Annotated in this window: 20 protein-coding genes and 2 pseudogenes (1 of these 22 running past the window's edge); 16 read left to right on the top strand and 6 right to left on the bottom strand. The window is 70.0% G+C overall.

The window, feature by feature from the left end; translation table 11 throughout:
• From ACFQ9K_RS30885 to ACFQ9K_RS30875, 3 genes are all read left to right on the top strand, one after another.
• Nucleotides 1-128, top strand: the 3' portion of a protein-coding gene (locus ACFQ9K_RS30885) for a cation diffusion facilitator family transporter (RefSeq protein WP_378720240.1). 940 nt of this gene lie to the left of the window's left edge; only the last 128 of its 1,068 coding nucleotides appear in the window; its start codon lies beyond the left edge, outside the window; its stop codon occupies nt 126-128.
• Nucleotides 129-274: 146 nt separating this feature from the next.
• Nucleotides 275-1,570 carry a serine hydrolase domain-containing protein gene (locus tag ACFQ9K_RS30880; protein ID WP_378720239.1) on the top strand — a complete coding sequence of 432 codons (1,296 nt, stop codon included), beginning with the start codon at nt 275-277 and terminating at the stop codon, nt 1,568-1,570.
• A 30-nt stretch (nt 1,571-1,600) separates the two neighbouring features.
• Nucleotides 1,601-3,238, top strand: a complete 1,638-nt coding sequence (locus tag ACFQ9K_RS30875; protein ID WP_378720238.1) for a long-chain fatty acid--CoA ligase — start codon at nt 1,601-1,603, stop codon at nt 3,236-3,238.
• A 60-nt stretch (nt 3,239-3,298) separates the two neighbouring features.
• Here ACFQ9K_RS30875 and ACFQ9K_RS30870 read toward each other — a convergent pair whose 3' ends face one another.
• Both ACFQ9K_RS30870 and ACFQ9K_RS30865 read right to left on the bottom strand, forming a co-directional pair.
• Nucleotides 3,299-3,691 (bottom strand): SCO5389 family protein, encoded by a 393-nt coding sequence (locus ACFQ9K_RS30870; RefSeq protein ID WP_375914966.1) that lies wholly within the window; start codon nt 3,689-3,691, stop codon nt 3,299-3,301.
• Between the two features lie 63 nt (nt 3,692-3,754).
• Complete coding sequence (locus tag ACFQ9K_RS30865; RefSeq protein WP_378726060.1) at nt 3,755-4,801, bottom strand: nitronate monooxygenase; 1,047 nt, start codon at nt 4,799-4,801, stop codon at nt 3,755-3,757.
• 247 nt (nt 4,802-5,048) lie between these two features.
• On the opposite strand from ACFQ9K_RS30865, the gene ACFQ9K_RS30860 reads away from it, so the two are divergent.
• The 7 genes and pseudogenes from ACFQ9K_RS30860 to ACFQ9K_RS30830 all read left to right on the top strand — a co-directional run bounded on the left by ACFQ9K_RS30860 (nt 5,049) and on the right by ACFQ9K_RS30830 (nt 46,855).
• The gene (locus tag ACFQ9K_RS30860) at nt 5,049-5,873 is read left to right on the top strand and encodes a M23 family metallopeptidase (protein WP_378726059.1); all 825 of its coding nucleotides are present in this window, start codon (nt 5,049-5,051) and stop codon (nt 5,871-5,873) included.
• A 91-nt stretch (nt 5,874-5,964) separates the two neighbouring features.
• Nucleotides 5,965-6,951: a DNA-binding response regulator gene (locus ACFQ9K_RS30855; protein ID WP_378726057.1), complete on the top strand. Its 987-nt coding sequence runs from the start codon at nt 5,965-5,967 to the stop codon at nt 6,949-6,951.
• A gap of 289 nt (nt 6,952-7,240) precedes the next feature.
• The gene (locus ACFQ9K_RS30850) at nt 7,241-14,674 is read left to right on the top strand and encodes an amino acid adenylation domain-containing protein (protein ID WP_378983930.1); all 7,434 of its coding nucleotides are present in this window, start codon (nt 7,241-7,243) and stop codon (nt 14,672-14,674) included.
• Nucleotides 14,675-14,874: 200 nt separating this feature from the next.
• Nucleotides 14,875-27,081 (top strand): annotated as a pseudogene (locus ACFQ9K_RS30845) (amino acid adenylation domain-containing protein); the annotation flags it as partial.
• A gap of 357 nt (nt 27,082-27,438) precedes the next feature.
• Entirely contained in the window at nt 27,439-44,241 is a 16,803-nt protein-coding gene (locus tag ACFQ9K_RS30840; protein ID WP_378983927.1) for a non-ribosomal peptide synthase/polyketide synthase, read from the top strand.
• A gap of 259 nt (nt 44,242-44,500) precedes the next feature.
• Nucleotides 44,501-45,493 (top strand): alpha/beta hydrolase, encoded by a 993-nt coding sequence (locus tag ACFQ9K_RS30835; protein ID WP_378722832.1) that lies wholly within the window; start codon nt 44,501-44,503, stop codon nt 45,491-45,493.
• 126 nt (nt 45,494-45,619) lie between these two features.
• Entirely contained in the window at nt 45,620-46,855 is a 1,236-nt protein-coding gene (locus ACFQ9K_RS30830) for an Nramp family divalent metal transporter (protein ID WP_378722833.1), read from the top strand.
• Nucleotides 46,856-46,864: 9 nt separating this feature from the next.
• On the opposite strand, the gene ACFQ9K_RS30825 is transcribed toward ACFQ9K_RS30830, so the two are convergent.
• A complete protein-coding gene (locus ACFQ9K_RS30825) occupies nt 46,865-47,890 on the bottom strand; it encodes an SDR family oxidoreductase (RefSeq protein ID WP_378722823.1) in 1,026 nt (341 codons plus the stop codon).
• A gap of 52 nt (nt 47,891-47,942) precedes the next feature.
• Complete coding sequence (locus tag ACFQ9K_RS30820) at nt 47,943-48,764, bottom strand: enoyl-CoA hydratase-related protein (protein ID WP_378722824.1); 822 nt, start codon at nt 48,762-48,764, stop codon at nt 47,943-47,945.
• Nucleotides 48,765-48,894: 130 nt separating this feature from the next.
• Here ACFQ9K_RS30820 and ACFQ9K_RS30815 point away from each other — a divergent pair, with 130 nt between their 5' ends.
• Nucleotides 48,895-50,163: a TetR/AcrR family transcriptional regulator gene (locus ACFQ9K_RS30815; RefSeq protein WP_378722825.1), complete on the top strand. Its 1,269-nt coding sequence runs from the start codon at nt 48,895-48,897 to the stop codon at nt 50,161-50,163.
• A 40-nt stretch (nt 50,164-50,203) separates the two neighbouring features.
• Here ACFQ9K_RS30815 and ACFQ9K_RS30810 read toward each other — a convergent pair whose 3' ends face one another.
• Nucleotides 50,204-51,730 carry an aldehyde dehydrogenase family protein gene (locus ACFQ9K_RS30810; RefSeq protein WP_378722834.1) on the bottom strand — a complete coding sequence of 509 codons (1,527 nt, stop codon included), beginning with the start codon at nt 51,728-51,730 and terminating at the stop codon, nt 50,204-50,206.
• Nucleotides 51,731-52,096: 366 nt separating this feature from the next.
• Between ACFQ9K_RS30810 and ACFQ9K_RS30805 the strand changes: the two genes are divergently transcribed.
• The 3 genes from ACFQ9K_RS30805 to ACFQ9K_RS30795 all read left to right on the top strand — a co-directional run bounded on the left by ACFQ9K_RS30805 (nt 52,097) and on the right by ACFQ9K_RS30795 (nt 54,847).
• Nucleotides 52,097-53,080 (top strand): ATP-binding cassette domain-containing protein, encoded by a 984-nt coding sequence (locus ACFQ9K_RS30805; RefSeq protein ID WP_378722826.1) that lies wholly within the window; start codon nt 52,097-52,099, stop codon nt 53,078-53,080.
• Between the two features lie 88 nt (nt 53,081-53,168).
• The gene (locus ACFQ9K_RS30800) at nt 53,169-53,981 is read left to right on the top strand and encodes an ABC transporter permease (RefSeq protein WP_378722836.1); all 813 of its coding nucleotides are present in this window, start codon (nt 53,169-53,171) and stop codon (nt 53,979-53,981) included.
• Nucleotides 53,978-54,847 carry an ABC transporter permease gene (locus ACFQ9K_RS30795; protein WP_378722828.1) on the top strand — a complete coding sequence of 290 codons (870 nt, stop codon included), beginning with the start codon at nt 53,978-53,980 and terminating at the stop codon, nt 54,845-54,847. Before ACFQ9K_RS30800 ends, ACFQ9K_RS30795 begins: the two co-directional genes overlap by 4 nt.
• On the opposite strand, the gene ACFQ9K_RS30790 is transcribed toward ACFQ9K_RS30795, so the two are convergent.
• Nucleotides 54,817-56,007 carry a lycopene cyclase family protein gene (locus ACFQ9K_RS30790; RefSeq protein ID WP_378722829.1) on the bottom strand — a complete coding sequence of 397 codons (1,191 nt, stop codon included), beginning with the start codon at nt 56,005-56,007 and terminating at the stop codon, nt 54,817-54,819. The two genes, ACFQ9K_RS30795 and ACFQ9K_RS30790, sit on opposite strands and share 31 nt — an antisense overlap.
• 233 nt (nt 56,008-56,240) lie before the next feature.
• On the opposite strand from ACFQ9K_RS30790, the gene ACFQ9K_RS30785 reads away from it, so the two are divergent.
• Both ACFQ9K_RS30785 and ACFQ9K_RS30780 read left to right on the top strand, forming a co-directional pair.
• Nucleotides 56,241-57,245: an alpha/beta hydrolase gene (locus tag ACFQ9K_RS30785; RefSeq protein WP_378983923.1), complete on the top strand. Its 1,005-nt coding sequence runs from the start codon at nt 56,241-56,243 to the stop codon at nt 57,243-57,245.
• A 1-nt stretch (nt 57,246) separates the two neighbouring features.
• Nucleotides 57,247-57,671: pseudogene (locus ACFQ9K_RS30780) on the top strand (triacylglycerol lipase); the annotation flags it as partial.

Genomic DNA, 57,671 nt, shown 5'->3' with positions numbered 1-57,671 from the left:
ACGTCGCCCCGACCATCACCCTCGCCGACGCCCACCGCGTCGCCCACGAGGCCGAGCACACCCTCACCCACGTCGTGCCCAAGCTGAACACCGCCGTGGTGCACGCCTACCCGGCCCACGCGGGCTGACGCGGTGCGCCTGACCTGCCGAAAGTGAGGGCGCGTGCCGTCGCATTGGTCTTCGGAGAACATTCCTGTTCAGCACTCCCCGGCCACCTTTACTGTTCGGTAGCATTCGCCATGTGATGTGGCTCATGGTCGGTGCGTGCTGAACCATGCTGACGCGCGTCCGTACCCTCTCGAAGCTGCCCGACCTGCTCCATCGCAGCCGGATCCCGGACGACCTCGAGTCCGTCGCGTCGATCGGGACCGAGGCCGAACCGACCGGGCTCGGGTTGCCAGCCGATTACGCCGAGCGGATCTGGCGACGGATGCAACTGGTGTATCGCAGCGGCGTGCACCCGGCCGTACAGGTCTGTGTGCGCAGGCACGGCGTGGTCGTCTTCGACCGGGCGCTGGGTCATGCGCACGGCAACGGGCCGGACGACGACGCGGAGACGCCCAAGGTGCTCGCCACCCCGGGCACTCCGTTCGTCACCTACTCGGCCTCGAAGGGCGTCACGGCGTTCGTCGTGCATCTGCTGGTCGACCGCGGCCTGGTCGAGCTGAACGCGCCGATCAGCCGGTACATCCCCGAATACGGTTGTCACGGTAAGGAATCCATCACCGTCGGCCAGGTGCTCGCGCACCGCTCCGGGGTGGCGAACCTGCCGCGCGAGGCGTTGACCGCCGAGGCCGTCGCGGATCGGGAACTGCTGGTGCGGAATCTGTGCGCGGTGCGCCCGTCCGTGCCGCCCGGCCGATTCCAGTCCTATCACGCGCTGTCCGGTGGATTCATTCTCGGCGAGGTGGTCCACCGGGTCACCGGCAAGGACATCCGTACCGTCCTGGACGAGGAGATCCTGCGCCCGCTGTCCTTCCGCTGGACGAATTACGGTGTGGCGCCGCGGGATTTCCCCGCCCTCGCCCGGAACTACCGCACCGGCATCACGCCGATGCCACCGCTGTCGCTCGCGATGGAGCGACTGCTCGGGGTGTCCTTCGCCGAGGCGGTCGAAACCGGCAACGACCCCGCCTATCTCGGCGTCATCGCGCCCGCGGCGAACGTGGTCAGCACCGCGAACGAGCTGTCGCGCTTCTACGAGATCTTCCGCCGCGGCGGCGAGCTCGACGGCGTCCGGGTGATGCGACCGGAAACCATTGCGGCCGCGCTGGTTCCGCAGTCCCGGCTCGAACCCGACCTGTCCCTCGGCATGAACTTCGGCTTCGGCTACGGCCCGATGCTCGGCGGCCGGGTGGTGAGCCTGTACGGCCCCGACACCCGTAAAGCCTTCGGCCACCTCGGCTTCACCAACAACGCGGCCTGGGCCGACCCCGAGCGCGCGCTGTCCTGCGCCGTGCTCACCAGCGGGAAACCGATCCTGTATCCCGAGCTGATCCGCTGGGTCGGCCTGCTCTACGGGATCACCTCGGAAACCCCGAAGGTGACCGAAACAGACTTGGCTTTCTGAGTGGAAGTCACTGAAGAAAAAGGAGTCCCGATGTTGAGCACCATGCAGGACGAGCCGTTGTCGCTGGCGACGTTGCTGCGCTACGCATCGACGTTTGTCGGCGATTCGACCGTGTCCACCTGGACCGGTACGGGCGTGCGCACCATGACCTATCGCGAAGTCGGCGCAGACGCGGCGCGACTGGCCAACGCCTTGCGGGAGTTGGGCATCGGCATCGGCGATCGAGTCGGCACCTTCATGTGGAACAACAACGAGCACCTGGTGGCCTACATCGCGGCACCCGCGATGGGGGCGGTGCTGCACGCGCTCAACATCCGGCTGTTCCCCGATCAGCTGGTCTACGTGGCCAATCACGCCGAGGACCAGGTGGTGCTGGTCGACGGCACGCTGCTGCCGATGTTCGCCCAGTACCTGCCGAACCTGAAGACGGTCCGGCACGTCATCGTGGTCAACGGCGACGCGTCCGCGCTGTCGGCACCCGAGGGCGTACAGGTGCACTCCTACACCGAACTTCTTGCCGCGCAACCGGATACCTATGACTTCCCGGTGATCGACGAGCGGTCCGCCGCGGCGATGTGCTACACCTCCGGCACCACCGGCGACCCGAAGGGCGTGGTGTATTCGCACCGCTCGAACTGGCTGCACGCGATGCAGGTGTGCTCGCCGAGCGGCATGGCCTTCACCGGCCGGGACACGATCCTGGCCATCGTCCCGCTGTTCCACGCGAACGCGTGGGGCATTCCGTACGCGGCGCTGATGTCGGGCGCGAATGTGCTGATGCCGGACCGGTTCCTGCAGCCGGGCCCGCTACTGGAGATGATGGCCGCGCAGCAGCCGACGTTCGCCGCGGCGGTGCCGACCATCTGGGGTGGCGTGCTGGCCGGCCTGGCCGCGCACCCGCAGGACATCACCCATCTGCGCACCGCGGTGGTGGGCGGTTCGGCCGTGCCGCCGTCGATGATGCGCGCCTTCCAGGAGAAGCACGGCGTGCGCATCCTGCACGCGTGGGGCATGACCGAGACCTCGCCGCTCGGCAGCGTCGCGCACCCGCCGACCGGCGCGACCGGCGAGGACGAGTGGGAGTACCGCTACACCCAGGGCCGGTTCCCGGCGAGCGTGCAGGCCAGGCTGGTCGGCGACGACGGCAGCGTGGTGCCGAACGACGGGGAAGCGCTGGGCGAGTTGGAGGTTCGCGGTCCGTGGATCACCGGCTCCTATTACTCACCGGACGGTGTCGAGGTCGACCCGGACAAGTTCGACGACGGCTGGCTGCGCACCGGCGACGTGGGCAAGATCAGCCCGGACGGCTATCTCACCCTGGTGGACCGGTCCAAGGACGTGATCAAGTCCGGCGGCGAGTGGATTTCGTCGGTGGACCTGGAGAACGCCGTGATGGGTCACCCGGCGGTGGCCGAGGCGGCCGTGATCGGCGTGCCGGACGAGAAGTGGGACGAGCGGCCGCTGGTCGCGATCGTGCTCGCCGAGGGCGCCGAGGCGAAGGCCGACGAGCTGCGCGACTTCCTCGCCGACAAGTTCGCGAAATGGCAACTGCCGGAACGCTGGACGTTCATCGCCGAGGTGCCGAAGACCAGCGTCGGCAAGTTCGACAAGAAGCGGCTGCGCGCCCAGTACGCCGACGGCGACCTGACGGTCACCACGCTGTCCTGAGCCGATCGCGGTCGGCCCGGCGCGGAATATCTTGCCGCGCCGGGCCTTCCGCGTGGACGATCAGCAGTTACGCAGTTCCGGGCTCTGATTGAGCAGCTGGGCCCTGGTGCCGATGAACGTGCTGTAGGTCTCGCCACCGACCGCGGACAGCGGGAAGGCGGCCACCCGATGACAGTTCTGGAAGGCGAGCTTCACGCCGAAATGCCGCTCCAGTCCGCCGCGGATCGCGTCGGAGGCCATCGCGCGCAGCAGTTGCCCGCGCGCCACCTCGTCCGGCGGTGCGACCAGGTTGTCGGCGTATTCCTCGCTGCCGGAACGCAGTTCGCCGGCGACCCGGCTGACGACTTCGTAGGCGTAGGGCAGCGACTGGCGGACGACCTCGACGAAATCGGCGTCGTCGACTTCGCCGCGTTCGGCACGTTCGAGCAGTGGGGCGGGGACATCGAGGGACATAGCGCTCTCCTCCAAGGGTGGATGGCCGATGCGATGCGTCTCGATTCTAATCGAAAGTCGTTGTCAACAAACCTGGATTCGCCGCGAAAGTGCCGCGTTCAGTGCGGTTTTGGTATCGGCCGCCAACGTCCGGACCAGTTCGCCGGCCGGTAACTCCGGTGCCAGGGTGTGGGTCTGTCCCGCCCAGAGGTTCACGTCGTCCTGGTTGCCCGCGGACCTGGCCGCCGCCCGCAACGGCGCGGTGGCGTAATGGATCTCCGGGTATGCGGCGGGTGCCGTCGCGCTGTGTTCGACCATGAATCGATTGCGCAGGCCACGGGCCCGGCGGCCGGTGAAGGCGCGGGTGAGCATGGTCGGGGTGTCGGCGGCCAGCGCGGCGCGGTGCACCGGATTGGTGCCCGCCTCGGGGCAGCGCAGGAACGCCGTGCCGAGTTGCGCGGCGGCCGCGCCCGCGGCGAGTGCTGCCGCGATGCCCGCGCCGGTGCCGATGCCGCCGGTGGCCACCACGGGCTTGTCCGTCGCGGCGGTCAGCAGTTGCAGCAGGGCGAGCACGCTGAGCGGATCGGTGGCGTCGTCCGCGGGCCGGTCGACGAAGGTGGCGCGATGCCCGCCCGCCTCCGCGCCCTGCGCGATCAGCACGTCGGCGCCGCGTTCGATCGCGATCCGCGCCTCGGCAGGCGAGGTCACGGTCACCCAGCTCTCGGTGCCGACGGCCCGCAGCCGGTCGATCTCCGCACCGGTCGGGCAGCCGAAGGTGAAGGAGGCGACCGCGACCGGATCGGCGACGAGCAGATCCAGCTTGGCGTCCCAGTCGTCGGTGTCGTACTTCGCGTCGCCGACCGGGTATTCGCGGGCGAGCTCGGCGAGGTAGTCGGTGAACTCGGTGGGGGAGGCGGCGGGACCGGGCACGAACAGATTGACGCCGAAGGGGGCGTCGGTCGCGGCGCGGGTGGCGGCGATCCGGGCGGCGGTGTCGGTCGCGCTCAGGTAACCGGCGGCCAGCAGGCCGAAGCCGCCTGCCTCGGTGACGGCTGCGGTCAATTCGGGCGTTGACGGCCCACCAGCCATCGGAGCGAGGACAATCGGGACGGTCAAGTCATCGATGATCACGGCTCCAGTGTGGCCTACTGGACGTGTGACCCGGTATTTACCTGCGTCTTTGCGCAGAAGGTTGCGGAATGGTCACGACGGGGTAGAGTTCCCGTCACAACGGATGCCAAACCGTTACATCGCAAGCTTCACCGGATCGTTACCGAACCGGATCGCGACCGGCCCGGCTCCGCTGAACCACCTGTTCTTCGGACGCAAGGACGCAGCTGTGTCGCACCATCGGGTAGGCCCCAGTTCCATTACCGTCATGAGCCTCATCGGCGATGAAATCTCGGGTCGGCCGACGCGGCATCGCGTCGAGTCCACCGCGGCCGACCGGGTGAAGGTCGCCGCCGGCGTCGCGGTCGCCGCGGGCGCCCTGATCGGCACCGTCTCCCAGATCGCCCCCGCGGTCGCCAGCCCGATGCTGCCCGGTGCGCACGACGGCGACGAAGCGGACGCTCCCATGACCTTCCGCGGCACCGGCATCCTGCCGGTCGCCCAGGTCAAGGCCGCCACCCCCGCGCCGGAGGCCCCGGCCCCCGCGGTGCAGGTGGCCGGCCAGATCGCCGCGCCCGCCCCCGCGCCGTTCGGCCTGCAGAACCTGCCGCCGGAGATCGCCGGCCCGCTGGCCCAGGCCGAGCAGATCCTCAAGGGCGTGCAGCAGCAGACCGCGCCCGCCCCGATGGGCGCCGTGCGCCCGGTCGGCGGCGAGATCAGCTCCGGCTTCGGCAGCCGCTGGGGCGAAATGCACTACGGCCTCGACTTCGCCGATCAGATCGGCGCCCCCATCCACTCGGTGAGCAACGGCACGGTGATCGAGGCGGGCCCCGCCTCCGGATTCGGCCTGTGGATGCGGGTGCAGCAGGACGACGGCACCATCGCCGTCTACGGCCACGTCAACGAGATGCTCGCGCACGTGGGCCAGCGGGTCAACGCGGGCGATGTGATCGCCACCGTCGGCAACCGCGGCAACTCCACCGGCCCCCACCTGCACCTGGAGATCTGGGACCAGGGCGGCACCAAGATCGACCCGCTGCCGTACCTGGCGGCCAAGGGTGTGCCGTTGCAGTGGGGCCCGTCGGCCCACTGATTCCGCTGCCCGGCTTGATATTCCGTCGATTCCTGCCCGCATTCCCGGGCAGGGAGCCCCACCGGGACCGGTCGGTCGATAGGCTCGGATCGTGACAGAGCTGGGCGACATCTTCGAGCCTGGATCACCGCACGGCCGCACCTACGCCGTGCTGGTGCATCATCCGCGATCGAGTCTCCCCGATATCGCGCAGTACCTGGGCGTTTCGGAGGAGGCGGCCGCGGCGTCGTTGAACGTGCTCGCGGAACTGCGCGCCGCCGTGCGGGTGCCGGGCACCGACGACGGACCCGCGGTGTGGGACGCGCACGCGCCGGAGTCGCTGTCCGAGGCCGAGGCCCGGCGCAGGCAACAGCAGATCAACCAGATGCATACGGCCGCAGCGCGGCTCAGCGAGACGTTCCGCTCGGTGCGCCGCTCGCCGCGCAGCAACGGCGCGGTGGTGCCGGTCTTCGAACGCCTGGAGATGCTCGCCGATTTCGAGGAGATGCAGACCAGCGCGCGCAGCTGCGTCAAGGTGATCGAGCGCGGGCCCTACCTCAGCGATCTCGAGCGCGAACGACAGTTGTTCCAGCTCAAGCGGAATCGGCTCGGCGAAGGCATCCGCTACCAGACGCTCTACCAGGACACCATCTACCAGGATCCGGATCGGCTGCGCCACGCCCTGTCCACCAATGCCAGTGGGGCGCAGGCGCGCACGCTGCCGGAGCCGCCGTTCAAAATGATCGTCAGCGACGACGAACGCGCTAGCCTGGTGCTGCACGTCGACGAACGCCGCCCCGACCCCATGGGCTTGCGGATCACCGGCTCACCCGCGCTGGACCTGCTGATCAAAACGTTCGACGTGCTGTGGTCGCTGGCCGCGCCCATCTCGGTGAACCCGACCGCGGAGGCCCTCGACGAACGTGACCGCGCGATCCTGACGCTGATGGGTCTCGGTGCCACCGACGACACCATCGCGCGACGGCTCGGGATGTCCCGGCGTACTGTGGTCCGCCGGACCGCGCGACTGCTGGAGCGGCTCGGCGCGAGCACCCGATTCCAGGCCGGAGTGCAGGCAACCCGGCGGGGTTGGTTGTGAACTAGTTCACCGATCCGGGTACTCGTGCAACACGACCGGTCTGTTACCGATATAAACCGTGGCATCTGGCAAGACACCGCTTCCATGGGGGTCGCGGCGGATGTGGAAAGACAGGAGCCCGAACCAGGGGGCGGACCGCTGTCAGTGGTCCGTATCAATCCAAGACAGCAAGGCGTGGGTACTGAGCAGTCCCTTATATGATTGCTCGGACCGCGCTGGCCCCGGACGATACGCCCTCGATATGGGTAGGGCCGGGTCCTAGCTCGATGCGAGAGGTGAATGCACTCGAATGGAAACTGCCCGTCGTTCCGCTCGTGGTAGCCGTCGCCGCAGGTCGGGCAGCCCGCTGTTCGGGCAGTTGCTGACCGCCGCCGTCGAATCCGAGGCCAATGAGGTCGCCGTTCGGTTCAATCCGTCGGGTCAGCTCGACGACGAACGCCAGCTGACCTACGCCCAGCTCGACGCGACCTCCTCGCGGCTGGCCAGGGAGTTGATCGAGCGCGGTGTCGGACCGGGCGACGTGGTCGCCATCGGCATCGCCCGCAGTCTGCAGTCGGTCATCGCCGTGTGGGCCATCGCCAAGACCGGCGCCGCCTACGTTCCGGTGGACCCGGCCTACCCGACCGACCGGATCAACCACATCCTGTCCGACTCCGGCGCCACCGTCGGACTCACCACCTCGGCCCACCGTCCGGTGCTCGGCACCGGCGTGTACTGGATCGAACTGGACGACCCGGTGCAGGCCGCGCGGATCGCCGCCCGCCCCGAGCACCCGATCTCCTACACCGACCGGGTGCGCCCGCTCGACGAGCGGCACCCGGCCTACGTCATCTACACCTCCGGTTCGACCGGACGGCCCAAGGGCGTCGTGGTCACCCACACCGGCCTGGCCGGCCTGGTCGCCGCCGAGCGCGAGCACTACGGTGTGACCGCCGATTCGCGGGTACTGCACGTGTGCTCGCCGAACTTCGACGTCTCGATCCTGGAGCTGCTGCTCGCCTTCTCCTCCGGAGCGACGCTGGTGATCGCGCCGCCGTCGGTGTTCGGCGGCTACGAGCTGGCCGATCTGCTGCGCCGCGAACGCGTGACGCACATGCTGATCACCCCGGGCGCGCTGGAATCGGTCGACCCGGCCGGCCTGGACGACCTGCGGGTCGTGGTCGTGGCCGGCGACAAGTTCGGCCCGGAACTGGTCGGCCGCTGGGCCACCGGGGAGCGCGAGTTCTACAACGGGTACGGCCCGACCGAGGCCTCGATTCTCGCGACCAGCTCGGCGCCGATGGTGGCCGACGACGTCATCACGATCGGCTCGGCGATCCCGGGAGTCGGTGCGTTCGTGCTGGATTCGCGGCTGCGCCCGGTGCCTGCCGGGGTGGTCGGCGAGCTGTATCTGTCGGGTCCCGCACTCGCGCAGGGTTACCTGGGTAAGCCGGGGCTCACCGCGGAGCGCTTCGTGGCCAGCCCGTTCGGCGCGGACACCGATACGCCCGGCGCGCGGCTGTACCGCACCGGAGACCTGGTGCGGCGCAGCGAATCCGAGGGCGGGACCATCGAGTACCTCGGCCGTTCGGACTTCCAGGTCAAGATCCGTGGCTTCCGGATCGAGCTCGGCGAGATCGACAACGCGCTTACCGCGCACCCGGACATCGATTACGCGGCCACCCTCGGCAAGACGCTGCCGTCCGGCGCGACCGCGCTGGTGTCCTATGTGCTGCCGCGCGCCGGAACCGCCGTCGACACCGGCGAACTCGCCGAGTTCATCGGAGAGTCGCTGGCCGGGTACATGATTCCGGCCGCCATCATGGTGCTCGACGAGATCCCGCTGACCCCGGTCGGCAAGCTGGACCGCGCGGCGCTGCCCGCACCGGTGTTCGCCGCCAAGGCTTTCCGGGCCCCGTCGACGCCGGTCGAGGAGATCGTCGCCGACGTGTTCGCCGCGCTGCTGGTGGCCGGGGAAAAGCCGAGCGGAGCCGCGGCTGTGTCCGATGACGCGCTGACGCGCGTTGGTGTGGACGACGACTTCTTCGAACTCGGCGGCAACTCGCTGCTCGCCGCGCAGGCCGCCGCCCGGATCGGGTCGGCGTTGCAGGTGCGGGTGCCGGTGCAGCTGCTGTTCGAGGCGACCACCGTGGCCGCGCTCGCGGAACGGGTCGAGCAGCACGCGGGCTCGGCCGCCGGGCAGGCGCTGCACGCCCGGCCGCGACCGTCGCGGGTGCCGCTGTCCTATGCGCAGCAGCGGATGTGGTTCCTGAACCGGTTCGATCCGAGCAGTGCGGTGAACAACATTCCGGTCGCGGTGCGCCTGTCCGGGCACCTCGATGTCGACGCGATGCGCGCCGCCGTGCGCGACCTCACCGAGCGGCACGAGGTGCTGCGCACGCTGTACCCCGAGGTGGACGGCGAGGGCTACCAGCGGGTGCTCTCGATCGGCGACCCGCGCGCGGTCGCCGAATTCGTGGTCGAGCAGGCCACCGAGGCCGAACTGGCCGGGCTGGTCGCCGCCGTGGTGACCGAGGGCTTCGACGTGACGCTGGCGCCGCCGGTGCGGGTCCGGCTGCTCGAGCTGAGCGAGACCGAGCACGTGCTGGTCTGCGTGGTGCACCACATCGCCGGTGACGGCTTCTCGATGGGCCCGCTGACCCGCGACCTGATGGCCGCCTACCTGGACCGGATGCGCGGTGGCGCACCGGAATGGCCGCCGCTCGAGGTGCAGTACGCCGACTACGCGATCTGGCAGCGGGAGATCCTGGGCACCGAGGACGACCCGGAATCGGTGCTGGCCAAGCAGATCGACTACTGGCGCACCGAATTGGCCGCGCTGCCCGAGCAATTGGAGCTGCCCGCCGACCGGCCGCGGCCCGCGGTCGCGTCCAACCACGGCGCCACCCTCGCCTTCGAGATCGGCCCGGACGTGCACAGCGCGCTGAGCCGCCTTGCGCACAACCACAATTCGACGCTGTTCATGGTCGTGCACGCCGCGCTCGCGGTGCTGCTGGCCCGGCTGTCCGGCACCAGGGACATCGCCATCGGCACCCCGGTGGCCGGTCGCGGCGAGGCCGCGCTGGACGACCTGATCGGCATGTTCGTCAACACCCTTGTGCTGCGCACGGATATCGACTCCGGCGCGACGTTCGACGACCTGCTGCGCGAAGTTCGCCGGATCGACGTGGAGGCCTTCGGCCATGCCGACGTGCCGTTCGAGCGACTGGTGGAACTGCTGGATCCGGCCCGCTCGGCGGCCAGGCACCCGCTGTTCCAGGTGATGCTGACCTTCCAGAACCTGGCCCGCACGGAGCTGGAACTGCCCGGCCTGTCGGCCTCGGCGGTGGATCTGGCGATGCCGCTGGCCAAGTTCGATCTGCAACTGGCACTGGTCGAGCGGATCGACCGGCACGGTGCCGCGGAAGGCATTTCGGCCGCGTTCACCTACGCCACCGACCTGTTCGACGAGGCGACCGTGCAGGACTTCGCCGATCGCTTCGGCCGGATCCTGGCCGCGGTGGCCGGCGATTCCGAGGTCCCCGTGGGCGATATCGACGTGCTGGCCAGGGGCGAGCGCGAACTGGTGCTGCACGAGTGGAACAGCCCGGGCGCCGCGGTGCCCGAGCTGACCCTGGTGGACCTGATCGGCGCCCAGGCGCGCAGGCGTCCGGACGCGGAGGCGATCCGCTTCGGTGACACCACCCTCGCCCACTCGTCACCCGACCACCACCCCTCCTCGAGTCGCTCCGCGACGCTCACCTTCGGCGAGTTGCAGCGTCGCGCCAACCAGGTGGCGCGGGCGCTGATCGCGCAGGGCGTCGGCCCGGAAGCGCTGGTGGCCGTCGCGGTTCCGCGTACCGAGGAGCTGCCGGTCGCGCTGCTCGCGGTGCTCACCGCCGGTGCCGGGTACCTGCCGATCGACACCACCTATCCCGCCCAGCGGCTGGAGTTCATGCTCACCGATGCCGCTCCGGCGTGCATCCTGACCACCGCGAGCGAGCTGGAATCCGTTCCCGCGGGCGATATTCCGGTCATCCTGCTGGAGGACACGGCCGATTTCGCCGACGCCGCGGTGCGCGCGTCCGAGCGGGTCGCGCCGCTGCGGCCGGACAACCTGGCCTACGTCATCTACACCTCCGGTTCCACCGGCGTGCCCAAGGGCGTCGGCGTCACCCACCGCAATGTGGTGCAGCTGTTCGCCAACACCCAGTCGATGTTCGAGTTCGACGAGACCGACGTGTGGACGCTGTTCCACTCGTTCGCCTTCGACTTCTCGGTCTGGGAACTGTGGTGCGCGCTGGCCAACGGCGGCACCGTCGTGGTGGTCGACTACCTCACCTCGCGGTCCCCGGAACTGTTCCGCGAGTTGCTGATTCGCGAACAGGTCACCGTGCTCAGCCAGACCCCGTCGGCGTTCTACCAGCTCGCCGAGGCGGACCGGGCCGCGCAGACCGCCGATCAGGCCAAGTTCGCGCTGCGTTACGTGGTGTTCGGCGGCGAGGCCCTGGACCTGCGCCAGTTGCAGCGCTGGTACGAGCGGCACGCGGTGGACGCGCCGTGGCTGGTCAACATGTACGGCATCACCGAGACCACGGTGCACGTGTCGTTCCTGTCGCTGGACGAGCAGATGGCCGACAACGCGGCCAGCGTCATCGGCCGCGCGCTGCCCGGCCTGGACGCCTACGTGCTCGAGGACCGGCTGCACCCGTCACCGGTCGGCGTGGCCGGCGAGATCTACGTCGCCGGGGCGCAGCTGTCCCGCGGCTATCTCGGCCGTCCCGGGCTGGCGGCGAGCCGGTTCGTCGCGAATCCGTTCGGCGCGCCGGGATCTCGGATGTACCGCACCGGCGACATCGGCCGCTGGGTCGGCTTCGGCGGGCAGGCGACGCTGGAATACGCCGGTCGCGGAGATCAGCAGGTGCAGTTGCGCGGTTTCCGGATCGAGCTCGGCGAGATCGAGTCGGCGCTGGTGCGCTGCCCCGGTGTCAGTCAGGCGGTGGTCCTGGTGATCGCGGACGAGAACGCCGGCGACCGGCTCATCGGCTATGTCGTGCCGGACACCGGCGTTGAGCTCGACGCCGCCGAATTGCGCACGCAGGTAGGCGAATTCCTGACCGGTTACATGGTGCCGGACGCGGTCGTGGTGCTGGACGTGCTCCCGCTGACGCCGAACGGCAAGCTGGACCGAAAGGCCCTGCCCGCACCGGAATTCCTCAGCACCGCCGCGTTCCGCGCGCCCGGCTCGCCGGTCGAGCAGGCGGTCGCGGAGGTGTTCGCCGGCCTGCTCGGCGCCAGCGAGATCGGCCTGGACGACGACTTCTTCGGGCTCGGCGGCAACTCGCTGCTGGCCACCAGGGTGGTCGCCCGGATCAACGAGGCGCTCGACGCGAACCTCGTCGTGCGCGAGCTGTTCGAGTCGCCCACCGTCGCCGCGCTGGCCGCCCGGGTGGTGCCCGGCGCGGCCACGGCGGCCGGCGCCCGGCCGCCGCTGGCCCGGATGCCGCGCACCGATAAGGTGCCGTTGTCGCTTGCGCAGCAACGGATGTGGGTGCTCAACCAGTTCGATCCGGACTCGCCCGCCTACAACATCCCGCTGGCCATCCGGCTCTCCGGCGTGCTCGACGTGCCCGCGCTGCGCAACGCCGTGGCCGACGTGCTGGAGCGGCACGAGACCCTGCGCACCCGCTACCCGTCGGACCCGGCCGGCGTGGCCTACCAGGAGATCCTCTCGGTCGGCGAGTCGCTGCCCGGTGGCCTGGAGACCGTCTCCACCGCCGACCCGATCGGCCGCATCACCGAGCTGCTGTCCACCGGATTCGATGTGACCCAACAGGTTCCGGTGCGCGCGCTGCTGCTCGCGGTCGGCCCGGACGAGCACCTGCTCGCGCTGGTCGTGCACCACATCTCCGCCGACGGCGCCTCGATGGCCCCGCTGGCCCGGGACCTGGTGACCGCGTATCTCGCTCGGATCGGCGGCAATTCGCCGCGCTGGTCGCCGCTGGAGGTGCAGTACGCGGACTTCGCCGGCTGGCAGCGCGCGGTCATCGGCACCGATGACGACGAGAATTCCATCGCGGCGAAGCAGTTGGCGTACTGGCGGCACCAGCTCGACGGACTGACCGGCGAGCTGAACCTGCCGCTGGACCGCCCGCGTCCCGCGGTGCCGTCGATGCGGGGCGCGTCCACCGGCTTCGCCGTCCCGCCGGAGGTGCACGCGGCGCTGGTCCGGCTTGCGCGCGAACACAATTCGACGCTGTTCATGGTCGTGCACGCCGCGCTGGCGGTGCTGCTGGCCCGGCAGTCGAACAGCAGCGACATCGCCATCGGCACGCCGATCGCGGGTCGCGGCGAACGCGCGCTGGACGAGCTGGTCGGCATGTTCGTCAACACGCTCACCCTGCGCACCGCCGTCGAGCCCGGCGTCACCTTCGCCGAACTCGTCGACCGGGCCAGGGAGACGGACCTGGCCGCGTTCGCCAACGCGGACATCCCGTTCGAACGGGTCGCCGAGGTGGTCGCCGCCGGTCACGCGACGGTCTACAACCCGCTGTTCGGCGTGGTGCTGTCCTTCCAGAACAACGAGCAGCCCAAGCTGGAGCTGCCCGGCCTGACCATCACCGGGCTGGACGGCGGTGAGATCGCGGCCAAGTTCGACCTTCAGGTGAACGTCGATCCGCGGCACAACGCCGACGGCACCCCGGACGAGCTGATCACCGCGATCACCTACGCGACAGACCTTTTCGACGAGTCCACGGTGCAGGCGCTGTGCCGCAGGCTGGAGCGGGTGCTGGCCGCGGTGATCGCGGATCCGACGGTGCGGGTGGGCGATATCGACCTGCTCGACGCCACGGAGCGCGAGCGGGTGCAGGCCGCCGCGGAAGCCGCGCAGGAGCCGAGCGCCGCGGGCGCGACGGCCACCACCGGCACCGCGCTGACCCAGGCGCTGACCGCGGTGGTCGAGGACGACCCGGACGGGCCCGCGCTGGTCGCCGGCGAGGACGCGGTGTCCTACCAGGAACTCGACGCGCGCTCGTCGCGGCTGGCCCGCGTGCTGGCCGCGCGCGGCTGCGGTCCGGGCGATGGGGTCGCGGTCCGGTTCGATCGCGGTGTCGACGCCGTCGTGGCGACCTGGGCCGTGCTCAAGGCCGGTGCCGCGGTCGTTCCGCTGGCCTCGGCCGACGCGCCGGTCCCCGCCGCACCGGTGGTCAAGGTGGGCCTCACCGGTGCCGCGGTGCCCACCGCGAGCGAGGTCGACTGGCTCGTGCTCGACGATCCCGCGGTGGCCGCGCAGATAGCGGCGGAATCGCCACGACCGGTCACCTACGCGCACCGCACGCGCGTGCTGCGGGGCACCGATCCGGCCTATGTCGGAACGCGCACCCTCAGCTACGACCAGCTGGCGGGCGCCGCGGACCAGTTGCGCACGGGCACCGAGCTGACCTTCGAGTCCCGCACCTTCCAGGCCGGCGGCCCGGCGGAGCTGGCGCTGATCGAGGCGGTGGCGGCGGGCTCGTGCGGCGCCTCCATGGTGCTCGTCCCCGGCGATGCCGACCTGACCGAGGCGCTGGCCGACGAGTGGGTCAGCCACCTGCTGACCGATCGCGCCACAGCCAGTACCCTCGATCCGGCGGCACTGGAGGATCTCCGAGCCGTGGTGCTCGCCGACGGCGGTGATGTCGGCGGCGCATGGACGCAGGTGGCGACGGTCGTCGCCCTGGCCGATCTGCTGCGTGCGGGGTAAATCCCGTCGAGTATCGGGTGCAAGCCCCTAAAAACATGACTAGGGTCACTCGGGACCGGTTCGCCGAATCGAGGCGCCCGCGGCAGGTGTGGCTTCAACATGTTCGACAGGCAGGATGAGCAGAGTTTCATGGTTCGTGTAGTTGGGGACGTGCGTGCTGATGGCTCGCGGGGGAGCAAGATCCTGGCATCGGTGAACGCATGACGCGTTCCGCTCGTGTCCGGCCGGCGCGGACCCGGCGACCCCGGGTCATCACGCTGCCGCAGCTGATGGCAACCGCCGTCGAAGCGAACCCGGACGGCATCGCCCTCACCTATGCCGACGCCACAGCGACATTGGCGCAACTGAGCTACGCCGAGCTCGACGAGCGGTCGACCCGCTTGGCGCGGCTGCTGATCGAGCGCGGCGTGGGCCCGGAAGATCTTGTCGCGATCGGTGTTCCGCGCTCGATCGACTCGGTGGTCGCGGTCTGGGCGGTGGCCAAGTCGGGTGCAGGCTTCGTGCCGGTGGATCCGAACTATCCGGCCGACCGGATCGAGCACATGGTCAAGGACTCCGGCGCGGTCTTCGGGCTGACCACCGGCCGGTCCGCCGCCCAGCTGCCGGGCCAGGTCGAATGGCTGGTCATCGACAGCGAGACCACGCTGCGCTCGCTGGAGCGGCACTCGACCGAGCCGATCACCAACGCCGACCGGGTGCGCCAGCTGCGCGCCGAGCATCCGGCGTGGGTCATCTACACCTCCGGTTCGACGGGCGCGCCGAAGGGCGTGGTCGCCACCCAGGCGGGTCTGGCCGGGTTCTGCGAGGAGCAGCGCACCCACTACGGCGTCACGAGTACCGCACGGACGCTGCACTTTTCCTCGCCCTCGTTCGATGCCTCGATGCTGGAGCTGCTGCTCGCGCTCGGTGGCGCGGCGACCATGGTCGTGGTGGCGCCGACGGTGTTCGGCGGTGACGATCTCGCCGAGCTGCTGCGCCGCGAGCGGGTGACCCATGCGTTCATCACCCCCGCCGCGCTGGCCTCGATCGATCCGGCGGGGCTGGACGACCTCGGCGTCGTCGCGGTCGGCGGCGAGGCCTGGCCGCCGGACCTGGTGCGGCGCTGGATACTTCCGGTCACCGGCGGCGTCCGCGCGCTGTTCAACGTCTACGGGCCGACCGAGACCACGATCGTGGTGAACATCGGCGCGCCGCTGGTGCTCGACGCCCCGCTGACCATCGGCGGGCCGATTCGCGGCGTCACCGAATACGTGCTGGACGAGCGGCTTTCGCCGGTGCCGGACGGCGTGGTCGGCGAGCTGTACATCGCGGGCGCGCAGGTGGCTCGCGGCTACCACGATCGCCCGGCGCTCACCGCCGCGCGGTTCGTGGCGAATCCGTTCGATCCCAACGGTTCTCGGCTGTATCGCTCCGGTGACCTGGTTCGCTGGACCGCCGAGGGCAGGCTGGAGTACGCGGGGCGCAACGACTTCCAGGTGAAGGTGCGTGGTTTCCGCATCGAGCTCGGTGAGATCGACGCGGTGCTCGCCACGCACGACAGCGTCGACTTCGCGGTCACCATCGGCCACGAGCTCGACAGCGGCACCACGATTCTGGTCTCCTACGTGCTGGCCGCGCCCGGCGCGACGGTGGACACCGACGAGCTGATCGCGACCGCCGAACAGCGACTGCCCGCGCACATGGTGCCGACCACGATCACCGTGCTGGACGAGATCCCGCTGTCGCCGACCGGCAAGCTGGATCGGCGCGCGCTGCCCGCGCCGCAGTTGCAGACCAGGGAATTCCGTGCGCCAAGTGGCGAACTGGAGCAGCTGGTCGCGCAGGTCTTCGCGGAGCTGCTCGACACCGGCGCCGAGATCGGCGCCGACGACGACTTCTTCGAGCTCGGCGGCAACTCGCTGGTCGCCACCAAGGTGGTGGCCAGGCTCGGCGCGCAGATCGGCGCCAGGGTGCCCGCGCGCACCGTCTTCGAGGCGCCGACGGTCGCCGCGCTGGCCGCGCGGCTCGCCCCGCTCACCGGCTCGGGCGGCAGGCAGAAGCTGGCGCCGATGCCGCGCCCCGAGCACATCCCGCTGTCGCTGGCGCAGCAGCGGATGTGGTTCCTGAACCAGTTCGATACCGCGTCGGCGGCGAACAACATTCCGTTCGCCATCCGGTTGTCCGGCGCGCTGGATGTGGCCGCGCTGCGAGCCGCGATGGCCGATCTGGTCGAGCGGCACGAGACGCTGCGCACGGTCTACCCGGCCGTGGACGGCACCGGCTATCAGGTGGTGTTGCCTGCGGCGCAGGCGATTCCGGAGCTGGTGGTGACCGAGGTCGCCGAGTCCGAGCTGCCGGGCAGGCTGGCCGAGTTCATGCTGGCCGGGTTCGACGTGGCGGCCGAGGTGCCGCTGCGGATGGCGTTGTTCCGGTTGGGCGACGGCGACCATGTGCTCGCGGTCGTGGTGCATCACATCGCGGCCGACGGCACGTCGATGGCCCCGATGGTGCAGGACCTGACCGTCGCCTACTTCGCCCGCACCGCGGATTCCGCACCGGGCTGGGCACCGCTACCCGTGCAGTACGCCGATTACGCCCTGTGGCAGCGCGCGATGCTCGGCGACGAGAACGATCCGAAGTCGGTTGCCGCCGAGCAGATCGGTTACTGGCGAACGGCTTTGGCGGGCCTGCCCGGCCGGCTGGAACTGCCCGCGGATCGGCCGCGGCCCGCGCTGCCGTCCGGTCGCGGCGGGGTGCACCTGTTCGAGGTGGACGCCCAGACCAGGGCCAAGCTCGACGCGCTCGCGCTGGACACGGGCGCCTCGCTGTTCATGGTGGTGCACGCGGCGTTCGCGGCCCTGCTGGCCAGGTTGTCCGGAACGCCCGACATCGCCATCGGCACGCCGGTGGCCGGTCGCGGCGAGGCGGAGCTGGACGGGCTGATCGGCATGTTCGTCAACATGCTCGTGCTGCGCACCGACAGCGCGCCGGGCGCGTCGTTCCGGGAGCTGGTCGAGTCGGCCAAAAAGGTTGACCTGGCGGCCTTCTCGCATATCGACCTGCCGTTCGAGCGGCTCGTCGAGGTGCTCGATCCCGCCCGCTCGCAGGCGCATCACCCGCTGTTCCAGGTGGCGCTGTTCTTCCAGAACATGGACAAACCCGCGTTGGAACTACCGGGGCTGTCGGCGTCCGCCCTGGATCTGGACGGCGCCGCGGCCAAGTTCGATCTGCAGCTGACGGTGACCCCGCACGAGGGCGAGAACACCGGTCTCTCAGCCATGTTCACCTATGCGACCGACCTGTTCGACGCGGCGACGGTGGCGCGGTTCGCCGCGCGATTCCGCAGGCTGCTGCGCGCGGTCACCGCCGACCCGGACCGGGCGATGGGCGATGCCGACCTGTTGTCGCTGGTCGAGCGGGATCGGATCCTGTTCGAGTGGAACGACACCCGGCAGCGCGTCGCCCCGCATCTGCTGCTCGACGGCTACCGGCAGACGGTGGCGAGCACCCCGGATGCCGTCGCGGTGGTCTACGAGGGCACTGAGCTCACGTACCGGGAGTTCGATGAGCGGGTCAATCGGCTTGCCCGGCTGCTGATTGCGCAGGGTGTCGGCGCGGAGTCGCTGGTGGGTTTGGCGATTCGGCGTTCGCTCGATCTGGTTGTGGGTATGTACGCGATCGTCGCCACGGGTGGCGCGTATGTGCCGTTGGATCCGGATCATCCGGCCGAGCGGATCGCGCATATTCTCGACACGGCACAGCCTGCCTGCGTCGTCACGACTTCCGCCGACGCGGCCGCCGTGCCCGCCGGTGTTGCGGCGGTCGCCATCGATACCGTCGATCTGGCGCGGTTCGACGGCGCGCCGGTCCGCACGGACGAACTGCTCCGCCCCGTGTCGCCGCAGAACCCGGCCTACGTCATCTTCACCTCCGGCTCCACCGGTCGTCCGAAGGGCGTGGCGGTGTCGCACGCGGCGATCAACAACCAGATCGAGTGGATGCTCGCCGAGTACCCGCTGCACGCGGACGACGTGTACCTGCAGAAGACCGCGACCACCTTCGACGTGTCGCTGTGGGGCTTCTTCCTGCCGCTGCGGGCAGGCGCGAAGCTGGTCGTGGCGACCCCGGACGGGCATCGCGATCCGGCCTACGTCGCGGAAACCATTGCCGCGCAGTCGGTGACGGTCACCGACTTCGTGCCGTCGATGCTGACCGTGTTCGCGGCGCACACCGCCAAGGGCGCCGTCCCGACGCTGGAGCAGATCTTCGTGATCGGCGAGGCGCTGCCGCCGGAGACGGTCACCGCGGTGCACGCGGTGACCGACGCGGACGTGCACAACCTCTACGGGCCGACCGAGGCCGCGGTGTCGGTGACCTACTGGCCGGCCGACGGTTCGGATTCCCGCTCGGTGCCGATCGGGTTGCCGCAGTGGAACACCCGGGTCTACGTGCTCGACGCGCGCTTGCGCCCGGTGCCCGACGGCGTGGCCGGCGAGCTGTATCTGGCCGGCGACCAGCTGGCCCGCGGCTATGTCGGCAGGCCGGATCTGACCGCGGATCGCTTCGTGGCGAATCCGTTCGGCAGCGGGCAGCGCATGTATCGCACCGGCGATCTCGTCGTGTGGCGCAAGGCTTCCGGCGCGGACGCCGACGAGGACATGGTGCTCGATTACCTCGGGCGCACCGACTTCCAGGTGAAGTTCCGTGGCCAGCGCATCGAGCTCGGCGAGATCGAAACCGCGCTGCTGGCCCAGGATTCGGTGAGCCAGGCGGTCGCGCTGGTCAGCCAATCCTCGCTCGGTGACCAGTTGGTCGCCTACGCGGTCGCCGCGCCCGGCGCGCGGATCGACCCGCAGGAATTGCGCGGCGCCATCGCGGAAACGCTGCCCGCCTACATGGTTCCGGCCGCCATCGTCGCGCTGGACGAGCTCCCGCTCAACGCCAGCGGCAAGCTGGATCGCAAGGCGCTGCCGGAACCGATGTTCACCGCGCGCGAATTCCGCGCGCCCGCGACGGCGGTCGAGGAGATCATCGCGGGGGTCTTCGGCGAGGTGCTCGGGCTGACCAGGGTCGGCGCCGACGACGACTTCTTCGCCCTCGGCGGCAACTCGCTGATCGCCACCCAGGTGGTCGCGCGGCTCGGCGCTGCGGTCGGCGGCCGGGTGCCGGTGCGGACGCTGTTCGAGGCGCCGACCGTGGCCGCCCTCGCGTCGGTGATCGATTCGCAGGTGCACAATCGGCCCGGGGTCGAGCTGGGCAGCATCGAGCGGCCGGCGGAACTGCCGCTGTCGCTGGCACAGCGGCGGATGTGGTTCCTCAACCGCTTCGACCAGGACGACGCCGCGGCCGGTTCGGCCGCCTACAACCTGCCGTTCGCCCTGCGGCTGACCGGCGCGCTGGATGTCGCCGCGCTCGGCGCGGCGCTGCACGATGTGGTGGCCCGGCACGAGGTGCTGCGCACCGTCTACCCGGAGACGGCCACCGGCCCGATCCAGGTGGTGTTGCCGCCCAACGGCATTGCGCTGGACGTCGCGCCGCGGCTGCTGAACGAGGCCGACGTGGCCGGCGCGGTGTACGCGCTGGCGTCGAGTTCGTTCGACGTGACCACCGAGGTCCCGGTCCGGGTGGCGCTGCTCCAGGTCGACGGCGCCGCGGACACGTACGTGCTGGCCGTCGTGGTGCATCACATCGCCGCCGACGGGTCCTCGATGGGTCCGCTGGTGCGCGACGTGATGATCGCCTATGCCGCGCGGACCGCGGGCGAGGCGCCGAATTGGGCGCCGTTGCGGGTGCAGTACGCCGACTACGCGCTGTGGCAGCGGGCGGTGCTCGGCGACGAGGCCGACGCCGAATCCATTGCCGCGCAGCAGATCGGCTTCTGGCGCTCGCACCTGGCCGACCTGCCGGATCTGCTGGAGTTGCCGACCGATCGGCCGCGCCCGGCGATCGCGTCCATGGCCGGTGCCCGGGTAGATGTGCAGATCGATGCGGCGACCCACGCCGGTCTCGTGGAACTTGCGCGCGCGCACGGCGCGACGCTGTTCATGGTTGTGCACACCGCGCTGGCGGTGCTGCTGGCCCGGCTCTCGGGTTCGGTGGACGTCGCCATCGGCACGCCGCTGGCCGGTCGGGGCGAGCGTGAGCTGGACGACCTGATCGGCATGTTCGTCAACACCGTGGTGTTCCGGACCCAGTTCGAGCCGGGTGAGTCGTTCGTCGACTTGCTGAGCAGGCAGCGCGAATCCGACCTGCAGGCGTTCGCGCACGCGGACATCCCGTTCGAGCGCCTGGTCGAGGTGCTCAATCCGCCGCGCTCGACGGCGCATCACCCGCTGTTCCAGGTGGGGCTGTCGTTCCAGAACATCGCGCGCACCGCGCTCGAACTGCCCGGTCTCGCGGTGTCGGGGCTGGACGCGGATCTGGCTGTGTCGCAGTTCGATCTGCATCTGATCGTCGGTGACGGCTACGACGAATCCGGCGTGCCGACCGGCATGGGCGGGTTCTTCACCTATGCGACCGATCTGTTCGACGCCGCCACCGTGCAGGGCTTCGCCGAGCGGTTCGCGCGGATCCTCGCCGCCGTGGTGGCGGACGCGACGACGCCGGTCGGGGATATCGAGGTACTCGACGCGGTCGAGCGCGACGACGTGCTGGCCGGGTGGAATGCCACCGAGCAGCAGGTCGACGAGTCGGCGACGCTGGTGTCGCTGCTGGACGCCGCGGTGGCCGCCGATCCGCGATCCGTCGCGCTCGTGGTCGATCTGCCGACCGGTCGCGAGAAGGTGACCTACGCCGAGCTGGATGCGCGGGTGAATCGTCTTGCGCGGCATCTGATCTCGATCGGGGTGGGGCCGGAGTCGCGGGTGGCGTTGGCTTTCCGCCGCTCGGTCGATCTGATCGTGGCGATGTACGCGGTGGCGAAGTCCGGTGGTGCGTATGTGCCGGTGGACCCGGCGCAGGCCGCCGAGCGGACGAGCTACATCCTCGAGACTGCGGCGCCGGTGTGTGTGCTGAGCAATGCCGATGCCGGGTTCGCCACCGATGTCGCGCCTGTAGTGCGGATCGATGATCTCGATCTCGACGTTTTCGCCGCCACCCCGATTACCGACGCCGAACGTGTTGCGCCGCTTCGCCAGGAGAACACGGCGTATGTGATTTTCACGTCGGGTTCGACGGGTCGGCCCAAGGGTGTGGCGGTGTCGCATGGGGCGATCGCGAATCAGTTGCTGTGGAAGGTGACCGAGTTCGGTCTCGATGCCGCTGATGCGATTTTGCTGAAGACCGCTGCCACGTTCGACCTTTCGGTGTGGGAGTTCTGGTCGGCGGCGGTGTGTGGTGGCCGTTTGGTCATCGCGGCCCCGGATGGTCATCAGGATCCGGCGTATCTGAACGAGTTGATGGCGCGTGAGTGGGTGACCACGTTGCATGTGGTGCCGTCGATGCTCGACGCACTCACCGCCGGTGATTTCCCCACCTCCCTGTGGCGAGTGCTCGCGATCGGCGAGGCGCTCCCGGCCGGACTGGCACAGCGGTTCCTGCGCGACTACCCGCGCGTCGAGCTGTTCAACCTGTACGGCCCGACCGAGGCCGCGGTGTCCATCACCAGCCACCGGGTCTCGCGCAACGACCTAGCCTCGGTGCCGGTCGGCGCGCCGGAGTGGAACAGCCAGGTCTTCGTGCTGGATGCACGACTGCGGCCTGTGCCGGTCGGTGTCGCGGGTGAGCTGTATCTGGCCGGTGCCCAGCTGGCGCGTGGTTACTTCGGTCGGGCGGATCTGACTGCGGATCGGTTCGTGGCCAACCCGTTCCAGACCGGTGTGCGGATGTACCGCACCGGTGACCTGGTGGCCTGGAATGCCGCCGGTGAGCTGGAGTATCGGGGCCGCACCGACTTCCAGGTGAAGATCCGCGGCTTCCGCATCGAACTCGCCGAGATCGACGCGGCGCTGCTCGCGCTGCCCGAGATCGCGCAGGCCGCCGTCATCGCCAAGGCGGATCCGCGCACCGGCGATCGCCTGATCGGCTACCTGGTCCCGGCGGGGACCGATGTCGATGTGGCACAGGTGAAGTCGACCCTGGCCGCCGTTCTGCCGTCGTACATGGTGCCGTCCGCGTTCGTCGTGCTCGACGCGTTGCCGCTCAACCAGAACGGCAAGCTGGATCGGAAGGCGTTGCCGGAGCCGGAGTTCGAGGCTCAGGTGTTCCGTGCGCCGTCGACGCCGATCGAGGAGATCGTGGCGTCGGTGTTCGCCGAGGTGCTCGGTGTCGATCAGGTCGGCGCCGACGACGATTTCTTCGGTCTCGGCGGTAACTCGCTGCTGGCCACCCAGGTCGCCGCCCGGATCGGCGCCGCGCTGGATTCGCGCGTCCCCGTTCGCGCTCTGTTCGAGGCCTCGACCGTCGCCGGTCTGGCCGTGAAGCTCGCCCAACACGTCGGCACCGGCCGCAAGGCGCTGGTGGCGGGTCCGCGCCCGGAACAGATTCCGCTGTCGCTGGCGCAGCAGCGGATGTGGTTCCTGAACCAATTCGACACCGGCTCCGCCGTCTACAACATCCCGGCCGCCATCCGGCTCTCCGGCGAACTCGATGTCGCCGCACTGCGATCGGCGGTGCAGGATCTGGTGGCCCGCCACGAGATCCTGCGCACCACCTACCCGCAGACGCCGCACGGCCCGGTGCAGTCCATCGCCCCGCAGGGCTCGGTCGATCTCGCGCCGGTGCAGATCGGCGCTGCGGAGGTGGCGGATTCGGTATACCGCGTCGTGTCCGCGGGTTTCGATGTCACCGCCGAGGTTCCGTTCCGCGCCAACCTGTTCCAGGTCTCCGGCACTACCGACTACGTTCTGGTCTTCGTCGCCCACCACATCAGCGCCGATGGCTGGTCGATGGGCCCGCTGACCAGGGACCTGATGCTGGCCTACGCCGCCCGCACCGGCGGCACGGCCCCGGACTGGGCCCCGCTGCCGGTCCAATACGCGGACTACAGCATCTGGCAGCGCGACGTGCTCGGCGCGGAGGACGACCCGCAGAGCCTGATCGCCCAGCAGGCCGAGTACTGGCGCACCACGCTGGCCGCCCTGCCGGATGAACTGGCCCTGCCCGCCGACCGCCCGCGCCCCGCGGCCGCCTCCTACCGGGGCGCGACGCTGGACCTCGAGCTGGACGCGGACCTGCACGCCGCGCTCGAACGGGTTGCCCAGCAGCACAACTCGACGCTGTTCATGGTCGTGCACGCCGCGCTCGCGGTGCTGCTGGCCCGGCTGTCCGGCGGCTCCGACATCGCCATCGGCACCCCGGTCGCCGGTCGCGGCGAGGCCGAGCTCGACGACCTGATCGGCATGTTCGTCAACACCCTGGTGCTGCGCAGCGAGATCGAGCCCGGCGCGACGTTCGACGCGGTGCTCGCCGCCGTGCGCGACACCGACGTCGCCGCGTTCGGCCACGCCGACCTGCCGTTCGAGCGCCTGGTCGAGCTGCTCGACCCGGTCCGCTCGGCGGCCAGGCACCCGCTGTTCCAGGTGATGCTGGTCTTCCAGAACCTGGCCCAGACCTCGCTCGAGCTGCCCGGCCTCACCGTGGCCGGCCTCGATCCGCAGGTTCAGCCGGCCAAGTTCGACCTGCAACTCACCATCGCGGAACAGCCGGACGCCCAGGGCATCTCGGCGATCTTCGGCTACGCGACCGACCTGTTCGACGCCGCGACCGTGCAGGACTTCGCCGAGCGCTTCCGCCGCATCCTCGCGGCGATCGCCGCCGATGCCTCGGTGGTGGTCGGCGATATCGACGTGCTCGCCGCCGGTGAACGCGAACTCGTGCTGCGCGAATGGAATTCGCTCGGCGCCTGGGTGCCCGGCGCGACCCTGCCCGGCCTCATCGCCGATCAGGTGTGGCGTCGTCCGGACGCCGTCGCTATCCGCTTCGGTGACCGCACCTTGACCTTCCGCGAGCTGCAACGCCGCGCCAACCAGGTCGCCCGGGCCCTGATCGCCCAGGGTGCTGGCCCGGAGTCGCTGGTGGCCGTCGCGGTGCCGCGCACCGAGGACCTGCCGGTCGCCCTGCTCGGCGTGCTCGCGACCGGCGCCGCCTACCTGCCGATCGACTCCGCCTACCCGGCGCAGCGGCTGGAATTCATGCTCGCCGATGCCGCCCCGGTCTGCGTGCTGACCACGGCGGACGAGCGGGCCGCGGTGCCCACCGGCGAGCTGCCCGTCGTCCTGTTCGAGCAGACAACGGCTTTCGCCGACGCGCCGATCCACGACGCCGACCGGCACGCGCCGCTGCGCCCGGACAACCTGGCCTACGTCATCTACACGTCCGGCTCGACCGGCGTGCCGAAGGGCGTCGGCGTCACCCACCGCAACGTCGTCGAGCTGTTCGCGAACACCCAGTCCCTGTTCCGCTTCGACGAACACGATGTCTGGACGCTGTTCCACTCGTTCGCGTTCGACTTCTCGGTGTGGGAACTGTGGTGCGGCCTGGCCCACGGCGGCTCGGTCGTGGTGGTCGACTACGTCACCTCGCGGTCGCCGGAACAGTTCCGCGAGTTGCTGATTCGCGAGCGGGTGACGGTGCTGAACCAGACCCCGTCCGCCTTCTACCAATTGGCGGAGGCCGACCGGGCCGCCGAGCCCGGCGCGCTGGCGCTGCGCTATGTCGTGTTCGGCGGCGAGGCCCTGGATCTGCGCAAGCTCGAGCGCTGGTACGAACGGCACGGCGGGGCAACCCGTTTGGTGAACATGTACGGCATCACCGAGACCACGGTGCACGTGTCCTTCCTGCCGCTGGACGAGCGTGATCGAGGCAATCCGGCCAGCGTCATCGGCCGGGCGATCCCCGGCCTGGACGCCTATGTGCTCGACCCGCGCCTGCACCCGACCCCGATCGACGTGCCGGGCGAGATCCACGTGGTCGGCGCGCAGCTGACCCGCGGCTACCTGGGCAAGCCGGGACTGACCGCGACCAGGTTCGTGGCGAACCCGTTCGGCGCGCCCGGTTCGCGGATGTACCGCACCGGCGATGTCGGTCGCTGGCGGGACCGCGGCGACAAGGCCCAGCTCGAATACGCCGGCCGCAGCGACCAGCAGGTACAGCTGCGCGGCTTCCGGATCGAGCTCGGCGAGATCGAGGCGGCGCTGCTGCGCTGCGCCGGCGTGCAGCAGGCCGTCGCCCTGGTCCGTTCGGACGCGCAGGGCGACCGGCTCATCGGTTACGTGGTGGCAGAAAGCGATTCGCCGACCATCCGGACCCAGGTCGCCGAGTTCCTGACCGGCTACATGGTCCCGGACGCGATCGTGGTCCTGGACGCGCTCCCGCTGACCCCGAACGGCAAGCTCGATCGGAAGGCCCTGCCCGCACCGGAATTCGCCGGCACGATCGCCTTCCGCGCGCCCGAGACGGCGCTGGAACAGGCCATCGCCGGGGTATTCGCCGACCTGCTCGGCGCGGACCAGGTCGGTCTCGACGACGACTTCTTCACCCTCGGCGGCAACTCGCTGCTGGCCGCGCAGGCCGTCGGCCGGCTGCGCGAGGCCACCGGCGCGACGGTCAGCGTGCAGTGGTTCTTCACCGACGCCACGGTCGCCGGGCTGGCCGCCCGGATCGACGCGCAGGCGCCGGGGGAGCGCGACCTCGACGCCGGTATGGGCATCCTGCTGCCGATCCGTACCGCGGGCAGCGCGGCGCCGCTGTTCTGCCTGCACCCGATGTACGGCCTGGCCTGGAGCTACGCCGGCCTCGCGCAGCACCTGCCCGCCGAACAGCCGATCTACGGCGTGCAGTCGCCTGCCCTGTCCGAGGACGGCGACCTGCCCGGCTCGATCGCCGAGCTGGCGCACCGCTACGTCACCGAGATCCGGACCGTGCAGCCGCACGGCCCGTATCGGCTGCTCGGCTGGTCGCTCGGCGGGGTGCTCGCGCACGCCATCGCCACCGAGCTCCAGGGCGACGGCGAACAGGTCGAGCTGCTGGCCATGATGGACAGCCACCCGAACCCCGACGTCGCGGGCTTCCGCGCGGCGGTGCGCGGCGCGCTGGCCGAACTCGGGCTCGGCGGCGACCTGATCGGGGCCGAGGACGACATCTACGACCTCAGCGACCAGGCCCTGGCCGCCCTGCACGCGATGATCCCGCCGGAACTGGTCGCCCTGACCCCCGAACGGTTGCGGCGCATCTACCGCAGCGCGGTCCGCTCGGCCGAACTGATCGCCCAGCACCGTCCAGGGGTATTCCACGGCTCGGTGGCGTACTTCAGCGCGGCCGTCGCCGATCCGGCGGATGTGCTTCGCGCCACTGCGGCCGACTGGTCGCCGCACGTCACCGGTGCGGTGCTGGACCGGCCGGTCGAGGTGACGCACGCGCAGATGACCGCGCCGGAAGCGCTGGCCGAGATCGGCGCCGAGCTGGCGATTCTGCTCGATCGACTGAGTTGAGCGGGTCCTGCCGCCGTGGGGTCACCAATCGCGCGGCGGCAGGGAATAATCGTTCTCGGCGCGCGTTTCGCGCGGCCGGGTCGCGGTCCGCTGCCCGGATCGCACGGGTTGGGTTCGGCGTGTGCCGATGGTGTCGGTAACGATGGGCATGCGCGCGGTCGATGATCATGGGGGCGGGGAGCATCGAGGCGGGTTTGCGGCGACAACAGGCAGGGTGAGGCTTCTCCATGGATCGGTCGGTCGGGCAGCGGTATGACGACGCGCGCGCAGCGGTGTGCGCGTGACCGAGCGCAGCGAGGGAGCCGTGTTGCAGCCTGCCTGGGGCATGACGGAGCCGAGCGTTAGCGAGGTGGATTCATGACTCGACCGGCACGCGTTCGGCCCACCCGAACCAGGCGATCCCGCGTCACCACGCTGCCGCAGCTGCTGGCCACCGCGGTCGAGGCCAACCCGAGCGGCGTCGGTGTGGCGTTCGCCGACGCCACCGGCACGCTGGCCGAGCTGCGCTACGCCGAGCTGGATGACCGCTCGACGCGGCTGGCCCGACTACTCATCGGCCGCGGAATCGGGCCGGAGGACCTGGTGGCCATCGGCATCCCGCGGTCGATCGACTCCGTGGTCGCGGTCTGGGCGGTGGCCAAGGCCGGGGCCGGCTTCGTGCCGGTGGACCCGAACTATCCGGCCGACCGGGTCGAGCACATGGTCGTCGACTCCGGCGCGGTCTTCGGACTGACCGTCGCCGCGGTGCGCGAGGAGCTGCCGGACCGGGTGGACTGGCTGCCGATCGACACCCCCGACTGCGCCAGGCTGCTGGAGGAGCTTCCTGCCGATCCGGTGACCTACATCGACCGGGTGCGGCCGCTGCGGGCCGAACATCCCGCCTATGTGATCTATACGTCGGGTTCGACCGGCAAGCCGAAGGGCGTCGTCGTCACCCAGGCCGGGCTGTCGAGCTTCTGCGACGAGCAGCGCGAGCGGTACCGGGTCACGAGTGACTCGCGGACCCTGCATTTCGCGTCGCCGTCGTTCGACGCGTCGGTGCTGGAGCTGCTGCTCGCGGTCGGCGGCGCGGCCACCATGGTGGTCGTCGCGCCGACGGTGTTCGGCGGCGAGGAACTCGCGGCGCTGATCCGCCGGGAGCGGGTGACGCACGCGTTCATCACGCCGGCCGCGCTGGCGTCGGTGGACCCATCCGGGCTCGACGAGTTACGTGTGGTGGTCGCGGGTGGCGAGGCGTGCCCGCCGGAGTTGGTGCGACGCTGGGCCACCCCGGTCTCCGGCGATCGGACCCGGGAGTTCTTCAACGGGTACGGGCCCACCGAGACCACCATCATGACGAATATCAGTGCGCCGCTTGCCGCGGACGCACCGGTGACCATCGGCGCTCCGATCCGGGCGATCACCGAATACGTGCTGGACGAGCAGCTGGTGCCGGTCGCCGCCGGGGAAACAGGCGAGCTGTACATCACCGGCGCACAGCTGGCCAGGGGCTATCACGACCGCGCCGGGCTGACCGCGTCCCGGTTCGTCGCGAATCCGTTCGAGGCCAACGGCTCCCGGCTGTACCGCACCGGCGACCTGGTGCGCAGCAGCGACTCGGGTGCACTCGAATACTTGGGCCGCAACGACTTCCAGGTGAAGATCCGCGGCTTCCGGATCGAGCTGGGCGAGATCGACGCGGTGCTCGCCGCGCACGAGAGCGTCGACTTCGCGGTCACCGTCGGGCACGAGCTCGACAGCGGCGCGACGATCCTGGTCTCCTATGTGCATTCCGCGCCGGGCATGGACGCGGATGCCGCCGAGCTGGCCGCGGTCGCCGAGCAGAGCCTGCCCGCGCACATGGTGCCGACGGTGGTCATGGTGCTGGCCACCATTCCGCTGACCCCGGTCGGTAAGCTGGACCGGGCCGCGCTGCCCTCGCCGCGCTTGCAGACCAAGGTGTTTCGCGCGCCGGTCGGCCCGCTCGAGGAGCTGGTCGCGGACGTCTTCGCCGAACTGCTCGGGCCCGGCGCACCGGTCGGCGCCGACGACAACTTCTTCGAACTCGGCGGCAATTCGCTCATCGCCACCCAGGCCGCCGCCCGGCTCGGTGCGGCGCTCACGGCGCGGGTGCCCGCGCGGCTGATCTTCGAAACCCCCACCGTCGCCGGGCTGGCCGAGCGGATGGAGACGTTGAAGGGCGCGGGCGACCGGCGCGCGCTCGCGCCGACCGAACGGCCGGAACACATTCCGCTGTCGCTGGCCCAGCAGCGGATGTGGTTTCTCAACCAATTCGATACCGCCTCGGCGGCCAACAACATTCCGTTCGCCATCCGGTTGTCCGGCCTGCTGGATGTGTCGGCGTTGCAGGCGGCGATCACCGATGTGATCGAGCGGCACGAGACGCTGCGCACCGTCTACCCGGCCATCGACGGCACCGGTTACCAGGTGATTCTGCCTACGGCCCAGGCCGTTCCGGACCTGGCGCCGAAGCCGCTCGCCGAGCACGAGCTGGCGGACTGGCTGCGCGGGTTCGCGCTGGCCGGCTTCGACGTGGCCGCCGAGGTGCCGCTGCGCATCGCGCTGGCCGAGCTGTCGCCGAGCGAGCACGTGGTGGTCGTGGTCGTGCACCACATCGCCGCCGACGGCGCGTCGGTGGCCCCGTTCCTGCGCGACCTGCTCGGCGCCTTCCTGTCCCGGCGCAACGGCGCGCCGCCCGCGGTGCCGCCGCTGCCGGTGCAGTACGCCGACTACACGCTGTGGCAGCGCGAGGTGCTCGGCGACGAGTCCGATCCGACGTCGGTGGCCGCCGCGCAGATCGCCTACTGGCGGCATGTGCTGGCGGGCATTCCGGATCGGCTCGAGCTGCCCGCGGACCGCCCGCGCCCGCCCGTCGCCTCCGGCGGGGGCGCGGAGTACACCTTCGAGGTGAGCGCCGAGGTGCATCGCGGGCTCATCGAACTCGCCCAGCGTTCGGGCGCTACCGAGTTCATGGTGGTGCACGCCGCGTTCGCGGTCCTGCTCGCCCGGCTCACCGGGACCGACGACATCACCATCGGCACGCCGGTCGCCGGTCGTGGCGAACGCGAGCTCGACGGGCTCATCGGCATGTTCGTCAACACCCTGGTGCTGCGCACCCCGATCGACCCCGGCGCGTCGTTCCTGGACCTGCTCGACGCCACCAAAGAGACCGACCTGGCCGCGTTTTCGCACGCGGAGCTGCCGTTCGAGCGACTGGTCGAGGTGCTCGACCCGGTGCGCTCGCAGGCCCACCATCCGCTGTTCCAGGTGGCGCTGTTCTTCCAGAACATGACCAGGGCGCAGGTCGAACTGCCCGGATTGTCCGCGCAGGCGGTCGAATTCGACGGCGCGGTGGCCAAGTTCGATCTCCAGCTGACCGTGGTGCCGAAGCCGGAGAACGGGTTCTCCGCGCAGTTCCTCTATGCCACGGATCTGTTCGACGAGGCCACCGTCGCGGAGTTCGCGCGGCGGTTCGAGCGGCTGCTCGTCGCGGTCGGCGCCGATCCGGAGCGCGCGGTCGGGGAGATCGACCTGCTCGCTCCGGCGGAGCTGGCGCGGATACTGGTCGGCTGGAACGAGACCCGGCACGCGGTCGCGCCCGAGCTGCTGCTGGACGGATACCGGCGGGCGGCCGCCGCGCATCCGGAGGCGGTCGCGCTGGTGCACGAGGGCGCGACGCTGACGTATCGCGAGTTCGATGAGCGGGTCAATCGGCTTGCCCGGCTGCTGATTGCGCAGGGTGTCGGCGCGGAGTCGCTGGTGGGTTTGGCGATTCGGCGTTCGCTCGATCTGGTTGTGGGTATGTACGCGATTGTCGCCGCGGGTGGCGCGTATGTGCCGTTGGATCCGGATCATCCGGCCGAGCGGATCGCGCACATTCTCGACACGGCACAGCCTGCCTGCGTGGTCACCACCTCGGCGGACGCGATCGAGGTGCCGGCCGGCACCTCGGTGCTGACCCTGGATACGGTCGATACCAACGCCTTCGACGGTGCGCCGGTCCGTTCCGAAGAGTTGCTCCGGGCGGTGCTGCCGCAGCATCCGGCCTACGTCATCTTCACCTCGGGCTCCACCGGCAGGCCCAAGGGCGTGGCGGTGTCGCACGCCGCGATCAACAATCAGATCGAGTGGATGCTGGCGGAGTACCCGCTGCACGCGGACGACGTGTACCTGCAGAAGACCGCGACCACCTTCGACGTGTCGCTGTGGGGCTTCTTCCTGCCGCTACGGGCAGGCGCGAAGCTCGTCGTCGCCACCCACGACGGCCACCGCGACCCCGTGCACGTCGCGGAAACCATTGCCGCGCAGCGGGTCACCGTCACCGACTTCGTGCCGTCCATGCTGACCGTGTTCGCCGCGCACACCGCGGCGGATGCCTGCCCGACGCTGCGGGACGTGTTCGTGATCGGCGAGGCGCTGCCGCCGGAGACGGTCGGCGCGTTCCGCGCGATCTCGGCCGCCCGCGTGCACAACCTGTACGGCCCGACCGAGGCCGCGGTATCGGTGACCTACTGGCCCGCCGACGGCTCGGACACCCGCTCGGTGCCGATCGGGTTGCCGCAGTGGAACACCCAGGTCTACGTGCTCGACGCCCGGCTGCGCCCGGTACCCGCTGGGGTGCCCGGCGAGCTCTACCTCGCCGGCGACCAGCTGGCGCGCGGCTACGTCCGGCGACCGGATCTGACCGCCGATCGCTTCGTGGCCGACCCGTTCGGCTTCGGCGAGCGCATGTACCGCACCGGCGACCTGGTCGTGTGGCGCGACGCCACCGCCGGTCGCGCGCATCGGCTGGAATACCTCGGCCGCACCGACTTCCAGGTGAAGTTCCGCGGCCAGCGCATCGAGCTCGGCGAGATCGAGACCGCGCTGCTGGCCCAGCCCGCGGTCAATCAGGCGGTGGCACTGGTCGGCCGGTCCGCGCTGGGCGATCAGCTGGTCGCCTATGTCGTTGCCACGCCGGGGCATTCGATCGAGCAGCCGGAACTGCTCGCCGCGCTCGCGGAAACGCTGCCCGCGTACATGATTCCGACGGCGCTCGTCGCGCTGGACGCGTTCCCGCTGAACCCGAGCGGCAAGCTGGACCGTAGGGCGCTGCCCGAGCCCAGCTTCACCGCGCGCGACTTCCGCGCGCCCGCAACGCCGGTCGAGGAGATCGTCGCCGGGGTGTTCGGCGAGGTGCTCGGCCTGGACCGGGTCGGCGCCGACGACGACTTCTTCGCCCTCGGCGGCAACTCACTGATCGCCACCCAGCTGGTGGCCCGGCTCGGCGCCGCGGTGGACGCGAAGGTGCCGGTGCGCACCCTGTTCGAGACGCCGACCGTGCAGTCGCTGGCCGCCGCGATCGAATCCAGGACGCACGCCGAGCGGGGCGTGCTGCTCGGCAGCATCGCCAGGCCGGAGCAGTTGCCACTGTCGCTGGCACAGCGGCGGATGTGGTTCCTCAACCGGTTCGACCAGGCCGACGGCGAGGACGCGAGCGCCGGTTCGGCCGCCTACAACCTGCCGTTCGCGCTGCGGCTGACCGGCGCGCTGGACGTCGCCGCGCTCGGCGCGGCCCTGGACGACGTGGTGAGCAGGCACGAGGTGCTGCGCACCGTGTACCCGGAGAACGCCGACGGTCCGGTGCAGGTCGTGCTGCCCGCGAGCCGGGTGGCCCTCGATGTCACCGCCCATCCGGTTGCCGCGGCCGATGTGCCGGGCGAGGTGTACGCGCTGGCGTCGACGCCGTTCGACGTGACCGGCGAGGTGCCGGTACGCGTGCGGCTGCTCGAAATCACCGACGGCACAGCGGGTTCGGACCATGTGCTCGCGGTGGTGGTGCACCACATCGCGGCAGACGCGTCCTCGATGGGTCCGCTGGTGCGCGACGTGATGATCGCCTACGCGGCGCGGACCGCGGGCGAGGCGCCCGGCTGGAACCCGCTGCGGGTGCAGTACGCCGACTACGCGCTGTGGCAGCGGGCGGTGCTCGGCGACGAGAACGATCCGGAGTCGATTGCCGCGCAACAGATCCTGTTCTGGCGCAAGCGACTGGCCGGATTGCCCGACCTGCTGGAACTGCCGACCGATCGCCCGCGCCCGGCGATCGCGTCCATGGCCGGTGCCAGGGTGGAGGTGCGGATCGACGCCGCGACCCACGCCGGCCTGCTGGAACTCGGTCGCGCGCACGGCGCCACACTGTTCATGGTCGTGCACACCGCGCTGGCGGTGCTGCTGGCCCGCCTCTCGGGTTCGGGCGATATCGCCATCGGCACCCCGGTGGCCGGTCGGGGCGAGCGTGAGCTGGACGACCTGATCGGCATGTTCGTCAACACGGTGGTCTTCCGGGCCACCTTCGACGGCGGCGAATCGTTCGCCGATGTGCTTGCGCGGCAACGCGATACCGACCTGCAGGCGTTCGCGCACGCGGACATTCCGTTCGAGCGCCTGGTCGAGGTGCTCAACCCGCCGCGCTCGACCGCCCACCACCCGCTGTTCCAGGTCGGGCTGTCGTTCCAGAACATCGCGCGCACCGCCCTGGAACTCCCCGGCCTCACCGTCGCCGGCGTCGACGCGGATCTCGATGTGTCGCAGTTCGATCTGCATCTGATCGTCGGCGACGGCTACGACGAATCCGGCGCGCCCACCGGCATCGGCGGTTTCTTCACCTATGCCACCGACCTGTTCGACGCCGCCACCGTGCAGGGCTTCGCCGAGCGGCTGGCGCGCATCCTCGCCGCCGTGGTCGCCGACGCCGCGACGCCCGTCGGCGATATCGACCTGCTCGCGTCCGATGAACGCGACTCGGTCCTGGTGCGCTGGAACGACACCGCGCACGTGGTCGCCGATGCCGCGACGCTGCCGGCGTTCCTGCAACGCGCGGTACTGGCCGCGGCCCCCGAGGCGGTCGCCGTGGTGGCCGACCTGCCCGACGGCGCCCGGCACGAGCTGACCTACGTCGAGCTGGACACCAGGGTGAATCGGCTTGCCCGGTACCTGATCTCGATCGGGGTCGGCCCGGAGTCGCGGGTGGCGCTGGCCTTCCGCCGGTCGGTGGACCTGGTCGTGGCGATGTACGCGGTGGCGAAATCCGGTGGTGCGTATGTGCCGGTAGACCCGGACCAGGCCGCCGAACGCACCGAGTACATCCTCGCGACCGCCGCACCCGTGTGCGTGCTGACCAACGCGGACGCCGAATTCGGCACCGCGGCAGCCCCCGTGGTGCCGATCGACGAGCTGGTCCTCGGTTCCTTCGCCAGCGGTCCGCTCGCCGACTCCGAGCGCGTCGCGCCGTTGCGCCCGGAGCATGCCGCGTACGTGATCTTCACGTCCGGCTCGACCGGCCGCCCGAAGGGCGTCGCCGTCTCGCACGCCGCGATCGCGAACCAGTTGCAATGGAAGACGGCCGAATTCGGCCTGTCCGACGATGACGCGGTGTTGCTCAAGACTGCCGCGACCTTCGACCTCTCGGTCTGGGAGTTCTGGTCGGCGGTGGCCTGCGCGGGCAAGCTGGTGATCGCCACCCCGGACGGGCATCGCGACCCGGCCTACCTCAACGACCTGATCGCCCGGGAGTCGGTGACGACGCTGCACGTCGTCCCGTCCATGCTGGATGCCCTGCTGGTGCACACCGGCACCGCGGCCGATCCGCAACCGTCACCGCTGCGGCGCGTGCTCGCCATCGGCGAGGCCCTGCCCGCCGCCCTGGCGCAGCGATTCCGGTTGGCGCACCCCGACGTTCGGCTCGACAACCTGTACGGCCCGACCGAGGCCGCCGTGTCGATCACCCGGCATCGGGTGACCGAGGCGGATCAGGGTTCGGTGCCGATCGGCACGCCCGAGTGGAACAGCCAGACCTATGTCCTCGACCGCCGCCTGCGCCCCGTGCCGGTCGGCAGCTCCGGCGAGCTGTACCTGGCGGGCAATCAGCTGGCGCGTGGTTACTTCGGCCGGGCGGATCTGACCGCGGATCGGTTCGTGGCCAACCCGTTCCGGGCCGGTGCGCGGATGTACCGGACTGGTGACCTGGTGGCCTGGAACCGCGACGGCGAACTGGAATACCAGGGCCGCACCGACTTCCAGGTGAAGATCCGTGGTTTCCGGATCGAGCTGGGGGAGATCGAGGCCGCGCTGCTGGCGCTGCCGGAGATCGCGCAGACCGCGGTCCTCGCCAAGTCCGATCCCAAGACCGGCGATCGCCTGGTCGCTTACCTGGTTCCCGCCGCCGAAGCCGTCGCCCCGGCAGGGCCGGCCGGTTCCTTCGCCGTGCAAGCCGCCGCCTTCGCCGCGCAGGCCGCCGCGGAGGCGGGCGGACCCGAAGCAGCCTCCGGTCTCGATGTGGCACAGGTGAAGTCGGCGCTGAGCGAGGTCTTGCCGTCGTACATGGTGCCGTCGGCGTTCGTGGTGCTGGACGCGTTGCCGCTGAACGTGAACGGCAAGCTGGATCGGAAGGCGCTGCCGGACCCGGAGTTCGAGGCTCAGGTGTTCCGCGCGCCGTCGACGCCGATCGAGGAGATCGTGGCGTCGGTGTTCGCCGAGGTGCTCGGTGCCGAACGCGTCGGCGCCGACGACGACTTCTTCGCCCTCGGCGGTAACTCACTGCTGGCCACCCAGGTCGCCGCCCGGATCGGCGCCGCCCTCGATTCGCGGGTGCCGGTGCGCGCGCTGTTCGAGGCGTCCACCGTCGCCGGGCTCGCGGTCAAGGTCGAGCACACCACCACCGAGCACACCCGCGACCCGCTGGTCGCCCAACCACGCCCCGAACACATTCCGCTGTCGTCGGCGCAGCAGCGGATGTGGTTCCTCAACCAGTTCGACACCTCGGCCGCCGTCTACAACATCCCCGCCGCGATCCGCCTTTCCGGGGATCTGGATGTCGACGCGTTGCAGCAGGCCGTCGCCGATCTCGTTGCCCGCCACGAGATCATGCGCACCGTCTACCCGGAGACCACGGCCGGTCCGGCCCAGCGAATCGTCGCACCGCACGAGGTCTCGGTGGATCTGGCACCCGCGCAGATCGGCGAGGAACGGGTCGCGCACGAGGTGCAGCGCATCGTCTCCGCCGGTTTCGACGTCACCATGGAGGTGCCGTTCCGGGCCCGGCTGTTCCAGCTCGCGGCCACCGAATACGTCCTGGTCTTCGTCGCCCACCACATCAGCGCCGACGGCTGGTCGATGGGCCCGCTGACCCGCGACCTGATGCTGGCCTACGCCGCGCGCAGCGGCGGCGAGGCGCCGTCCTGGGCTCCGCTGCCCATCCAGTACGCCGACTACGCGCTCTGGCAGCGCAGCGTGCTCGGCAGCGACGACGATCCCGAATCGCTCGCCGGCGCCCAACTGGCCTACTGGACAGCCGAACTCGCCGATCTGCCGGACGAGCTGAACCTGCCGACCGACCGGCCGCGCCCCGCCGCGCAGAGCTTCGCCGGCGGCAAAGTCGATTTCGTCATCGACGCCGACGTACACGCCGCGCTGGTCGGACTGGCCAGGCAGCACAACGCGACGCTGTTCATGGTCGTGCACACCGCGCTGGCGGTGTTCCTGGCGCGCATGTCCGGCACCGAGGACGTGGCCATCGGCACCCCGATCGCGGGCCGCGGCGAGCCCGAACTCGACGATCTGATCGGCATGTTCGTCAACACCCTGGTCCTGCGCACCCGGGTCGCGGCCGACCTCGGCTTCACCGATCTGCTGGCCGCCAACCGGGAGACCGACCTGCGGGCGTTCGCCAACGCGGACACCCCGTTCGAGCGGCTGGTCGAGGTGCTCGATCCGGAGCGTTCCGCGGGCAGGCACCCGCTGTTCCAGGTCGCGCTGTCGTTCGAGAACCTGGCCGCGACCAGCTTCGAGCTGCCCGGCCTGAACTTCGCCGCGCTCGACCCGGCGGCCGACACCGCCAAGTTCGATCTGCTGCTGACCGTGCGCGAGCAACGCACCGAGGCGGGCACGGAAGCCGGCCTCGCCGCCGAATTCACCTATGCCCGTGACCTGTTCGACGAGCAGACGGTCAGCGAGTTCGGCCGACGCTTCCGCGGCATCCTGGCCGCCGTGGCGCAGGACCCGGCCACCGCGGTCGGCGACCTGGAGATCCTGGACGAGTCCGAGCGGGCCGACCTGGTCGCCCGGGCGGGCGCCGAGGCCGCCGCCCCGCGCAGCCTGCCGGAACTGATGGCGTCGGCGGTCACCAGAAATCCGACCGGTGCCGCCCTCGTCGTCGGCGGACGTTCGTTCAGCTACGTCGAACTCGACGCCGCCTCTTCGCAATTGGCGCGCACGCTGATCGATCGCGGTGCGGGCCCGGACGTCCTGGTCGCGCTGGCCATCCGGCGCTCGGTGGAGTCCCTGCTCGCGCTGTGGGCGATCGCCAAGACCGGCGCGGCGATCGTGCCGATCGACCCGACCTACCCGGCCGACCGGATCGCGCACATGGTGGCCGATTCCGGTGCGGCACTGGGCGTCACGCTGACCGCCGAGCTCGGCGGCCTGCCCGCGATGGCGGGCGGGCGGCCCTGGTTCGTGCTCGACGATCGCGACTTCACCTTCGACGTCGCGTCCCGCTCGGACCGCCCGATCAGCCTCACCGAACGCCACGGTCCCATCCGGAGCACCAACGCCGCGTACGTGATCTACACCTCGGGCTCCACCGGCCTGCCGAAGGGCGTGGTGGTCACGCACGCGGGCCTGGCCAACTTCAGCGCCGAGCAGGTGGAGCGCTACGAACTCGACCAGACTACGCGCGCACTGGCTTTCGCGTCCCCGTCGTTCGACGCGTCGATGCTGGAGCTGCTGCTCGCGCTCGGCTCGGCGGGTGCGCTGGTGGTCGCGCCGCCGCAGACGTTCGGCGGCGACGAACTGGCCGAACTGATCCGGACCGAGGGCGTCACGCACGCGTTCCTCACCCCGTCCGTGCTCGCCTCGCTCGATCAGGACGCGCTGTCCGGCATGCGGGCCATCGTGGCGGGCGGCGAGGCGGTGCCCGCCGATCTGGTGACCAGGTGGGCGGCGTCCGCGAACCGGCGCTTCCACAACGGCTACGGGCCCACCGAGACCACGATCATGACCAACATCAGCGACCCGCTGCGGGTGGGGGAGCCGGTGAACATCGGCGGCCCGATCCGCGGCATGCGCTCGCTGGTGCTGGACCGCAGGCTGCGGCCCGTGCCGGAAGGCGTTGCGGGCGAACTGTATCTGGGTGGCATCCAGTTGGCGCGCGGCTACCACGCCCGGCCCGGACTGACCGCGGCGCGGTTCGTCGCCGACCCGTACGGCAGGCCGGGCGAACGGCTCTACCGCACCGGCGACGTCGTGCGCTGGGCGCGGGCCGACGGCACGCCGGTGGTGGAGTACGTGGGCCGCAACGACTTCCAGGTGAAGGTGCGCGGCTTCCGGATCGAGCTCGGCGAGATCGACGCCGCGCTGACCGCGCAGCCCGGTGTCGAGTTCGCCGCCACCCTCGGTCGCGAATCCGGCTCCGGCGCGACGATGCTCGTCTCCTATGTGCTGCCCGCCAAGGGCGTGACCCTCGATCCCGCGGCGCTGATCGAACAGCTCGGCACCACGCTGCCGGAGTACATGGTGCCGACCGCCATCGTGGTGCTGGACGAGATCCCGCTGACCCCGGTCGGCAAGCTGGACCGGCGCGCGCTGCCCGAACCCGCCCTCGAGACCACGGCGTACCGGGCCCCGCAGACCAAGGCGGAGCTGACCATCGCCGAGGTGATCGGCGAGGTGCTCGGCATCGACCGGGTCGGGCTCGACGACGACTTCTTCGCCCTCGGCGGCGACAGCATCGTCTCCATCCAGGTGGTCTCGCGCTCGCGCGGTCGCGGCGTGACCTTCACCCCGCGTGACGTTTTCGAGTCGCGCACGGTGGCCGCGCTGGCCAAGGCCGCCGTGGTCGAGGACGGCCCCGGCGACGAGTCGGGCGACCTGCCGTTGACGCCGCACGCGGCCCGGCTGCTCGAAACCGGGGTCGAGGTCAGGGCCATCTCGCTCGACGTGCCGGAGAGCTGCGCGGTCGAAGCCGTGCACACCGCGGTCGGCAAGGTGCTCGATCAGCATCCGATGCTGTGGGTGCGGCTCGATCGTGAGGGCGACGCCCCGGTGCTGCGGATTCCGCCTGCCGACGAACGCACCGGCGAGGCGTTCCGCCGCCTGGACGCGCAGCACGGCGAGACCACGCTGCCCATCGACGATGTGGTGCAGGCGGCCGCCGCGGCGCTCGATCCCGAGCAGGGCCGCAACATCCACTTCGTGCTCACCGGCGGCCCAGAGGGGCGGTCCACGCTGATCGTCGTCGCCAACGGGCTGGTCGTGGACGACATCTCGTGGCGCACCATCGTCGACCAGCTGACCGCGGCCTGGAGTCGCGGCAGGCACGCCGCTCCCGCGGCCCCGGAGTCCGGTCTCGGCGTGCTCATCCGCGCGCTCTCGGCCAAGGCCCACGATCTGCGGACCGTCGGTGAATTGGGCTGGTGGGAGCGGGTTCTGGCGACCGTCCCGGAGGGGAATGTCGCGGACGGGCGCGATCTGCGTGCGCGCAGCCGGGTTTCGCTGGCGATCACCGCGGAGGGCGCCGCGGCGGTGGCCGCCGCCGCGGCGGCCTATCACGCCACCGTGGACGACGTCCTGCTCACCGCGGTCGCGCTGGCGCTGCAAACCGCCGCGGGGGATCCGGTCACACGCGCCCTCGGCTCGGTGATCCGGTTGTCCGCCGACGAGCGGTCCGCGACCGGTGCCGACGAGAACATGGTCGGCGGTTTCACCACGGAATTCCCGCTTCCGTTGCGGCTCAGCCGGATCGACGCCGAGGACGCCCTCGTCGGTGGCCCGGCGGCGGGTGCCGCGCTCGCGCAGATCAAGGAACTGCGCCGGTCGGTGCCTTCGCAGGGGGTCGGCTACGGCCTGCTGCGCTACCTCAACGCGGACACCGCCGCCGACCTGAGCGAGCTCGGTCGCGGCCGATTCGCGCTGCGCTACCGGGATCTGCGCCCGGCCCGGGTGCACACCGACACCACGGCCGACGACCTGCTGCTCGACCTCACCGTCGATGCCGCGGACGACGGTCTGGTCGCCCGATTCGACTACGCCACCGCCGCATTCGCCGGCGAGGCGGTGAAAACCTTTGCCGAGCACTGGATCTACGCGCTCGGCGGACTGGCCGAGCACGGCCTGCGCGCGGAGGGCGTCACCTTCACGCCGTCGGACTTCACCCTGGTCCGGTTGAAGCAGGCCGACATCGATCGCCTCGCCGCCGCCTATCCGAACCTCACCGATGTGTGGCCGGTGACCCCGTTGCAGTCGGGCATGCTGTTCCACGCGCTGCTCGCCGAGTCCTCGGTGGACGTCTACACCACCCAGTTCGTCCTCGACCTCGGCGGCGATGTCGACCCGGGCCGGATGCACCGGGCCGCGCAGGGCGTGCTGGATCGGCACGACAACCTGCGCGTCGCCTTCGCCGAGGACGCCGTGGGGAATCCGTTGCAGATCGTGCAGGACTCGCTCGAAGTGCCATGGCGGCTCATCGATCTCAGCCAGTTGGAGCCCGCGGCCGCGGCCGCGGAGCTGGCCGAGATCAAGGCGGCCGACCTGGCGGACCACTTCGACATGCGGACCGCGCCGCTGCTGCGCTTCGCGCTGATCCGTTCGTCCGCCGACGCCTGCCACCTGCTGGTGACCAGCCATCACATCCTGATCGACGGCTGGTCGATGCCGCTGCTGATGAAGGATCTGCTGACGCTGTACGCACTCGGCGGCAATTCCCGGCATCTGCCCAAGGTTCCGTCGTATCGGGGCTACCTGGCCTGGCTGGTCGCGCAGAAGGCCGACGCCGCGCGCGACGCCTGGCGCACCGCGCTCAGCGGGATCACCGAGCCGACGCCGTTGGCGCCGGTCGATCCCGGCCGCGAAATCTCCGCAGGCGTCGGCGAAGTCGGCTTCGAGCTGGCCCAGTCCGACACCACCGCGCTCACCCGGCTGGCGTCGGGTCTCGGCGTCACGGTGAACACGGTCGTGCAGGCGGCGTGGGGTCTGCTGATCGGGCGCAGCGTCGATCGCGACGATGTGGTGTTCGGCGCCACCGTGTCCGGCCGGCCGCCGCAGCTGGACGGCGTGGAGAGCATGGTCGGGTTGTTCCTCAACGCGATCCCGGTGCGGGTGCGCCTCGGCGCCACCGACACGCTCGGCGGTCTGCTGCGTCAGCTGCAAGGCGAGCAGGCGGGCCTGCTGGACCACCACTACCTCGGACTGAGCGATATCCAGGAAACCATCGGCGTGGAAGGGCTTTTCGACTCCCTCGTGGTGTTCGAATCCTTCCCGGTCGACCGCGACGGCCTGGACAAGGCCAGCGACATCGACGGTTTGAGCGTCACCGGTGTGGGCGCGGTCAACGGCACCCACTACCCGCTCACCGTGATGGTGGTGCTGGACAGCCAGCTGCGGGTGTCGGTGAAGTACCTGCGCGACCTGTTCGACGAGGCGGCGGCACAGGCGCTCGCCCAACGGCTTTCGGCGTTGATCCGGCGTTTCGTGACCAACCCGCAGGCCCGCGTCGCCGACATCGACGTGCTGCTCGACCCCGAACGCGCCGAACTGGCCGCTCGCAACGCCACCGAGGCACCGGAGCTGCTCGACGACGCGACGCTGCTGTCGCTGTTCGACGCGCAGGTGGCGCGCACGCCGGACGCGCCCGCGGTGCGCTACGGCGACGTCACGCTCAGCTACGCCGATCTGGACCTGCGCTCGCGGGCGCTGGCCGGGGAGATCGGCCGCTGGGGCATCGGCCCGGAATCCCGGGTCGGCGTGGCCATGCGCCGCGGCATCGACCTGATCGTCACCATCTACGGCGTGCTGCGGGCCGGCGCCGGATATCTGCCGATCGACCCGGATCACCCGACCGAACGCAACGAGTACGTGCTGGCCGGCGCCAATCCGGCATGCGTGCTGACCACCACCGCCGACGCGTTCGAGACCGACACCGATATCGCGGTCGTCGCGGTCGACACGCTGTACCTGCCGCTGGAGTCGGTCGCGTTCACCGACACCGCCATTCACCCGGACAACGTCGCCTACGTCATCTACACCTCGGGTTCCACCGGCAGGCCCAAGGGCGTGGTGATCACCCACCGGCAGATGGTCAACCAGTTCCGCTGGGCGCAGCGGGCCTACCCGCACGACACCGGCGACGTGGTGCTGCACAAGACGCCGATCACCTTCGACATCTCCACCTGGGAGTTGTTCTGGCCCTTGCAGACCGGCGCGTCGATCGTGGTCGCCGAGCCGGACGGTCATCGCGATCCGGTGTACCTGGCCGAGACCATCCGCGAGAACGCGGTCAGTACGGTGCATTTCGTGCCGTCCATGCTGGACGCGTTCCTCGGTCCGGAGTCGGCGGCCGAGTACCCGAGCCTGCGCCGGGTATTCGCCGCGGGCGAGGCGCTCACCGCCGAGACCGCGACCGCCTTCGCCGCCGCGCTGCCGAACACCCAGCTGGTGAACTGGTACGGGCCCGCCGAGGCGACGGTCGTCACCGACCATGCGGTCGAAGACATTGCCGCGCCGGCGATTCCGATCGGCACACCGGTCGCGAACACCCAGGTGCACGTGCTCGACCGGCAGTTGCGCCCGGTGCCGCCCGGCGCCGCGGGCGAGCTGTACCTCGCGGGCGTCCAGCTGGCCCGCGGCTACCTCGGGGCGCCTGCCCTTACCGCGGAACGGTTCGTCGCGCACGCGGGCGGTACCCGCCTCTATCGCACCGGCGACATCGTTCGCTGGCGCGCCGGCGTGCTGGAGTACCTGGGCCGCAGCGACTTCCAGGTGAAGCTGCGCGGACAGCGGGTCGAACTGGGCGAGATCGAAACCGTGCTGCTCGGCCTCGACGCGGTGCGCCACGCCGCCGTCAGCCTGGTCGGCGGGAGCGCCGGTGACCGGCTCGTCGCCTACCTGGTCGCCATGCCGGGGGAGACCATCGACCAGACGGCCGCCCTGCTGCACGCGCGGGCCGCCCTGCCGTCGTACATGGTGCCGTCGGCGTTCCTGGTCCTGGACGCGTTGCCGCTCAACGCCAGCGGCAAACTCGACCGCAAGGCGCTGCCGGTGCCCGACCTCGCGGCCCGGCCGTACCGGCCGCCGACCACGCCGCTGGAGCGGACCATCGTCGAGGTCTTCGCCGAGATCCTGGGCGTCGACCGGGTCGGGCTGGACGACGACTTCTTCGACCTGGGCGGCAATTCGCTGGTCGCGACCCGCGCGGTCAGCCGGTTGCGCACGCTCACCGGCGCCGAGGTGCGGGTGCAGTGGTTCTTCACCGACTCGACCCCCGGTTCGCTGGCCGCCCGCATCCTCGCCGCGCTGGCCGGCGACCACGACTACGACCTCGACTCGAACGCCGCGCTCGGCGTGCTGCTGTCCATCCGGACCAGGGTGCCGCACGACATGGCCCCCGCCGAGCCGCTGTTCTGCATCCATCCGATGTACGGATTGTCCTGGTGCTACGCGGGATTGGCGCGCTACGTGCCGGCCAGCAGGCCGATCTTCGGCCTGCAGTCGCCCGCGCTGTCGGAGGAGGGCTACCTGCCTGCCTCGCTGGCCGAGATGGCCGCGCGGTACGTCGCGGAGATCCGGGCCGTGCAGCCGCAGGGGCCGTACCGGCTGCTCGGCTGGTCGCTCGGCGGCGTGCTCGCGCACGCCATCGCGACCGAATTGCAGGCCACGGGTGAGCAGGTCGCGCTGCTGGCGATGTTGGACAGTCATCCCGACATCGATGTGACCGACTTCCGCGCGGCGATCCGGGAGGCGCTCGGCGAGCTCGGCATCGGGGCCGACGCGCTGCTGCCCTCCGACGGCGACATCCACGACCTCAGCGACGAGGCGCTGGCCGCGCTGCACGCCACCATCCCGCCGGACATGGCCGTGCTCACGCCCGAGCGGGTGCGCCGGATCTACCGCAGCGCGGTGCGCTCGGCCGAGTTGATCGCCGAGCATCGCCCAGAGGTGTTCCACGGCAGGCTCGATTACTACAGCGCGGCTGGTCACGACACCGCGGCGGCCAACTGGCAGCCGTTCGTCGACGGCCGTGTCGAAGATCACCCGGTCGGGGTCGCGCACGATCAGATGACCACGCCGGAGGCGTTGGCCCAGATCGGGCCGAGTCTGTCGGACCTGCTCGATCCGCGGGCGCACTAGGTGGGTCGGGCGCGCCCGAAACAGGGTAGTTCAGGCATGATGGGGCAACGCTGCGGTAACGATCACCTCTTTTGCCGCGACTACATAGCCCGTATGGTCTGCCGTGGTGTGTCCAGGGCGTCCACCGCAGGGCACGTGGGGTAATGCAGATGGAAGCTCGAGACGAAGCGAAGGTGCGAAATTGATACGTCGACAGACCCGGCGCAGCGGCCTGCGTGCCGCCGCGGCGATCGCGGCCACTGCGGTCCTCGCGGGAGTGATGACCGGCCTCGGCGTGGCCCCCGCCTCGGCCGCTGACCCGATCATCGACGGCAAGAGTCTGCTGGCCAACCCGACCTCGCCCGACGGCTCGAAGATCACCAAGGCCGAGTACAAGGACGCGCGCAACATCCGGTTGTACGTGTACTCGGCGGCGATGGACCAGAAGGTCATCATCGACGTGCAGCGCCCGGCCGACGCGTCGGTCCCGCGCCCGACCCTGTACCTGTTGAACGGTGCGGGCGGCGGCCAGGACGATGCCTCCTGGCAGGCGAAGACCGATGCGCTGGCGTTCCTTTCGGACAAGAACGTCAACGTGATCCAGCCGATCGGCGGCAAGTGGAGCTACTACACCGACTGGATCAAGGACGACCCGACGCTCGGCCGCAACAAGTGGAAGACCTTCTTCACCGAGGAGCTGCCGCCGCTGGTCGACGGGGCGCTGGGCACCAACGGCGTGAACGCGATCGCGGGCCTGTCCACCTCGGGCACCACCGTGCTCGCGCTGCCGATCGCCAAGCCCGGCCTGTACAAGGCGGCCGCGGCCTACAGCGGCTGCGCCCAGACCAGTGACCCGGTCGGCTCGGAGTTCGTCAAGCTCACCGTCGAGACCTGGGGTGGCGGCAACACCGAGAACATGTGGGGCCCGCCGGGAGCGCCGGATTGGGCGGCCAACGATCCCTATGTGCACGCCGAGGGCCTGCGCGGCCTCGACCTCTACATCTCCACCGGCAACGGCCTGCCCGGCCAGTACGACACGCTCGACGGCAAGTACGCGCTGCCCGGCGCCTACGGCCTGGCCAACCAGATCATCATCGGCGGCGTGATCGAGGCGGGCACCAACTTCTGCACCAACAACCTCAAGGGCAAGCTGGACTCGCTGGGCATCCCGGCGACCTACAACTTCCGCAACAGCGGCACCCACTCGTGGGGCTACTGGCGCGACGAGTTCCAGCTGTCCTGGCCGGTGCTGGCCCGCGGCCTGGGTATCTGACCGACCCGCTAAATACCGACCGACCGCCTGGTTATACCTTCGGGTATGACCAGGCGGTTGCTTTTTACGGGTAGGGCTAACGGAAAAGTTCGGGAACCCGTAAAATTCTGTTCTGTGAGTACGACGATGGCGGAGTCCGCAAAAGCAGCGTCCCAGCGGGCCCGGGCGGCCGGCCTCTTGCTCGGCCCCGCGTTCGTCGCGGCGATCGCGTACGTCGACCCCGGCAACGTGGCGTCGAATATCAGCGCGGGCGCGAAGTTCGGGTACTTGCTCGTCTGGGTCATCGTGATGGCCAACGTGATGGCCGGGCTCGTCCAATTCCTTTCGGCCAAGCTGGGATTGGTGACCGGCATGTCGCTGCCGGAGGCGGTGCGCGAACGATCGGGGCGGGGCACCCGGCTCGCCTACTGGGGGCAGGCCGAGACCGTCGCGATGGCCACCGACCTGGCCGAGGTGGTCGGCGGGGCGATCGCGCTCAACCTGCTGTTCCAGCTGCCGCTCCTGGTCGGCGGCGTGATCACCGGCGTGGTCTCGATGGGTCTGCTGCTGGTGCAGGACCGGCGCGGGCAGCAGCCGTTCGAGCGGGTGATCACCGGTTTGCTGGCGATCATCGCGATCGGCTTCCTGGCCGGCATCTTCATCTCACCGCCGTCGGTCGGCGGCACCCTCGGCGGCCTGCTGCCCAGGTTCCAGGGTTCGGAGAGCGTGCTGCTCGCCGCGGCCATGATCGGTGCGACGGTGATGCCGCACGCGGTGTACCTGCACTCCGGCCTGGCCAGGGATCGGCACGGCCACCCGCCGGTCGGGCCGCAGCGGGTCCGGCTGCTCAAGATCACCAAAGTCGATGTGGTGCTGGCGATGCTGCTGGCAGGCACGGTCAACCTGGCGATGCTGCTGATGGCGGCGAACACGTTGCGCGACCGCGAGATCGAGACCCTGCAGGACGCGCACACCGCCGTCGGCGACGTGCTGGGTCCGGTCGCGGCGCTGCTGCTCGCCATCGGCCTGCTCGCCTCGGGCCTGGCCTCGACCTCGGTCGGCGCCTACGCGGGCGCGATGATCATGCAGGGCCTGCTGCGCCGCCGCATCCCGTTGCTCCTGCGCCGCCTGGTCACCCTCATCCCCGCCCTGGTCATCCTCGGCGTAGGCATCGACCCCACCCGCGCCCTGATCATCTCGCAGGTGGTCCTGTCCTTCGGCATTCCGTTCGCCCTGATCCCCCTGGTCCGCTTCACCAGCGACCGGGCCCTGATGGGCGCCGACGTCAACCACCGCGTCACGACCATCCTGGCCTGGCTGATCGCCGCGATAATCTCGGCATTGAACGTAGCTCTCATCTACCTGACCGTCACCGGCGCCTGAAGCAGGGCGTCACACCCAGTTTTCGATCCAGTATTTCCAGATGAGCGGGGCGTAGCCGGCCAGCGGCGGGACCTTGATGTCGGTGCCGGAGAGGGCGGCGGCGGTGTGGCGGCAGTCGAACCAGCAGCTGAATTCGCTGTGCTCCAAGATGTCTCGGGGGACGCCGACGCGGGGGAGCAGCCAGCTGGCGCCGGGCACCTGGCGGGCCAGGTCGAGGGCGCGCTTGGGCATCACCTCGACCAGGTGGGGCGCGCCCGCCTCGTCGGCGAACAGGTTCAGCGCGTCGGCGACGCTCTGCCTGCGGGGATCCACCAGGTGGTAGGTCGTCGCGTTCGAGCCGGGTTGGTGCGCAATGTGATCCAGCGCGCGGGCGACGAAATCGACCGGGACCATGTTGGTTTCGCCGAGTTTGGGCACGAGCACCGGCAGGATGCGCGGGAGTTGCGCGCCCATGCGCAACAGGCGGAAAAAGTAGTAGGGGCCATCGATTCGGTCGATCTCGCCGGTCCGGGAATGGCCGATGACGATCGACGGCCGATAGATCCGCCACGGCATGGCGGCGGCGCGAACGACCCGCTCGGCCTCGAACTTGGCTCGCTGCGCCGGTGTGGTCAGCGTCTGGCCCTCGTCGAACATGTCCTCGGTGAACAGGCCCTCCGCCGAGCCGGCCACGTCGACCGTCGAGACGTGATGCAGCAGACCGGCTTTCATGCTTTCGGCGACGTCCACCAGATGCCGGGTGCCGTCGCCGCGCTCGGCGAGGTCATAGCTGGACGCCAGGTGGAAGACGTGGTCGATCGTGCCGCGGTGCTCGGCCAGCCAGGCCGGATCGATGCCTAGACCGGGCGCGCCGAGATCGCCGGGCACCGGCCGCACCCGATCGTCGCCGCCCCACTCGCGCGCACAGTAGGTGAACCGGTCGGCGGACGCGGCGCCCGGCCGTACCAGCACATGAATATCGCCCTCGCGTTTCAGCAGCTCGGGGATCAGGAACCGACCGATGAACCCAGTTGCCCCGGTAACCAGGTAGCCCATAGCCGAGGAGCTTAGCCGTCCCGCTTCGCCCAGTCCGCAGGCCAGAGCCGTGTCAGTCCCCGAAGACCGGTTTGCGCTTGGTGAGCATGGCGGTGGCGCCCTCGAGGAAGTCGGGAGAGGTCAAAAGTTCGGTCTGGCCGGACTTTTCGGCCGCCAGGGCGGGGGCGAGAGCGGTCAGGGTCGCTTGGTTGAGGGCTTGCTTGGTCAGTTCGAGGGCGCGCCGGGGGCCGGTGGCGAGCTTCGCGACGGCGGCCTCGACCTTCTGGTCGAGTTCGCCCTCGGGGACCACGGCGGTGAACAGGCCCGCCTGTTTGGCGGCGGGGGCGGGGAGGCGCTCGCCGAGCAGGGCCATCTCGGCGGCGAGCGGCCGGCCTGCCGCGGCGGCGATCATCGCGGCCGCGCCGCCGTCGGGCATCAGGCCGATGTTGATGAACGCGAGCAGGAGGTAGGCGTCGTCGCTGGCGTAGACCAGGTCGGCGGCCAGGGCGAGGGCGACGCCGACGCCGGCCGCGGCACCCTTGACCCGCGCGATCACCGGGATGGGGGCGTCGACGATGGCCTGCACCAAGCGGTTGGCGGCGTCCATGGTCATGTCGGGGGTGATGCCGCGCTGGGCCTCGCGCACGGTGGCGGAGAGGTCGGCGCCGGTGCAGAAGTCGTCGCCCGCGCCGGTCAGCACGATGGCCCGGACCGACTTGTCCGCGGCCGCGTGCACGAAGGTGTCGCCGAGGGCGACCATGGTGTCGTAGTCGACGGCGTTCTTGCGCTTCGGGTTGGTGATGGTCACCCGCAGCACCTTGCCGTCGGGCACCGCCGAAAAGCCGGCCGCAGGCGTGGATGACACGTCTACGGCCGCGGAATCGGTATTGCTCATGTTTGCTCCTACGCTGCAACTCAGCGGCTACCCTGCCATGAATACTGGTTAACTTTGCGAATTGTGGTTAACTTAGGTTCCATTGTCGGGCGCTGTCAACCAGCGGCGCCGCCGGAGAACGGAGAGGTGCATGGTCGCGGATCGCAGCGAGGTCGGCCTCGCTTCCGCGCGGCCGGACGAGCCGGCCTCGCGCAGCGATCCCGCCGGGGGCGGCGGTCGGGTGCCGGCTGGGCAGGTGCGCCGGCGGCCGAAGGATCGCAAGGTGCAGATCATCCGGGCGGCCGCCCGCGCGTTCAGCGATCGCGGGTACTACCCGGTCGGCGTCGACGAGATCGCCGCCGAGGTGGGGATCTCCGGGCCCGCGCTGTACCGGCACTTCACCAATAAGTACGCGTTGCTCGTCGCGGCCGCCGAAGAGGGTGCCCGGCATCTGCTGAACGTCGCGCGCGCCGCGGACGACCCGCAGCTGACGCCCGAGCGGCGGCTGGACGCGCTGATCCGGGCGATCAGCGAACACACCATCGAGATCCGCCGCGAGGCCGGGCTGTACCGCTGGGAGCGGCGCTACCTGGAACGCGAGGATCGAATCCGGATCCGCGAGATCTACGACGACCTGAACGGCACCCTCGCCGAACCGATCGCGCTGCTGCGCCCGGCCGCGCCGCCCGCGGATGTGGCGATGCTGGCCGCCGCCGTGCTCAGCGCGATCGCCAGTATTTCCGCCCATCGCAGCGCGCTGTCCGGGGCCAAGCTGCTGCCGCTGCTGCACGACATGTCCTGGGCGATCCTGCGCGCCGAGCTGCCGCCCGCGCCGCCGGAACCGGATCCGGGGCCGGTCACCCGCGGCCTGCCGGTGTCGTCGAAACGCGAACAGCTGCTCACCGAGGCGATCCGGATCTTCGGCAGGCAGGGTTATCACGAGGCGAGCATCGAGGAGATCGGCGCGGCCGTCGGGATCAACGCCTCCAGCGTGTACCGCTACTTCGCCAGCAAGTCCGACCTGCTTGCCGCCGCGTTCTACCGGACCGGCGACCGGGTCGCGCTGGCGATCACCGAGGCGCTGGCCGAGGCGACCAGTCGCGAGGACGCGGTGCGCCGGATCGCCGAACGCCAGGCCCGGCTCACCTTCGCGATGCCGGAGATCATGCCGGTCTACTACGCCGAATTCAGCAACCTGCCGCCGGCCGAGCAGCACCGGCTGCGCGCCATCCAACGGCAGAACGTGCTCGAGTGGGCCAATCTGCTGGACGGCGATCCGATCGAGGCGCGGTTTCGGGTGCACGCGGCCATCGGTCAGGTGATCGACGTCGGCCGCCTCCTCCGATTCGACTCCCGCCCAGCACAATTGGCCCGGGTCACCGCGCTCATGCAGGCCGTCCTGCTCGGCAACCGGGCATAGCCGCACACCATCCGCGGAAGGTCAACGGGTGTGCGGCAATTCAGGTTCGTCGCCCGTGCCGGATGCGGAAGATGGTCTTGGCCAAGCGTAAATGGCGTGGGTGTCGATCGAAGGTGGACAGGTTGACCGGGGCTTTGTAGCGCTTGCGGGCGATGGCCAGGGTGTGGCTGAATTCGCGCAGTCCCTGATCTCCGTGGCTGTGGCCCTGCCCGTATTCGCCGACCCCGCCGAACGGTAGCGCGGGAATGCCCGCGTAGGCGGTCGAGGAATTGATGGTCACCACACCCACGCGCAGGTGCTCGGCGAAGGTCTCGATCTCGTGCACGTCCCTGGTGAACACCGAGACCGCCACGTCGGTGCCGACCGCGTTGATGCGTTGCGCGGCGTCGTCCATGCTGGTCACTTTGTTCACGACGAGCACGGGCCCGATGCCCTCGCCGGTGATCGCCAGGCTCTCCTCCGGCACCTCGGCCAGCACCACGGGTTCGATGTACGGCTCGCGAATCGAATCCAGTCCGCCGACCACCGCGCGCCCGCCGCGGGCCAGTGCGTCGCGAATCTGCTTGCGCACCACCTCGACCTGCGATTCCAGGATCATCGGCCCGTAGGACGCGCGCTTGTCCGCGCCGGGGCGCAGCTTGGCGGCCTGCGCGGCCACCAGTTCCAGGAACGGTTCGTAGACCGACTCGGCCACGTAGGCCCGCTGGATCCCGGTCGCGTTCTGCCCGGCATTGGCCATCGCGCCGAACACCGCGGCCTCGGCGGCGTCGTCGAGCTTCGCGTCGACGTGCACCACCATGCTGCCCTTGCCGCTGCGCTCGACCACCACCGGCGTCATCGACTGGGTACACAGCGCGATCACCTCGCGCGCGCCGGAATCCGAACCGGCATAGGCGATCTTGTCCACCTTGGCCCGGCACAGCGCGGAGCCGGTCGCGTGATCGCCGGTAACCACCTGCAGCACCGGCTGATTCGGCGCCAGCCGGGACCAGCTGTCGGCCAGCCAGACGCCGACACCGGTGGTGAGCTCGTGCGGCTTGAACACCACCGTGTTGCCCGCGGCCATCGCGTAGGCGATCGAGCCCATCGGGGTGAACACCGGGTTGTTCCACGGGCCGAGCACGCCGATCACGCCGAGCGGCAGGTAGCCGACCGAGGCCTGCTGGTTGCGGGTGAGCCAGGTGGAGCCGAGCTTCTGCCTGCCGAGCGCGCGGGCGGCGTTACGGGCGGCCCAATCGAGGTTCTCGACCGCGAGCATCACCTCGATTGCCGCGTCCGCCTCCGGTTTTCCGGTTTCCTCGGACAGTATCTCGACCAATTCGCCTGCGCGGCGGGCAATGTCGCGTTTCCAGTCGAGCAGCCAGCGCTTGCGTCCGCTGAAACCCAGTTCGGCCCACCATTTTTCGGCCGCGTGGGCGGCCCGTACGGTGCGATTGATTTCGCCCGCGCCCATCACGGCGTAGTTGCCGACGGTCTCGCCGGTGCGCGGGTCGTAGGACGTCAGCACGTTCGATCGGCCCGATCCTCCGGGCTGCGCCGCCACGTGTGGCTGCGCGGACTCGGCCATGATCACCTCTCGCAGTATCGAAATCGGCGTGCGGGCCACTTGCGAGGCGGCCGCCGCGGACGAGTGAGTGTTCCCCCAATGAGCAGACTATGGTCGCCGCGACGGGCCGACAAGGCTCGCTCGCCGCCACCGCGCTGCCCTTGACAGGGTTCACCAGCGACGATCCGGGCCGCGCCGGACGGATATCGGTGAATGTGAGTAAGGACACATTTAGTCCGCGCTCCGGTTGGGTACCGCGCGGGCGCCCCGGTACGAACCCCGCATGCCGGTAACATCACGCCAAGCGCTACGGATCTCTTATGGGGACGTATACGCGCGCGCTCCGGCGGCCCCTGAGTCGTCGCAAATGCCGATAGTGGAGAGTTGATGCCGAGCTTGAACCAAGCAGATCTGCATGCCAGTGAGCCAGCGGTCCGGGTGACGGACGTGCGGAAGTCGTTCGGCGATGTGCATGCACTGCAGGGGGTCAGCTTCGTCGCCGACCGCGCCTCCGTCCTCGGCATCCTCGGACCGAACGGCGCGGGCAAGACGACGATGGTGAAGATCCTCTCGACGTTGCTGCGCCCGGACTCCGGCACCGCCGTCGTCGCCGGGCACGACGTGCTCCAGGACGCGGCGGGGGTGCGCCGGTCGATCATGATGACCGGCCAGTACGCCGCGCTGGACGAGAACCTGTCCGGCCGGGAAAACCTGGAACTCTTCGGTCGGCTGATGGGCCTGGCCAAGTCCGCGGCGCGCAAGCGGGCCGACACCCTGCTCGAGGAATTCGATCTGGTGAGCGCGGGCCGTCGCGCGGTGCGGCACTACTCCGGCGGCATGCGCCGCCGGGTGGACATCGCGTGCGGCCTGGTGGTGCGGCCGGAGGTGGTGTTCCTCGACGAGCCGACCACCGGCCTGGATCCGCGCAGCCGCCAGGGCGTCTGGGACCTGGTGAACGCGCTGAAGGCGCAGGGCATCACGGTCCTGCTGACCACGCAGTACCTCGAGGAGGCCGACGTGCTCAGCGACAACATCATCGTCATCGACAAGGGCACGGTGATCGCCGAGGGCACCGCCGACGAGCTCAAGGAGAAGACCGGCGGCAGCTACTGCGAGGTGGTCCCGCTGGATCCGACGCAGCTGCGCCCGACCGCCGCCGCGCTCGGCGACCTGGTGCCCGCCGCGGTGCTGGCCGCCCTCAACGGCGGCGACCGGCTCTCGATCCCGGCTCCGGAGGGTGCGGCCACGCTGACCGAGGCGCTGCGCCGACTCGATACCGCGGGCATCCAACTGGCCGACATCGCGTTGCGCCGGCCATCGCTCGACGACGTCTTCCTGTCCATCACCGGACATTCGGGTGGTACGCAGTGAGCGAGCGCAGCGAGCGAACCATCGACACCGCACCGCGATTGGTCGCGACGGAGCCGAGCGTCAGCGAGGTGCAGTCGTGACCACCGCTATGGCTCCGGATCGCGCCGCCGACGCCGCCGCGTTGTTCGCGGACCTACCCGAGGCCCGGCCGTCCTCGTTCGCGCAGTGGCGCGCACTGTCCGGCCGCATCGTCTGGACCATGGCCACCAAGGGCGAGTTGATCGTCGCGGTGGTGACGCCGCTGGTCTTCACCCTCGGGTTCTATCTGCCGCTGCGCTTCGTGATGAAGTTCCAGGGCATCGATTACGCCCAGTACGTCATGCCGATCATCGTGTTGCAGACGATGGCGTTCACCATGATGTCGAATGCGCAGCTGGCCGCGTTCGAGGCGTTGACCGGGTTGAGTACGCGAATGCAGACCATGCCGATCGGCATGCTGGTTCCGTTGTCCGCGCGGATCGCGGCGGGGTTGGTTCGCTCGGTCACCTCGCTGACCGCGGCCGTGCTCTTCGGTTATGTGATCGGCTTCCGGTTCGTCGCGGGCTTCGGCCAGGCGGCGTTGTTCTGCTTGTTCTCGCTGGCGATCGGTACCACGCTCGCGCTCGGCGCCGACGCGCTCGGCTCTTTGACCAAGAGCCCCGAATCGCTGAGCCAGGCGCTGACCCTGCCCACGCTGATCTTCGGCATGCTCTCCTGCGGGTTCGTCCCGGAGAAGAACTTCCCGACCTGGATTCAGGGATTCGTGCGCAATCAGCCGGTCTCCCAGTTCTCCTTCGCCCTGCGGGACATGGCCGCGGGCGGTGTGAGCTGGCAAGTGTTGTGGGTGCCGCTGGCCTGGGTGATCGGGCTCGTGCTCGTGTTCATCCCGCTGGCGGTCTGGGCGAGCGTGAGGCGATCATGAGTTCTGTGCAGGCCCCCATGGCGCCGATCGAGGAGACCGACAAGCTCTCGGGGAATTCGCCGTTGCCCGAGGTGACCGCGAAACCCGAGAACTCGCTGAGCAATTGGGTCTCCCACAGCCTGATCCAGTGCAAGCGATTGCTGCTGGTGTGGGCACGCGATCCCGCGACGACGATTCAAACGCTGGTCTACCCGGCATTGACCCTGCTGATGTTCAAGATCGTGCTCGGCAAGGCGATCACCGGCTATACCGGCCAGCCGAGCATCTACGCGCAGATGGCGCTGCTCACCCTGGTCGCCGCGATGTCCGGTGCCGTGGTCAGCGCGCTCGGCTTCAAGGGCGAGAAGATGACCGGCCTGCTCGGCCGGTTCTGGACCATGCCGATCCACCGCGCGGCTGGGTTGACCGGTCGCCTGCTGGCCGAGGCCGTTCGCGTGCTGGTCACCACCCTGTTCGTCATCGGGGTCGGCCTGCTACTCGGCTTCCGGTTCAACCAGGGTCCGCTCGCCGGCCTCGCGCTGATCGGCATCCCGGTGCTGTTCGGCGTCGCCTTCGCCGTGCTCGTCACCGCGCTGGCCACCATCACCGAGGGCGTGATGCTGGTGAACATCATCGGCATCATCAACACCCTGCTGATGTTCTTCAACACCGGTTTCGCCCCGGCCTTCGCCTACCCGACCTGGTTGCAGTCGACGATCAAGAACCAGCCCATGAGCTGCGCGATCGACGCGATGCGCGGGCTGTCCTACGGCGGCTCGGTGGCGGAACCGTTGATGAAGACGGTGCTGTGGACGATCGGCGTGATCGTGGTGTTCGTCTACCCCGCCGTGCGCGGCTATCGCCGGGCGGCGGAGACCGGCGCCTGATCGAAGTCGTAGTCCAGCCAGCGGTTGCGGTTGGTCCAGCCGACCAGGTCGTAGCGCCAGCGGAACGGCCAGGTGTGCGCGACGGTGTTGAACAGGACCGCGCCGAGGGCGGTGTAGTCGTCGTGGGCGGACAGCAGGGCGCGCTGTCCGCGCGGCGAGGCGGTGAAGAACGCGTCGAACATCGCCATCGACTGTTCGGTGGTGAGGCGGCCGAGGCCCCATAGGCCGCGCATCCGCATCCAGTAGACCAATCTGGCTCGTGGCGGCCATAGCTCGGCGATCGGGTCGAGGCCCCGCTGGAGCGCGTCGATCGCGGTGTCGACCAGTGCGAGCGAGTCGGCCACGCTGTAGCCGGTGCAGGGATGCATCATGCCGCCGCGCGAGCCGAACGGAACCGCTTGTGCGGTGCCCTTTCTCGGCGGCGGTTGATCCAGGGGATAGTGCGCGGCCTCGGTCGGCTCCTCGCCGGTGAGCCGGATGCCGTGCGCGGCAAGCCGATTCAGCGTGCGCCTGCGCAGCTCGTGCTGTGGCATGCCGCCCCGCAGGCCGAGACTGGTCTCCTCGAAGATCACCGTGCCGTCGCCGAGCGGCACCGAGTAGAGGAACGACGGCGGCTCGCCGGGGCCCGCGCCGTTCTCCGGCCGCCAATCCAGCAGCAGCCCCTCGCCGTCCTCGACCATCGGCGCGGCCGTCTCGGCGGCGACGAAGATGCCGTGCGCGCTGGCGGCCCGGCGCCGGCCGAGGGTGGGCAGGCCGCGGGTGTCGAACACCGTGGCCGCGTTGATCGTCGTGCCGTCGGCCAGTTCGACGACGTGTGCGTCGACCCTGGTCGCCCGCCCGGTGCGCACGGTGGCGTCGTCGAGCGGGAGCGCCTCGCGCAAGCCGGTTTTGGACAGCACGCAGTAGGGGCGATCGATGCGGTGCTCGGACTTGGCCCAGACGGTCGGCCGCGGAATCGTGCTGGCGATGACGGTCGACGGCAGCCAGTCCGGCAGCTCGTCCACCCAGCAGGAGTAGGTGGGCGGCCAGAGCCGGTCCGGTCGCGGATCGACGGCGGTGACGCTGAGCCCGGCCCGCATCGCGCGATGCGCCAGCGCCCGGCCGGTCGGACCGAGCCCGACCACGCATACGTCGACATCCCGGACCGCGCTGACACCCATGCAGGCATTCAATCCGCTGCGGCCGGGGCGACGCAACTATCCGGGCGCGACGAGCCCCAGAAAATGGGGTCCCGAACCGGCCGGAAAAAGTGAAAGCAAGCACTTCGAGAATTGCACGAAATCGTGCCCCCAGAGTTGGTGGCCCTGCAACTTCAGTGATGAAAAAGGGTTGTTTCGCCCCGTAGTCTCGGTGCCGTACGCGGGTGGTTTCCGCGTTTCGGAGAAGGGGAAACATGAGTGGCGACAACCGCGGCTGGCTCAGTGTGCTCGCGGTCACAGTTGGTGCAGCGGTTATAGCGATAATGCCTACACCGGCGCACGCGGCGCCGGCCGAGTCGACAATTATCGCGGTGCACGAGCACGACGCGCGAAAGCTGACGTTGACCATTCATTCCGCGGCGATGGATCGCGATATCCAGGTGGAGACCCAGCGCGCGGCCGACACCGGCGCGCCCCGCCCGGTCCTCTATCTGCTCCAGGGCGCCGGCGGCGGCGAGGACGGCGTCACCTGGGAAACCGAAACCGATGCCATGCAGTTCCTTTCGACCAAGAACGTGCACGTCGTCTCGCCGATCGGCGGCATGTTCAGCTACTACGCGGACTGGGTGAACGACGACCCGCGCCTCGGGCGGCAGAAGTGGAAGACCTTCCTGACCCGCGAACTGCCGCCGCTCATCGACAAGTACTTCGCGACCAGCGGACGTAACGGGATCGCCGGCTTCTCGATGGCGGGCACCACCACCCTCGCGCTCGCCGCGACCACCGGCGACCTCTATTCCAGCGTCGCCGCGTACAGCGGGTGCGCGCAGATCAGCGACCCGGTCGGCCAGGAGTTCGTCCGGCTGACCGTGGAGACCTGGGGCTGGGCGCACCTGGAGAACATGTACGGCCCGGCGAACGACCCGCGCTGGGCGGCCAACGATCCGTACGTGCAGGCCGAGGGGCTGCGCGGTAAGTCGATCTACATTTCCAGCGGCGGCGGGCTGCCCGGAAAGTACGACGAATTGAACGGCAAGTATTCGCTGCCCGGCGTCGACGGTTATGCGGCGCAACTCATCAAGGGCGGCGTCATCGAGGCGGGCACGAATTACTGCTCGCGCAATATGCAAACCCGCCTGAATACCTTGGGCATTCCGGCAACCTATGACATTCACCCGGACGGCACCCATTCGTGGGGTTATTGGGAAGACGCGTTGAAGAACTCGTGGCCTGCGCTGTCTGCACCGTTGGGAATTTAAAATGTGGATTCGGAAACAGGCCGGGCGAATCGCCGGCCTGGTACTCGCTGCCGCGAGCGCGGCCGTATTGCAGGCGCCGGTCGCGGTCGCCGTGCCGCCCATTCCCGCATTCGCGGGCGCCAACGATTGGTCCTGCCGTCCGTCGGCGGAACGGCCGCAGCCGGTCGTGCTCGTGCACGGGTCCGGCACCGACGCGCCCAACAGTTTCGCCCTGCTCGCGCCGTTGCTGCGCGGCGAAGGCCACTGCGTCTTCGCCGCGGACCTCGGGCCGACGCCCGGCGTGCGCGACGTGGTGAGCGGCCAGGCGGGTTCGGCCTCGATGGGGATCGGACCGGTCGGCGCCGCGATGCTCGGTCGCACCATCTACGGCGTCGCCGACATCGATCGCATGGCCGCCGAGTTGACCGAGGTCGTGCAGGCGGTGCG

This window comes from Nocardia sp. NPDC056564 (genome assembly GCF_042793755.1).
Classification (GTDB): domain Bacteria; phylum Actinomycetota; class Actinomycetes; order Mycobacteriales; family Mycobacteriaceae; genus Nocardia.
This window is presented reverse-complemented; position numbering and strand designations above follow the sequence as displayed.

Coding starts and splice junctions, on each gene's coding strand:
- ACFQ9K_RS30825 (WP_378722823.1), bottom strand. CDS start 47,890: ATGGGCTACCTGGTTACCGGGGCAACTGGGTTCATCGGTCGGTTCCTG.
- ACFQ9K_RS30880 (WP_378720239.1), top strand. CDS start 275: ATGCTGACGCGCGTCCGTACCCTCTCGAAGCTGCCCGACCTGCTCCAT.
- ACFQ9K_RS30810 (WP_378722834.1), bottom strand. CDS start 51,730: ATGGCCGAGTCCGCGCAGCCACACGTGGCGGCGCAGCCCGGAGGATCG.
- ACFQ9K_RS30820 (WP_378722824.1), bottom strand. CDS start 48,764: ATGAGCAATACCGATTCCGCGGCCGTAGACGTGTCATCCACGCCTGCG.
- ACFQ9K_RS30860 (WP_378726059.1), top strand. CDS start 5,049: ATGAGCCTCATCGGCGATGAAATCTCGGGTCGGCCGACGCGGCATCGC.
- ACFQ9K_RS30850 (WP_378983930.1), top strand. CDS start 7,241: ATGGAAACTGCCCGTCGTTCCGCTCGTGGTAGCCGTCGCCGCAGGTCG.
- ACFQ9K_RS30870 (WP_375914966.1), bottom strand. CDS start 3,691: ATGTCCCTCGATGTCCCCGCCCCACTGCTCGAACGTGCCGAACGCGGC.
- ACFQ9K_RS30815 (WP_378722825.1), top strand. CDS start 48,895: ATGGTCGCGGATCGCAGCGAGGTCGGCCTCGCTTCCGCGCGGCCGGAC.
- ACFQ9K_RS30785 (WP_378983923.1), top strand. CDS start 56,241: ATGAGTGGCGACAACCGCGGCTGGCTCAGTGTGCTCGCGGTCACAGTT.
- ACFQ9K_RS30840 (WP_378983927.1), top strand. CDS start 27,439: ATGACTCGACCGGCACGCGTTCGGCCCACCCGAACCAGGCGATCCCGC.
- ACFQ9K_RS30795 (WP_378722828.1), top strand. CDS start 53,978: ATGAGTTCTGTGCAGGCCCCCATGGCGCCGATCGAGGAGACCGACAAG.
- ACFQ9K_RS30800 (WP_378722836.1), top strand. CDS start 53,169: ATGGCTCCGGATCGCGCCGCCGACGCCGCCGCGTTGTTCGCGGACCTA.
- ACFQ9K_RS30875 (WP_378720238.1), top strand. CDS start 1,601: ATGTTGAGCACCATGCAGGACGAGCCGTTGTCGCTGGCGACGTTGCTG.
- ACFQ9K_RS30835 (WP_378722832.1), top strand. CDS start 44,501: ATGACCGGCCTCGGCGTGGCCCCCGCCTCGGCCGCTGACCCGATCATC.
- ACFQ9K_RS30805 (WP_378722826.1), top strand. CDS start 52,097: ATGCCGAGCTTGAACCAAGCAGATCTGCATGCCAGTGAGCCAGCGGTC.
- ACFQ9K_RS30830 (WP_378722833.1), top strand. CDS start 45,620: ATGGCGGAGTCCGCAAAAGCAGCGTCCCAGCGGGCCCGGGCGGCCGGC.
- ACFQ9K_RS30790 (WP_378722829.1), bottom strand. CDS start 56,007: ATGGGTGTCAGCGCGGTCCGGGATGTCGACGTATGCGTGGTCGGGCTC.